Consider the following 57,671-nt stretch of genomic DNA (forward strand, 5'->3'; position numbering starts at 1 on the left):
GAAGCGCTGGCGCCCTGGCGAGATGCGCTGGCGCTGGTGTGTAGCTGGGCTGCTACATGCCGAGCAGCACTTCCGGTGCGTAGATGGCTACCGGCACATCCCCGCATTGCTGAGTGCACTGGAACGGTCCGCGTCACCGAAAGAAATTGACGCAACAGAGAGAGTTGCCTAAAGTGATGTGGGAGCCGCTAGGAATTTCAACTAACCGAGGGACATGCTCTGCAACCGTAGCACGTCCAACGCGCAACTGCGTCTTGCACCATCAGACGTAGCGATTCGCCCGAGTAGCCACGGCAGAGCTTGTCCACGTGCAGGCCGAAGTTGCGGTAGAGCACGTACTGGATGAGCGAGACGCTGCGTTCGTTGAGGATATGGCGGATCTGTTCGGCGCGGAGTTCGGCCCGTTCGATGGCTTTGCGGTGTTGATTGACGGCTTCACTTACGCGGCGGACGAGTGTGGCGTTTGACTTGCCGAAGTGAGTACATATGCTTCTGCATCATGGTTGACAATGCAATTGAGGTCCGCGACCTGACCAAGGCGTTCCGCGACGTAGTTGCGGTCGCAGGGATCAGTTTCGAGGTGAAGCGAGGCGAGGTGTTCAGCCTGCTCGGACCGAACGGCGCGGGCAAGAGCACCGCGATTTCCATCATCTCGGGGCTGCTTGCGCCCGACTCGGGCGATGCCCTGGTGATGGGTCACTCCATTCTCAAGGAGAGCATGGCCGCACGAAGAAACCTGGGCGTGGTGCCGCAGGAGATTGCCTTGTACAACGACATGTCGGCGCGAGAGAATCTCTTGTTCTGGGGGCGTATGTACGGGCTCTCCGGTAAGGACCTTGCGCGTCGGACGGACGAGATGCTGGAGGCGGTCGGGCTGGTTGAGCGGCAGAAGGGGCGCGTCGGGACGTACTCGGGAGGCATGAAGCGCCGCGTGAACATCGCGGCGGCGCTGCTGCACACGCCGCAGGTGGTGATTATGGACGAGCCCACGGTCGGCATCGACCCGCAGAGCCGTCGCCACATCCTCGACCATGTGAAGGAGCTGAACCGGCAGGGGATGAGCGTTCTCTACACCACGCACTATATGGAGGAGGCGGAGGAGCTGTCGAACCGCATCGCCATCATGGACCATGGCAAGGTCATTGCCTGCGGCACGCGTGACGAGCTGGTCCGCCGGGTCGGGGAGCAGGCGCGGATCGAACTCGCGGTGACCGGTGAACCGGGCAGCGCGGCAGAGGTGGCGCGCACGGTCGCGGGCGTCAGCAAGGCGACGGTCGAGCAGGGGCGGGTAGCCGTGCTGGCCGCGGACGCTGACGCGGTGGTGCCGCGGCTGTTCGAGCGGGCCGCGCAGGCGGGTTTCCACATCAGTTCCGTGGACATCAGGGAACCGAACCTCGAGACTGTCTTCCTGTCGCTGACCGGCCGGGCGCTGCGAGACTGAGTCCGGAGTTGAAAACCACTGATAAACACTGATGCACACGGATACGGAACAGCCGTCGGGTTCGGTTCCGGCACTCAATCTGTGTTCATCTGTGTCCATCCGTGGTTGCTCATGTGGCGGCCCTTCTTGACCCATGACTGAGATCCACATCGCCGGGAAGGACCTGCGCGGGTCGCTGCGCAGCCGGTTCTTCATCGGGGTGGCCGTGTTGGTGCCTCTGCTGGTTACATCGCTCTTCTTCTTTGCCTTCGGCGGCCGGGTGAGCGAGGTGGGGAAGGGGCCGGGCATGGCGCCGGTGCGCGTCGTGGTGGTCAACGAAGACGCCGGCGGCCTTCAGCTCGGCCGATTGGTCGTGAGCGCTCTTTCTAGCCCGCAACTGCGGGAGATCCTGAGTTGTGCCGAACTCAGCGATACGGCAATGGCGCGGCATGCGCTCTCGCGGAGGCAGGCAGACCTGGCGGTCATCATTCCGGCCGGGTTCAGTTCAGCCGTGACCGACAGCGCGGGCCGGGCCGAGGTGCTGCTGCTCTGCGACCCGGTGAGGACTGTGGGCCCGTCGATAGTGCAGGGCGTGCTGCAGCGGGTGCTCGACGGTATGTCTGGAACCAGGATTCTCCTCAACACCTACAGGATTGCGGTGAAGGAGGCGGGCGTGACGCCGGACAGCCGCGTGGTCGCCGGGTTGGTACAGCAGTACCGGGCGGCGGCTGAGGTCGGGGCAGCGGCGCTATCGGTGCGCGCGCCCGGAGCGGGAGAGGACATCTCGGCAATGTTCCGGCGGATGATGGCGGGCATCTTCGCGGGACTGATGGTCTTCTTCGCTTTCTATACCGGCGCATACACGGCGCTGTCGCTGGTGCGCGAGCACGAAGAGGGCACATTGGCGCGGTTGTTCACAACTCCGGCCGGACGGGCCCGGATACTGGGCGGCAAGATGCTTTCAGTGGTGGCAACGGTTGGAGTACAGGCGACTCTACTCATCCTGGCCTCGACCTTTCTCTTCGGCCTGCGCTGGGGACAGCCTGGCAGTTCCGCGCTTGCGCTCGTGGGCACGGTGGCAGCGACGTCGGGGTTCGGCGTGATGCTGGCGTCGTTCATCAAGACGACGCGCCAGGGCGGACCGGTGCTCGGCGGCGGCCTCTCCGTTGCCGGGATGCTCGGCGGCCTTTTCACCCAGGCAGTGCCCAGCATGCCGGCCGCGTTCAACAAGGTCGCCCTGGCCCTGCCCCAGGGCTGGGTGATTCGCGGCTGGAACCTGGCAATCGCGGGGCGTCCGCCCGCAGACCTGCTGGTGCCGTTCGGAGTGATGCTCGCCTGGGGCGCGGTCTGCTTTGCAGTCGGCGCGCTGGTCTTCCGGCGCAGGTTTGCCTGAGCGATGAGACCGACGCTGGCGATTGCGGCCAAGGACCTGAAGCAGATTCTGCTCGACCGGCGCTCGGCCATCTTCCTGGTGTTGATGCCGGTAGTATTCACCGCCTTCCTCGGCATCGCCTTCCGCTGGCCCGGTCACGAAGACCCGCGACCCGAAGTCGGCGTCTGCGACCTCGATTCGACCGAACTGAGCGGGCTGGTGACCAGCCAGCTTGAGTCGGGTGGCCTGGTCCAGGTTGAGGAGCTCGGCCGCGCTGCCGCGAGCAAGGTTGACGACCTGATTCGACGCGGCCGCTACGACCTGGTGCTCGTGGTGCGCGCCGGGTACGCGGAGAGCGCGGCCGCAGGCCCGGCGCTGGAAGCCGTGTGCGACCGGAGCGAACCGAAGGCGCAGGCGGCTTTGCAGGCGGTCGAGGCGGTCGCCGCCCGGCTGGCCGTCTCTGCGCGCGTCGGGAAACTGGTGGCGGGTCAGGTCGGCGCGGGCGCGAGCGCAGAAGAGATGGCGGTGCGGGCAAGTGCCGGCTGGCAGGAGCCGGCGTTCGCGATTCGGCGCGAGGCCTTCGGGCCGGCCCCGGCAAAGCGGCGAGCGGTGCCCAGGGGGTTTGCCCAGTCGTCGCCCGGCACCCTGGTCCAGTTCGCCATCTTCGGGATGATGACTGCCTCCCTGCTGCTGGTGCTGGAGCGGCGCAGCCGGACCCTGGGCCGGATGCTCTCGGCACCGGTTTCGCGTTTCCAGGTGATAGCCGGGCACGTGCTGGCGATGTTCACGGTGACGTTCCTGCAAGGGATCCTGCTCATCGGGCTGGGGCAGTTCGCGTTCAAGGTTGACTACCTGAGCGCGCCGGCCGGGGTGCTGGTGGTGCTGGCGGCGCTCTCGCTCTGGGTGGCGAGCCTGGGGCTCTGCATCGGCGTGATTGCCAGGACCCAGGAGCAGGTGAGCATGTTTTCGATGCTGGCGATGTTCCTGTTCGCGGCCGGCGGCGGGGCGTGGTTTCCGCTGGAGATTACCGGGCGCGTCTTCTCGTTCGTCGGCCATCTGCTGCCGAGCGCCTGGGCGATGGATGGGTTCCAGAACGTCGTGCTGCGGGGGCAGGGATTCGGCTCGGCCCTGGTCCCGGCCCTGGTCATCACCGGATACGCCGCGCTCTTCTTTACGGTCGCGGTCTGGCGCTTCCGGGCAGAGTAAGAGACTTAACACCAAGACACCAAGGCACCAAGGTCCGGACTCGGGAAGGCTGCCAGGTAGGTCAGAGTAGCCCGAGCGCAAGCGCACGCTCAAGCACCTGCCAGCCACAAGCCACAAGCCACAAGCCTCAAGCCGAAAGAGAGAGCGGGAGCTTTCGCTCCCGCAATCCAAAGGCCGCGTCCCGAGATCAGCCGCTGGCGCGGACGTGGAAGATGTCGCCGTCGTTCACGATCTCATCTTTGCCGGCGAGCCGGACAAGGTTCTGGGCGTTCGCCCGCTTCATGCAGCCGACGGCCATGAACGTCTTGTGCGGTATCACTTCGGCACGGACGAAAGTCTCGGCCAGGCGGGTGTGAATGGCTCCGGCCGCATCGCGGGCGCAGGTGTTGCGCCGGATGGTCCATGCCTTCACTTCGTCTTCTCCGACGGTCAGGAATGATATCAGGCCGACGTGCTCGTAGACTACCCGTGACAGGCGTTGGATGCCGCTTTCGGTGAAGCCGTATTCGCGCAGGAAGAGTTCGCGGTCAGTCTCGTCGAACTGGCTGATGTCCGACTCGATCTTGCCCGACAGCTCGATGTAGGCGAATCCGTTTGCCGAGCACTGCTCTTTGACGCAGGCCTGGTCAGGATAGGACTTGGCGCTGAGCTGGTGTTCGTCGGTATTGACCGCGACGATGATTGGCTTGGCGGTGAACAGGCAGTAGGTGCCGAGGGTCTTGGACTCGGCCGGAGTCAACTCCTGGCGGCTGACTGGTTGCTCGTCCTCCAACTGCTCGCGGACTGCGGTCAGGAGCTTGCGTTCCTTCTGCTCCTCGTCGCTGAGCTTGTGGCGTTTCCGCTCCGTTTCGGCGATCCGCTCGAGCCGATTTTCGACTACCGCGAGGTCGCGCAGCAGCAGTTCGGTGCGGATGGTGTCGAGCTGGGCAGCCGGCGTGTCGCATTTGGCCGGCCAGGCGACCGCGGGATTGACAAAGGCGCGGACCACGCAGAGCAGGGCGTCCGAGTTCTGGATGAACTGCATCACCCGGCTCTTCTCGCCGCGGGTCGCTTCCAGGTCGAAGCCGGGCATGTCGGTGAACGTGAGGCTGGCCTGGGTGACCTTCTTCGGGTTGAAGATGGACGCAAGCTCGTCCACGCGCGGGTCGTGGACCAGCGCTGTGCCGGTCACGCCGTCCTTACGCCGCGTCGCCGGATCGAGTTGCATGCCGGTGAGGAGTGAGAAGAGAGTCGTCTTCCCGCTCGCCGACAAGCCGAATACGCCAATCACCATCTGGAGGGTCTCGCTTTCCTGGGTACGGTTTTGCCTTTGCAGACTACTGCCCGCCGGGTCCGGTTCCAGTCACGGGCGCAGGCAGAGCGCGGGAAGTATAGCAGAAAGTAGGAAGTGGTCAAGAGGTCGAGAGGTCGAGGGATAGAGGGAGAGAGGGATAGAGGGATAGAGGGATAGAGGGATAGAGTGTTCGGACCCTTGGTTCTCTTCGTGATTTCGTGCTTTCGTGGCAGACTGGTCTGGGTTCTCCCGGTGCCTTGGTGTCTTGGTGGTTGAGTCGGCATGAGGGATCAAGGGATAGAGGGATCGAGGGAGAGAGGGACAAAGGGATAGAGGGACAAAGGGATGGAGGGATAGAGGGATCGCTGGGAAGGGTTCCAGGGTTCGAGGGGTCCAGTGGCCGACCCAGCCGGAGGTCGTGGACCGGACATGCAGCCGGGTAACGATCCGTCGTTCATCGTTCTTGACCCCAGCGGTCCCTGTCGGACAGTGCGTTCATCGTCACTTCTGACTTCTGCATTCTGGTCTCTGACTTCTGACTTCGTCCCTTCCTGGGAGCGTGTCTTTGTGGTTACTCCTCTTCCGGTTCTTGGTCCCGGACGATTTCTTGACCGGTGAGCAAACGCGGCTAGACTGGCGCCATGCAGCGTACCTTAGCGGCAGACATCGCCAAGCACATCGGTGAAGAAGTCAAGCTCGTCGGCTGGCTGTTTCAGGTCCGCGAGCTGGGCTCCATCTCTTTCGTCGTGGTTCGAGACCGTACCGGCACCGCGCAGGCGGTGATTCTCGAACCCGCCAAGCACGACCTTTCGCAACTGAAGCGCGAGAGCCTGGTCGAGGTGTACGGCACGGTGAAGGCCGAGCCGCAGGCGAAGCGCGGGGCCGAACTCCTGTTCAAGGAAGTCAGAGTGCTGGCCGAGCCGGTGGCAGAGCTGCCGTTCGAGGTGAACCGCTCCAAGAAGAAGCTGAACCTGAAGATCGACTCGGTGCTCGACCACCGGGCGTTCAGCCTGCGCAACCCGGAGATAGCGGCGCCGTTCAGGGTGCAGGGAGAGATCGTCCGGACCTTTTCCGACTACTTACGCGGTCTGGGGTTCACCGAGGTGCACACGTCCAAGATCGTGTCGGCCGGGACCGAAGGCGGGACCGCGCTCTTTCCCATCAAGTACTTCGAGCAGACGGCCTTCCTGGCCCAGAGCCCGCAGTTCTACAAGCAGATGCTGGTGGGCGCCGGGTTCGAGCGGGTGTTCGAAGTCGGCTTCGTCTACCGGGCTGAGGACCACGCGACCTCGCGCCACATCAATGAGTACCTGTCGCTCGACTTCGAGATGGGATTCATCGATTCGTACACCGACGTGATTGACGTGGAACGCGGCTTCCTGAGGAAGATGGTCGAGAACATCGGCATGGCCTGCGCGGACGAGATGGCCTTGCTCAAGGCCGAGTTGCCGAAGACAGGCGACATTCCCGAGATTCGACTCAAGGACGCGCTCGCGATCCTGGCGAAGGACTACAAGCGGGACACCAAGGACATGGTCGACCTCGACCCGGAGGGCGAGCGGCAGATATGCGATTACGCCCTGAAGACGCATGGCAGCGAGTTCGTCTTCATCAGCCGCTACCCGCGCAAGGCGCGGCCGTTCTACACCATGCCCGACCCGGATGACGAGGAATCCACGCTCGGCTTCGACTGCCTGTTCCGGGGCCTTGAGGTGACGACCGGGAGCCAGCGCATCCACGACTACAACATGTTGGTGGAGAGTATCAAGCGTATCGGCGGAAACCCGGACAGCTTCAACTTCTACCTGGAGATATTCAGGTACGCGATGCCGCCGCACGGCGGGCTGGCCATCGGCGCGGAGCGGCTGACCCAGCAGATTCTGAACCTCGGCAACGTGCGCGAGGCAAGCTTCTTCCCGCGCGACCGGTTCCGGCTCACGCCGTAGCCGCGTTTCACGCACAACGCACGATACATCACTCCGGAGCGGCTGGGTCGGATTTCGGCGTCAGGCTTCAGGCGTGAGGCTCCTGCCGCCCGCGCCTGTTTGACTCTGTTCGGAGGGCCGTCTAGAATTGTAGAGTGACAGGAGAATGCCAGTACCAGGAGAATAGTGTGATGAAGATCTCAGCAGGGCTGATGGCCCTTTTTGTCTTGGCCGTGGCGATGCCGATGCCGGATGCCGGAGCGACTCCGCCCAACGCCGTCCCGTTCGCAACCGCGCGCCAGGTCGCGCTTAACCGGGCGGCGATCGAGTACCCGGGCGCCCGGCTCGGCACCGTTGTCCCATACGTCGATGAGGACGGGAACGCTGTCGCCTGGATGTTCCACTTCCGGGTTGACGGGAAGGAGTTCCCGAGATACGAACAGGTCGCGGCCGACGTCCAGGCCGAGCGGCAGACCCTGACCGTGAACACCGATCTGTCACGCTGGCGATCGCAGTACAGCCACATTCTCGTGTCGGCGCGCCGCGACCGGGCACCGGTAATCCGCTTCGGCTACGGCACTTCCGAGTACTACGCGCTGGCATCCAGGGCGCAGTCGCGGGCAAGGCAGATGCTCGGACCTGATGCCGGATTGACGCGCATCTACTATGTCAGTCCCACCACCTATCTCGAGTTCACCAACCGGGCGGGCAAGACGGCCGTGTTTAGCCAGCACTTCGAGCGGACTTGGGATTCGCGTGAGGAGTTCGCCGGTTACGTGACGGAGGCGCGGGCGCAGCTCCGGCAGCAATACCCGGGCGAGGATGCCGCGGCCGCCAAGCACCATAGCGCACTCTGGGACCGGGCGCTCGACGGCAAACTGGGCAGGTTCAGCGAGGTATTCGTGCCGAACATCGGGCTCGCCCCTTTCTATGACTGGAGCTACGGGTGCACGCCGACCTCGGGCGCGATGGTCTGCGGCTACGTGGACCGGGTTCAGAAGTCGGGCCGGCTGGTAGATTGGTACGTCCAACGCTACGACGGGGTCGAGGGAGAGAGCGACTGGCAAATCCCCAACGTGCAGCGGGAATGCGCCATCGAGATGAACACCGACACGACGTTCGGCGGTACAAGTATCCTCTTCATTGCCAACGGTCTTCTCCAGGTCGGGTACAACAACGACTACAACGGCTGGGCAGTGACGAACGTCACGGGCCGGACCAGCAACGACTGGGCCTGGTCTACTATCACCTCGCAGATCAACGCCGGCCACGCGATGATCTGGTCACCCCTGTGGGAGGCACATTCGCTGGCCTGCTTCGGGTACCGCACCGAGGACAAGTACGTGTACGTCCACAATACCTGGTGGATGCCGGCTGAGTGGTGGGCGCATTCGGGCAGCGACGTATCTCATGTTGCTGCCGTCACCCCCGACGCCGGAGATGCACGCAACATCCGGCTGACCTATCCGCTGGGTGATACGTTCTACAATTCGACCGGCCGCGGCGAGGTGCTATACGTCGGCGATACCGTACGCATCACCTGGGAGAGCGGCACGCCGGGCACGAGCGTCGATATCGATGTCTCGACCGATGGCGGGGCGACCTGGCAGGTCGCGGCCGCCGATGTGGCCGACAGCGGCGCATATCACTGGTACATACCGCCCTCCATTCCCACCTGCGATTCGGTCCGGCTGCGGGTAGGTCAGTACAGTGGGTCGACTCTGACCTCGGCCGACGGCACGTTCGGTTGTTTCCACGTGCTGAAGGAGCCGGTGCCGCCGCCGCAGATTGCCCCGCCCAACGGGTTGCCGATACCCTCGGACAACCTCCCGGTTGTACTTGAGGTCGACTCGGTCCGGGCGGCCTGTGACAGCATTCACTTCAAGCTGGTGCAGGGACTCGACACCCTGCTGGAGCAGAACGGCACCACGGCTCATTTCCTATTGCCCGATTCCATCCTCAAGTTGAACAAGATCTACAAGTGGATAGTGCGGGGGCGGAACCAGTGGGGATGGGGCAAGTGGGGCACGCCGTGGTCGTTCCGCGTTGTGGCAGCCGGCGCTCAGGAAGAGAAGCCGTCCGCCGTTCTGCCTGTGTTCTTGGTGCCGGCAGTGAGTCGGTTGGGCGCCGGCAGCGTCCAGTTCGACGTGCGCATGGCAGCGCCGGGCAGCAAGTTGATTGTGTATGACGCATTCGGTAGCCTCATCCGCGAACTCGTGGTGGCGCAACCGAGTCGGCTGGCCTGGGACATGACCGATGCGAGCGGCCGGAAGCTGGCGGCCGGGCTCTACTTCGCCCGCCTTGCCGGTGGCGCGAACCAGCCGAGCGCGAAGCTGGTCCTCCTCGACTGAGATAGTCCGACGCTAAGAAACTAAGGGTCCGGATTCCGGACCCTCTTGCTTGTGGCCTTTTGCCTCCGTGGCCAGCCCCTTCTGGTTCCGGCGCGCGGGTGGGCTCGGCCAGGAGAGGAGTTAGTCGACGGGTTCTGGAGCTGGGACTATCGTCGGTCTCGGGTGACGGAAGGCCGGCAGGGCAATCAGGGCGCCCACGAGCACGATACCCGCGCCGAAGAAGAACGGCAGGTTGATGTGCAGACCGTATAGCCAGCCGGCCAGCACCGGGCCGACTATCCTGCCGAGCGAGTCGAAGGAACTGACCACGCCCATCGTCGCGCCCTGCCCGGCATCGGTCTGCTTCGACACGGCAGAACTGAGCCCGGGTCGGACCAACGAACCACCGGCCATGTTGAGGGCCACGAACACCGTTAGCGAAACCAGGTTCCATGACTGCGTCAGGAGTATGAAGCCGATGGCGGTGCCGACAAGTCCCGCGAGGATGAGACGGTTCTCACCGTAGCGGTTGATCGCCGGGCCGACAAGCAATCCCTGCATCAGCACCGACACGACGCCGATGACGGTGAAGACCAGCCCCATTTCACGCGGTCCGAACCCGAACCTGTCGAGGGAGAAGTAGGCGAAGATGCCCTCGAGGTTGGCCGCCGCGAAGCTGGTCAGGAAGGCGATGACGAAGTAGATCGCGAGCTCGCTCCTGAGCGCGTTGGCCAGCTCCCGCAGGCGGTGCGGCTTCTTCTCCCGAGTGCCGGTGACACGTCGCTCGCGGGGAAGACTCTCAGGCAGGTATGCCCAGGCCAGGGGAATCAGAAGGGCCACCAGTCCGGCCGCCACGAAGAACGGCGCCTGGAAGCTGTTCGTGAAGTGCGAGACAGACCCGCCGATGGCCGGGCCGAAGATGACGCCCGCACCCATTGCGGCGCCGAATATCCCCATCCCTGCTCCCCGCTCGTGCTCACCGGTTACGTCCGAGATGAACGCCATCGCCGTGGGCAGAACCGCAGACGAAAGGATGCCGCCCAGGACCCGGGAGACAAAGAGCATTGCCACGCTGCTAGCGAAGCCGTTGACGAGGTGCGACAGCATGTAGCCGACGAGGCCGATCATGAGTACCGGTTTGCGGCCGATGCGGTCCGAGACCGTGCCCCAGATCGGGGCGAATATGAATTGGAAGAATGAGAACGTAGCCATAATCATGCCGAGGTGAAGCGACGTCGCTCCCAGGGACTTCGCATACATGGGTAGTACGGGTATGATGATGCCGAACCCCATCATCGCCACGAAGAGGCCGAAGAAGAGTATGGCTACGCTGCGGTTTTTCAATAACATGCGCAAGACGATTAGACGCGCGACACCAGCAGGCCGGTTCGCCAAAGCGTCAGCGCGGTCCGCGGCGATCGACCCGCGGGCCGGAAGTGGTGAGGCGTTTGGATGCGGGGGCCGCCGTTGTCTCTGAGCATGCCCCTCCCCGAAGTCGTGGAGGAGGATAAACGAGAAACCGGGGCAGCAGGGCCGCCCCGGTATGCAGCCTAGGTCTGTGGTCTATTGCTGCGGAGGGACAGGCGGGGGCGCGGGCTGGTAGGCGTCGGTCCGGTCGGCCGGCTCGTTCTTGCGCGCTACCCGGATGATGGCAAAACAGGCAAGCATGGCCAGGCCGATGAATCCGAAGATGAATCCGCCGGTGTAGTCATTGCCCTGTCTGGCCATCTCGCCCGCGAACAGGGCCAGCCCGAAGGCAAAGAGTATAGCTCCGGTGATTAGCAGGCCGTAGTAGTTGCCCTTCTGTTTGCGGGGCGGAGGCGGCATCATTCCCTGTTCTATCATCTTCATCCGTTCTTTGTGCCGCCGGTTCACAACCGCCAGGACAATGGCCAGCAGGGCGATAATCGCCAGTATTGCTGGCGCGAATACCAGCGTGACGACCACAATCCCGGTCGCCGAATCAAGGAAGGCAGATGGGGTCATATCAGGCTCCTCTCACTTACTGATTTCCGTGAGCCGCGCCACCGCACCCACGCTCAATGGACGCGAAGCGCGTACGACGATTTCACTCACGACGTTGAAGGAGCGGTCGGCCGTGCACACTATCTCCGGCATCAGACCGACCGCGCGACGGGCGGTGCTCTTCAGGGCAAAGCCAAGGGCTATCCCGAGCACCAGCACCAGGGCTGGCAGCGCTACCAGCAGGGCTGTCTTGTGGCTGTTTCTGACTTGTGCCATTTCGCCCGTAGGACGTCCGGGCTTGCCAGTTTGTTGCGCCGGGTGTAACATCCGAGGCAGAACGGCGTCTTATGTCGAGACAGATGGAGATCGCATCCGAAGACGTCCTGGTGAGCCGCTCCGCACGGGGCGACGAACAGGCGTTTGGGGTGCTGGTTGAACGCTACAAAGGAATGCTGTACTCAATGTCACGTCGGTTGATGAAGGACCCGGGCAGGGCCGAGGATGCGGCCCAGGAGTCCTTCATCAAGGCGTGGGCCGCCCTGCCCGGTTTCAAGGGTGAATCGAAGTTCTCGTCGTGGCTCTACCGTATATGCTACAACACGTGCATCAGCGAGTTGCGCAAACGCAAGCCCGAGGTCGAACTCGACGAGGCGACGGGCGTGCCGGTTGAGGGGCCGGCGCAGGACTTCCTGAACCGCAACATCCAGGCCACGATCCAGGAAGAGGTTAGCAGGCTGCCGGACGACTATCGTGCCGCCGTGACCCTGTACCATTTCAGCGGCCTTTCCTACGAGGAGATTGCGAAGCTGACCCACAAGCCGATGGGCACGGTAAAAGCCCATATCCACCGGGCCCGGGCGGTGCTCAGGACGCGGCTGGTGGAGCGAATCGGCTGGGACAATTTGAAAGAGGTGATGTGGCAATGAACTGCGTTGAAGTCAGACAGGCGGTCCAGGACTACGTGACCCGCGAACTCAGCATCGAGAACCGGCGGCTGTTCGACGCCCATCTGGTCGAGTGCGGGGAGTGCCAGCGCGAACTGGCGTTGATGACGGCGCTCGTATCCACGCTTGACCATCAGCCGGTGCTCGAGCCACGACCGGGGTTTGGCGAGAAGGTGCTTTCATCGCTGCCGCGGCAGCGGAGTCTCGTTTTGAACCCGTGGTGGTCACTGGCGCTCGCGCCGGTACTGGGCGGCCTGGCGTGGTTGTTTCGGGTTCGGCTTGAGAGGGTGATCCTCGGCCTGGCCGGACAGCTCGGCATCCGGAGCATCAGCCTGCCCGCGCTCACCATGCAGAATGCCGGAATAGTCGCCGCAGCGGTGGTCGGGGTTGGCCTGCTTGTCACTGCTGGTGGTGCCTGGTTCTGCTGGCGCGTCTATCTCCAGGAATAGTCCTTCATCCTCTGAAGAGCGAGCGGGGCGCAGACGCGCCCCGCTTCCTCAAGGACCTTTTCTACTACCTAATCAGGCCAAGCCAATCGCCGAGCAGGAATTGGAGTCGGCCGATGAAGAGCGAGATACGGGCCATCACCGTGTAGCCGAACGATGCGCCGAACCCAACCATGACGAAAATGATGCCGACATAGCTGATCGGCTTGAGCACGCCTTTCCGCTCGGCCGAGAAGAAGAAGTAGGTGATCGTGCAGACGACACCGACGAGGATGATTAGCGCCCAGAGACCTGCCTGCCAGTTGGCGAACGTGGCGCGGGTCACGATTGTCGCCTTGACCTGAGCGATGATGCCGGCCTCAACTGACCGCAGCAGCGACATGCCGGATCCGTAGCCCAGGAAGATGGCAATTGGGATCCGGACCAGCCACGAGATCTTCGGAATGAACCGCGTGAAGTAGAGCGCGCCGACTATGGCGGCCAGTATCAGCCAGAGCTTCTGGCCGTGCCCGACCGGGTCGATCAGGCTGGGCACGAGCACCCGGTGCCAGGTGAAGGTGATGAAGTAGCCGTTGGAGACGCCAACGAAGAGGTGCTCGGCGGCGCGATAGAATGGGTTCTCCTTGTACAGGAAGGAGAAGACGGCCAGGGTCATTATGGCCGCTACCCAGACCCAGGGATCGGTGGCGAGGTTCATGACTTCCTCCTGCGGGTGGCGAAGTACCCGATGTTACCGACGACAATGAAGAGGATGATGGCGATGTGGGCCGCGGTCTGGGAGGACATCGCTTCGGTACCGCGGTTGCGGACGCGCCAGGTCATGCCCAGCCGGTCCATCTTCTCGCGCGTGAGCTGTTCGTACTCGGCCGCGCCGCGCATGCCGGCCAGCATGCCGGTGAACTGGCCGGAGTTGAGGTAGGTGTAGTAGTCGGCTGCCGACACCGCGGTGGTGCCGCAACCGATGCGGAGGCCGAACTGGGTCTGGGCATAGGCGACCCAGGAGATCGGCATCGATGAGCCAGCAACCGAGACGAGGATGCCGACATCGTTGTAGTTCTTGACGTGTCGCGTCATCGGCAGCGATTCGGTTCGCGCACCGTAGTAGTCGACCGGGAAGACGTTGGTTATCCTCTCGCCCATGCCGAGCATCATTGTCAGGAGCGGCGTGGTCCAGCCCCAGAAGATGAAGTCCTCGCCGCTGATCACCGAATCCTCGTGCCTGGTAGCGACCGAGTCGAACTCGCGCTTTACTTCGCGCAGGGCGTCCTCGCCGAGGCCAAGCCCGTAGACCGTGGTCGCCACCAGGCCGACGCGGCGATCGGTGGCGAAGGCGTGGCGCAGGAGCGCCAGGGTCATCGGGTGCAGCTCGGCCTGGGTGTCGGGTGAATAGTCGACCGAGATAATGAGCGCCTTGTCCTCGGGCATCGAGTCGATGTAGCTGAACATCTGCTGCACCGGCGGTGAGGCAACCGGCTTGATCGGGAAGGGCTTGATCAGCGGCACCATCACGACCAGCCAGATGACGAGGTAAATCCACCGCCGGTCGATGCGCTGCAGCCTCTCCCAGAAGCCCTTTCGCCCGGCACTGCCTGACGCCGCCATCACTCACCTCCCCCGAGCCAGCCGCGCTCAATGCCGAGGATGATCTTCAGCGACGTGGCGAGGATGCCCAGGCTGATACCGAAGCCGATGCCGCGCTTGGCCGCAGTGTTCGGCACCGCCAGAATCCACTCGGCGAACGAGGGCAGTTCTCTGACTATCATGCGGGTAAGTGGCACCGCGCCCAGCATCAAGATGAAGGCGGAGACGAGCAGGAGCGTTGCCTCGAGGTTGCGGGCGCGGAAGGCACGATAGGCGGCCGAGGCCATGAAGAAGGCGAGCAAGGCGAACATCGTCGAACCGAGCGGGACGATCAGGCCGGTGAAGAGCGACTGGATGTGGAAGGAGAAGCCGCCGACCTGGGTCGGCAGGAGGCCGGGCCGGGTCGGGTCGATCCCGCCGAACAGGCCGATGATGGCGCTGACGAAGAGGGCGACGACTGTGATCCAGCTGTAGCCCCAGTGTTCAGCCTTGCGCTTGATCTTGATGAAGTGGTGGCGCAGGATCGAGCCGATGCCGAGGACGATGCTGAACGCGCCGATGACGCGGAGGATGTCGTTGCGGAAAACGGCGTCGGTGTCCTGGATTATCGGGTGCGGAATGATGTAGGTGAGTACACCGAATATGCCGGTTACCAGCACGATGATCAGGGGGAGTTTTCGTTTCATCGTTTGCCTCTAGAGGATGTCGGTGATGCGGATGTCTACCGCCAGGGCGAGCAGGGTGCCGCCGAGTATCAGCGCGAGGATGATGAGTTTGTTGTAGTCCTGGCCCTTGATTGCCCCGAGCCGGAGCGGCTCGCGCGAGATGTAGGCCGATGCGGCGTAGAGTTCCTCGCCGATGAGGGTGTAGTCGCAGGCGGTGATGAAGAACGGCAGCTGGCTGACCGCGTCGGTGCCGGCAATCTGCACCGCGCCCGAGATGGCGCCGGTCTCGGCCAGGATCAGGGACTCGGCCCAGAACATGCCGATGAGGAAGTTGGTGGCCGGTTTCTCCCGGAGCATGATACCGTCGACCGCGGCAGCGTAGGCGAACTGCTGGTCGGTGAGGAAGAAGACCGAGTCGGGGTTGAAGGCGTCAGGTCGGCCGACCGAGGCGTAGGACTCTTTGACTACCTCGCGCGCCACCGTGTAGACGATCGGGTCACGATTGGGAACAATGAGCGGTGTTCCGAACTTGGCGGTCTTCTTGGCGACCTCGCCGAGGATATTGAGTGAGGCGATGGTTGCGACATCGTCAATCGTCGACAAACCGGGGACGTAGAGCGTCGGCCGGCCCATTTCGGTGGCGCGGCCGAGCGCTTCCTCGACCGCGTCCAGCCCGGCGATCCGACGGATGAACATCTTGGCCCCACGCCTTGCCTGTTGGAATGTGTAGAGGAAGATCACGAGGATGAGGGCCGTGCCTATGATAGACGGGATTCGGCCGGTGTTGAACCACTGCGGCGCTGCCTTCGCGTAGCCAGATGGTTCGGACTCGCCTTGCAGGGTGTCGGCCTCGGCCAGGACCTTGTAGCGGTACGGCGTGCCGTTCCCGGCCCCCTCGTCGAAGTAGCGCGAGGCGAGCCGGCCAGCCATGCCGATCGTGTCCCATTCGGTAGCGCCTTCGGCCTGGCGGAGCACGCGGTAGTTGATGACGCTGCCATCCGGCGAGCGCGTCCATGTCACGGCGATCTTGCCGCCCGCGTCATTCGGTACGTCACGCGCCGCGACACCGCCGGGCGGGGGGAGCGTGCATAAGAGCAGCGCGACAATGCAGGATAGCGCCAACTTGCCTCCTAGTTGCTGCCGACAGGCGGCAGCGTAAGCGGGCGGTCTGGTTTCATCAGGTCAACGGAGTTGTCTAGCCGACTTCTCAGTCTATGAAAACCGGGGTGTGGGTCAACAGCCGCAGGCTGGCTGCACGCCGGCAGAGCGGTGCCTATTCGGTCCAGCGCCGGCGTTCGCGCTCCATCTGCGCGAGGTAGCGTCGGGTTACGCCGGTTGGGTACTTGCCATTGAAGCAGGCGGTACAGAAACTCGGCACCGCCGAGTTTCCGCGAACGGCGGAGACCAGGCCCTCGTAGGTCTGGTAGACCAGAGCGTCCGCGCCCACGACCTTGCGGATTTGCTCGACGGTCCGGTTCTTGGCTACGAACTCACCGCGAGTCATCATGTCGATTCCATAGACACACGGGCAACGGAGCGGCGGTGCGGTGATTGCCAGGAAGACCTTGCGGGCGCCGGCGTCGCGCACCATCTGCACGATCTCGCGCGAGGTCGTGCCGCGGACGATTGAGTCGTCGACCAGCAAGACATCCTTGCCCTCGACCTGGGACCGGACCGGGTTGAGCTTCTGGCGAACGGACAGTGCACGACGGTCCTGGCCGTGCATGATGAAAGTGCGGGCGATGTAGCGGTTCTTGATCAGGCCCTCGCGCAGGCTGATGCCGAGGACAGAGGCGAGCGAGCTGGCCGCGGCGCGGGCAGTGTCCGGTACCGGGACGATGACGTCGGGCTTGAGCCCCTGGCGTGCGACTTCGAACGCGAGACGCTCGCCGAGCCGCAGCCGGGCCTGGTAGACTTCGATGCCGTCGATGACCGAATCGGGCCGCGCGAAGTACACGAATTCGAAGATGCAGGGCCGCGGCGTTCCGGGCCGCACCTGGTTGCGGTGCACCTTGCCCTTGAAATCCACGAAAATGGCCTCGCCGGGCTTCACGTCGGTGAACCCGTGGAACCCGAGACGGTCGAAGGCGACGCTCTCGGAAGCGAAGGCGAACTCGCCGTCCTGCTGCGAGAAGACCAGCGGCTTGATGCCGAACGGGTCACGGAAGGCGAGCAGTCCGCGCCGGTGGATCAATGCGACGACCGAGAACGCGCCGTGGACCCGATCGAACACGCCGCGCACCGCTTTGAAGACAGCGGTCGGGGTGAAGCGCTTGAGATTCGACTGCTCCAGGCCTTCGGCAAACACGTTCAACAGCGGTTCAACGTCCGAGCAGCTGGTAAGCTGGCGGAAGTCGTCGAACATCAATTCGCGGCGCAGGTCGGAGTAGTTGGTGACGTTGCCGTTGTGGACCATCGCGATGCCAAACGGGTGGTTGACGTAGAAGGGTTGGGCGTCTTCGGCTGAGCCGGGTCCGATGGTAGGATAGCGGGTGTGGCCTATCCCGGCACTGCCGGACAGGCGCGACAGATTCTTGACGTTGAAGACATTCGCTACCGTGCCGTTTCCCTTTTTGAGGTGAAACGTGCCGTCGGAGGTCAGGACGCCGGCCGAGTCCTGGCCCCGGTGCTGAAGCGCCAGCAGACCTTCAACGAGGTCAGCGCCGACTTCGCGCCGGGTCAGAAGACCGAGTACGCCGCACATCAGTATCCATCTTACCCGCTGAAGCGGGCAGAGTCAAAGCGACGCGCGTCTACGTTCCGCGGCCGTCGAAGTCCGGAGTGTAGTCGCGGGAGGCAGAGGAATGGTCCTGCGCAAAGCCCTCTTCGAAGCCGAGATCGTCAAACCGGTGCCGAACGTCGTCGTACTCCTCCTGCGAAATACGGCGGCCCATGCCGGGTAGTTCACCTGCCCGGTGGACCGGGTAGTACTGCGACATCAGGCTGACGCTGGTGCGGGGTCCGAGGTCATCGTGAATCCACTCAAGCAGCAACTTGCTGTCCTCGGCATGGCCGGGGAGCACGAGGTGCCGGATGATTAGTCCTTTCTCGACTATCCCGTGTCCATCGTACCTGTTGCGGCCCACCTGCCGTTTCATCTCCGCGATGGCGGAGGAGGCAAACCGGAAGTAGTCCGGTGCCGACGAGCACATTCGTCCGAGGGCGTCCGAGTAATACTTCAGGTCGGGAAGGTAGACCTGCACTAGTCCCTCCAGGCGGGCAAGGGTTTCGACCTTCTCGTAGCCGTTCGAATTCCAGACGACGGGAACCTTCAGCCTGGCTCGCGCCAGTTCGAGGATCGGAAGCAGCTGGTCGGAGTAGTGCGTGGGGGAGACGAGGTTGACGTTGTGCGCGCCCTGCTGTTCGAGTTCCTGCATGATTGCCAGGAGCCGGGCCGGAGTCACTTCTCGGCCTTGGCCCTGCTGGGAGATGTCGTAGTTCTGGCAGAATCGACAGCGGAGGTTGCAGTGGCTGAAGAAGATGGTGCCTGAACCGCGCGTGCCGGAAATGGGCGGCTCCTCCCAGTGGTGGAGCTGGGCAAGCGCGATCTCGAACCGGTCAGTCGCCCGGCAGACGCCTAGCTCAGTCGACCGGTCGATTCCGCATTCGAAAGGACACGCGCGACATTCCACGTGGAATTATACGCGCAGGCGCGGCCGAGGGAACTGCGGCGAGCCGACTTGACACGTGCCGTATATGTGGTAAGCTAGACCTAGGTGAAGCCCGAACGACTTCAGAAGTACCTTGCATCGGCCGGCGTCGGCTCGCGCCGTCACTGCGAGGAGTTGATCGAGGCCGGGCGCGTCCGGGTCAACGGAGCGATGGCGAAGCTCGGGCAGTCGGTGACGCCCGGCAAGGACCGGGTTGAATACCGGGGGAGAGAGGTGAAGCCGGAAGCCGAGAAGGTCGTCGTGGCGGTGAACAAGCCGGCCGGCTACCTGAGCGCGTGTTTCCGGGGTCATGAAGAAGGCTGGCTGGTGACGGAACTGGTTGACCTGCCGTTTCGGCTCTACCCGGTGGGCAGACTCGATCGGGATTCCGAGGGTTTGCTGTTGCTGACGAATGACGGGGACATCGCTCTGGAACTCACCCATCCTCGTTACGGCAAGGAGAAGGAGTACGAAGTCGAACTCGACCGGCCGGCCGGTCCGGAGTTGTGCGACCGGCTGCAGAAGAACGTGCAGTTGGCCGACGGTCCGGCACGGGCGGTTCGCGCCAGTCTGGTCGGGCCGGGCCGGCTCAGCGTTGTGCTTGCGGAAGGGCGCAAGCGGCAGCTGCGCAGGATGCTCGAGGCACTGGGGTGCAGGGTCGTGCGCCTGCGGCGGGTGCGGATTGCCGGTCTGCGTCTCGGCGAGCTGCCACTGGGCAAGTGGCGGAGACTGAGCGCTCGGGAGGTGACGGAGAAGCTGGGGCGAGGTTCGGAAGAACGCAGAAGTCAAAAGGCAGAAGTCAGAACGCAGAACCCGGAAGCGAAGAAGCCGTGAGGGGAAGGCGGTTGGCGGGACTGGTCTGCCTGCTCGCGCTCGGGCTCTGTGCCTGGGCTCAGCAGCCGGTGCGCGAGCCGGTTGTTGTCGAGCCACCGGTGCGGATTGGCCTCGCGCTTTCCGGCGGCGCGGCACTGGGGTTTGCCCACATAGGCGTGCTCAAAGTGCTGGAGCGCGAGAGTATCCCGGTTGTCGCGATTGCCGGTAACAGCATGGGTTCGATGGTCGGCGGCGTCTACGCCGCCGGGTACAGCGCGGCACAGATAGAGAGCCTGGCGCTCAACGCGGACTGGAATCTGCTCTTCAGTTCCAGCGTCCCCTTCGGCGCTCAGTATCTTCCCGAACGCCAGCAGGCGCAGCGGTACGTCGTCCAACTCCGACATCGGAACCTGGTTCCGTCGCTGCCCGGCGGCCTGGTGCCGCTTCAGAACGTGGAATTCCTGCTCATGCGCCTGCTGTCCAATATCGAGTACCACACCGGCTTTGACTTTGACAGCCTGCCGATTCCGTACCGCGCCGTGGCCGTTGACCTGGTATCGGGTGAGAAGAAGGTACTGGGACACGGCCGGCTGGAGCAGGCAATCCGTGCGAGCAGCGCGATTCCCGGTGTGTTCGCTCCGGAAAGAATCGCTGGCATGGAGCTGGTCGACGGCGGCGTACAGCAGTACCTGCCGGTCGACCCGCTGGATAGTATCGACGCGAACCTCGACCTGAAGATAGCCGTGTTGACGATGAAACACAACGCGGAGACTGGTGTGTCGCTGATCGACATCGCCTCGCGCAGCATAGATCTGGTGAGCCCTGACGACCTGAAGAGGCAGAAGGAACTTGCCGATGTTCTGATTGAGCCCAACGTGGATCCGTTCACTCACTCGGACTTCGCCAGGGCAGCAGGCCTGATCGCGGCGGGCGAGTCGGCGGCCGAGGCCGCTTTGCCGCGCATCCGGGAGCTCATCGGTGCACGCACGCCGGTGCGCTACCGGCGTCCGATTGCCACCCGGCCATTACCGGTCGTCCGTTCAGTCCAATTCACGGGCCTGCGCGTCACGCGTGAAGGGACGGTACGGAAAGAGGTCCAGACCACACCGGGGCAGTACCTTCGGTTCGGTCGTCTCATAGACGACCTGACGCGTTTGTTCCACACGGGCTTGTTCGAAGAGGTGAACTACGGGCTGGAACCGGTCCCGGGCGATTCGGTTGACGTGGTCATCGAGGTGGATGAGCGTGCCTACGGCTTCTACTCACTTGGTGTTAGCTACGACAACACTGATGAAGTGGCGCTCGGATTCGAGGTCGGCCAAGGCAACCTCGTCGGCTCCGGCGCCGGCGTCCGTGCGGCACTCGATGTCGGCAATCCGGATGAAGCCAGGTTCGGAATCACCGGCACGCGTCTGTTCCGGCTGCCGTTCGGCTATCGGCTGGACGGGTTTCTGGGTTCGGTGGATCGAGCCTACTACGACAGCAGCCGTTGGCAGGGTGACTATACTGTCAGCTATCGTGGCGCTGTAGCCGAGGCGGGTTACATCCTTGGTCGGGATGCCTTCTTCGACTTCGGATTGAGAGCCTATCGGGCCGGATACCTTGTGCCCCCCAGGCTGATGCAGGACTCACTGCATCCCGAGTGGATCGTCGGCCCGAGTTTCAGGCTCGAGGCCAGCACATTCCGGGACGCCGACTTCCCGACCGCGGGTGCGGCGTCGCGGCTGGAAGTGCTTTCTTCTGCCACACTGCTGAGTGGGACTCACCAGTTTCTGAGGATCGGCTACTCGGCCCAGAGGGCCCTCCCGGTATGGTCCAGGCTGCTCCTGAGACCGGCTCTGGATGTCGGCATATCTCTGGGTGAGCTGGCGTGGGCCGAGCAGTTCCGCACCGGGGGTGCCGGATTCGTGGGGTTCGAGCCCGACGAGTTCACTTCAGCGCAGCGTTTGGTCGCGAAGTTCGGATTGGACTTCCGGCTGTTCCGGCTGTTCGGGCAGGAGAACTACCCCGTCTACCTGCAGGTGATGGGCAACGTCGGGACCTTCGAGCCGTGGGACAAGCTGCTTGCATTGTCAGACCTACCTTCGATGCTCCACTGGGGCGCAGGCGCAGGAGCGCGCGTCAACACGCCGATTGGGCCGGTTCATCTGGTTGTCGCCGCGGGAGACTTCGCCAAGCTGACCGAGCGTAGCAGGCCGCTGGCATTCTTCTTCTCGGTGGGGCGCGAGTTCCGCTACACGAGATAGAACGCTATACGCCTCACCTACGGCGCTCAACGCCAGATATCGGCTTCCGGCGTCGAACATCAAGCGTCATGCGTCACGCGTCCCGCCGCAGGCCCGGACACACAGCCCGCAGATGTACTGGCTGACGTAGCGTTTGCTCTGGAACTCCTTGAGCATTGCGAAGCAGTCCAGATGCTTGAACTCGGTCTGAGTCTCACCGATGGCCTTGGCAGGGCAGGCCGTGATACAGGCACGGCACGAGCCACAACCGTTCTCAAGCGGGTGGTCGGGTTCGAGATCGAGGTCAGTCAGGATCGTTACCAGTCTGACTTGCGAGCCGAACCGCGGGGTGACAAGCAGGTTGTTGCGGCCGAGCCAGCCTAGCCCGGCTCCGACAGCGACACGCTTGTGCGACAGATGGCCCCGTTGGTTCTGCCAGTCAACGAGCTGAGATGCGGCGACGGGCAGCGCCAATGCTCCCAGGCTTTCAATCAGCGCGGCGAGGTCCAGCCCGAGCCGGTCCAGCGCGAAGTTGACCTGTCGGTAGTGGTGCTCGTATAGCTGGTTTGGATGGTCTTCGAGCGTTCCGAGAACTGCCGGGGACAAGTGTAGCGCGATGCTGATGGCATTCGGCAGGTCCCGAGTCGTCTTCTCCGGCAGGAGGAAGTCGTCGGTCTTGATGTCATTGAGCCGGCAGACGCCGAAGCCAACCGCTCCCCGACTCTTGCACAGCTCCGCGAGTCCCTCTTTGGTCTCTTGTGGTATCACTTGGGTCCCTTCAGGTAGGCGAGGAGCGCGAACACGGCTGCCGGCGTGATGCCCGTCATGCGCTGCGCCATACCAACTGAGGCGGGCCGATTGCGGGCCAGTCTCTCTCGGACTTCGTTTGAAAGTCCGGGTACGCGACCGAAGTCGAGTCTCTCGGGGATCGCGATGGACTCCAGTTCTGCAAACTGACCGAGCTGGCGCTTCATCCGTTCGATGTAGCCCTCGTATTTCACCTCAAGCTCCACCAGTTCGACAACCTGGTTGCCGAACTGACCGCCATTCGCCATTTGGGCCAGGTCAGTCCATGTCACTTCGGGTCTGCGCAGGAGCTCAATGGCTGGGACCGATTCGGCAATCGGCGTTGTGCCGAGCGCCTTGAGTTTCCTGTTGGCTCTGGGCGTGGCCCTGATACGGGCCGAGGTGAGCCACTTCGTCGCCTCGTCACACTGGTGCTGTTTCTCCTGAATGCGGCTGTACTGCTTCCCCGTGAGCAGGCCGAGTTCGTATGCGCGCGGACCGAGGCGCAGGTCGGCGTTGTCTTCACGCAGGAGCAGGCGATACTCGACTCGGGCAGTGAACATCCGGTACGGCTCGTCCGTGCCCTTGGTGACGAGGTCGTCAATCATCACCCCGATGTACGAGTCGGCGCGGGTCAGAACGAGTGGCGGTTTCTCCAGCACGCGCAGCGCGGCATTGGCGCCCGCGACAAGCCCCTGGGCCGCGGCTTCCTCGTACCCGGTGGTGCCGTTTATCTGTCCGGCAAAGTAGAGATTGCGGATGGGGCGGGTTTCGAGTGTAGGGTAGAGCTGGGTCGGGTCAGAATAGTCGTGCTCGATGGCGTAACCCGGCCTGAGCATCCGGCAATCCTCAAGCCCTTTGATAGAATGGAGCATCCGAAGCTGCAGGTGGACCGGTAGGCTCGTCGAGATGCCGTTCGGGTAGCATTCGACCGTGTCCGTGCCTTCGGGTTCGATGAAGATGTGATGACGGTCGCGGTCAGAGAACTTCACGACCTTGTCCTCAATGGATGGGCAGTACCTGACGCCTTGCCCCTTGATGACGCCCGAGTAGAGCGGAGACTGCTTCAGGCCCGCACGGACGATGCGGTGCGTAGTCGGGTTCGTATAGGTGACGTAGCAGCTTGTCTGGTTCTGCGGTGGAGCGTCGGTCCAGTCCGAGAACGGAACCGGCGGCTCATCACCATCCTGCCGGATCATAGCCTTCAGGTCCAGCGACCGCATGTCCAGCCGCGCCGGTGTACCGGTCTTGAACCGACCGATACTGAATCCCAGTTCGCGCAGGTTCGCGCCCAGCCTCTGTGCCGGCGCCTCGCCCAGGCGGCCGGCCGGAAAGCTGGTGAGCCCGATATGGACGAGACCGTTCAGGAACGTGCCCGGCGCGAGCACGACTGTCTTCGCCCGCAACTGCTCTCCCAGCTCCGTCTCGACCCCCACGCACGTCCTGCCCTTCACCAATACTCTCGCCACCGTGCCTTGGTGCAAAAGAGGTCTGCCCGCCCCTTTGGTTCGGTTCGTCCTTCTGTGTGTCTCCGGCGCTCTGGATTCTGGACTCTCGTCTCTGAATTCTGGACTATCCTCTCCCGATGTCCCTTCCAGCAGTTGCTTGACCAACCTGCGATACAGCTGTCTATCCACCTGCGCCCGCGACGACCGCACCGCCCGTCCCTTGCTCGTGTTCAGTTGGCGGAAGTGGATGCCGGCTCTGTCAGTCAGTTGCCCCATCGCACCGCCCATGGCGTCCAGTTCGCGCACCAGTTGTCCCTTGCCGATGCCGCCGACCGCGGGGTTGCATGACATCAGGCCGATGGTGTCGAGGTTCTGGGTTACGAGCAGAGTCGAGCAGCCCATCCGGGCCGCGGCCAGCGTCGCCTCGACGCCGGCATGCCCGGCCCCGACTACTACCACGTCATACGTTTCCTGGTGCTTCAAGGTCGAGGTGATTCTAAGTGCTTGGGTGTCTGAGTCAACGCAGCCGCACGATATTGACTTTCTCTACCAGCAAGTTACAGTGACTGCGAGATGACGTCCAAAGTCGGACAGGTGCTTGCCGAACTCCGCGCTAGACTGCGAGAGCTGTACGGCGAACGGCTGGTGAGGCTTGTGCTGTTCGGCTCGCAGGCACGCGGCGACGCCCGGCCGGATTCAGACATAGACGTAGTGGTCGTGCTTCGAGGAGACGTCGATGTCGAGGTGGAGCGGCGGCGTGTGCTGCCGATCACGGCTGAGTTGTCGCTGGAGCACAATGTCGTAATCCTTTGCGTGTACCTGTCGGAGCGTCGCTTCGGTCAGGAACAGAGTCTGCTGCTCCGTAACGTTCGAACGGAAGGCATCGCGGTGTGAACGAACAGCAGAGAGCGCTGCTGGCGAAGGCGCGTGAGAGCCTGGACGTTGCCCGCGAGATTGACGCTCGCGGGAGCCATGGATTTGCCGCGTCGCGTGCCTACTACGCCATGTTCTACGTGGTCGAAGCGCTGCTGCTCGACGACGGGCTTGAGTATGGCAGTCACTCGGCGCTCATCGCTGCCTTCGGCGAGAGATTCCAGAAACCAGGTCGTGTCCCCGCGGGTTTCCATCGGATGTTGCTGGACGCGGCGGAATGTCGGCAACTCGGTGACTACGAGGTCAACGTTGAGGTCAGCGCAGGCATGGCGGGCGAGCAGATAGCGAACGCTCAGCGGTTCGTCGACCTCGCGCAGGGAATGCTCGGCTCGTCAACCGAGAACGCGCGCTAGAACGGGCCAGCGCCGCCTCGACGCCGGCATGCCCGGCCCCGACCACGATCACGTCATATGCCTGCTGCATCGTCCCGCTGATTCTAGATGTTCAGACATGCGAGTCAAACCGGCGACGGCGGAGACGCCCAAGGCCCCAAGTGTCTCCGGCGGCCTTCGCTTTGACTTGACTCCATGACGCAGTATGATGTCCGCAGCGAATCATGATAGCCAAGAAGGACCGAGACACGATTGCCGAGGTCGCACGCGAGTACGGCGCGGCCAAGGTCGTGCTGTTCGGCTCGGCAACCTCCGAAGACCGCGAACCAAACGACATCGACTTGGGCGTCAAGGGGATCGAGTCGAGGCTCTTCTTCCGGTTCTATGGCGAGTTGATGATGCGCCTATCCAAGCCCGTAGACGTCATTGATCTTTCGGTCCGTTCCCGATTCGTGGAGCTGGTCGAGCGCGACGGCGTTGTGCTATATGCCTCAACTTCGTGAGCGTCTACTGGCCGAAAAGGAGAACGTCGAGCTTGCGCTGACCAATCTCAGTTGTGCGATGGCGCGCACGGACCGGACAGTCGTGGAGTTGACGGCTGCGGCGAGCTTCATCAGCAGCGTCTACAACGGAATAGAGAACATGCTGAAGCAGATACTCGCAGACCGCTCAATTGACATACCAAAGTCCGGCATGTGGCATCAGGAGTTGCTCAAACGCTCCGTCGCTGCTGAGGTCGTTTCGCCCGAGCTGGCGCAGGAGCTCAAGGAGTACCTGGGCTTCCGTCACTTCTTTGTCCATGGCTACGGTTTCATGGTGACCGAGTCGCCTCTTCAGGACTTGGCTTCGCGGCTGCCCGACGTCTGGGCGCGGTTCATGTCCGAGATCGGCCACGCCCTGGGCGACTAGCCAGCGCCGCCTCGACGCCGGCATGTCCGGCCCCGACCACAATCACATCACACGTCTGCTCGCGCTTCATTGTCCCGCTGATTCTAGGTATTCACAGGCCTGAGTCAAACCGCCGCTCAGCTTGACTTTGGTGGGAGTCGGATGCACAATGCCACGTGGAGACACGTGAAGCCGCTACCGACCTCTGGAGGGAGAACGACTACACGATGGCCGCCGTTGCCTACTTTGACATGTTCGGCTTCTCTGTCTACCTGCGGAGGAGCGACACGAAGATCCGCGACGTGCTGACTTGGCTTGATGAGCTGGACCGAGAGACGGACGAGGGGCTCAAACGACGCCACTGCGCATCACAACTCAAGTCGGCTGTCTTCTCAGACTGCATGGTACGTGCTCTTCCGGTAGGTATCAGCGCGGCAACTTCTGTAGAAACGCTCCTGCTGGATGCTATCCGTGTTCAGAGGCGGTTGACTGCCACCGTGTGGACACGAAAGGACCAGGAGTTTCATCGGCCTGAGCTTCCGGTGCGAGGCGGCATCAATGTCGGGCAGCTCTACTGGGGCGGACGGCACGTCTTTGGAGAAGCGCTCGTGGAGGCCGTTGACCTTGAGAAGAAGATGGCGGTCTGGCCGCGCGTGGTCGTGGACCTCGACGTTGAGCTGGACCAGGTTGATGAGTGGAGGTACCCGCCGGGTTTCACCGACTTCTTCGCTTGTGGAATTGACGGGTTTCCGCTGCTTCTAGAAGACAACGGGGTCAGATATCTGAACTACCTCGCGCCTATACAGACGGAGTTTGGCGAGTGGAGTGACATGCAGTTCTACAACAAGTACCTGCGCGACCACAAGTCACTGATCCTCAAGTTCCGTGAATCCGTCCAGAGGTCCAGCCAGATGATGTGCATCGAGGGCTGGGCGGAGTATCACAACTCTGTCGTGCGACACCTCAAAGAAGACAGACATGCGTCGAGCTACTTGAGCAAGAAGGAGCTACTCGTCGATCTGTGAAAGAGGAAGGGAGCAAGCATATGAGGACTGCGTATCTGGCTGTGATAGCCGTGACAGCGCTGCTGGCGCTGCTTTCCTGCGACCAACAAGCCGAGCACGCCGGCCTATTCCCGGTGAGGGTCAGTGGGAAGTGGGGCTACATCGACAAGAGCGGCGCGATGGTCATCGACACCCTGTTTGATGAAGCGAGGGACTTCTCCGATGGCCTGGCGTTGGTACGCAAGGGCGGCAAGTATGACTACATAGACGTTACTGGCAAGCTGGTAACCGATCTGCAGTTCGAGAACTGCTACTACTCGGACTTTACTGACGGGCTAGCGGCCGTCATTGTGTCCGTCTCGGACAGCCTCCATCAGTCGCAAACATGTGGCTACATTGACAAGACGGGCAGCCTTGCCATCGACACTGTGTTCTTGTACGGCCACCCTTTCACTGAGGGTTATGCAGCGGTGCTTGTCGACCAGTCCCTGTGGAGGTGGGGGTACATAGACAAGACCGGCAGGTTCGTCATAGCCGCGCAGTTCAGTGGCGCGGAGTCCTTCTCCGAGGGGCTGGCTGCCGTACTCGTCGGCGGGTGGAGCGACGGCAGGTATGGCTTCATCGACAAGACAGGCAGGCTCGTCATCAACCCTCAGTTCAGCCAAGTTGGCGATTTCTCCGAGGGCTTCGCGCCGGTTTGCGTCGCCGTTGGCGACTCCTTCAAGTGGGGCTTTGTCGGCAAGACCGGAAAGCTAGTCATCGATCCGCAGTTCGGGTACGCGTTTCCTTTCTCTGAGGGCTTGGCCGCGGTGATTGTCGGCGACTACAATACGGGGAAGGGCGGTTTCATCGACAAGACGGGCAAGCTCGTCGTCAGCCCGCAGTTTGACTTCTATGGGAATGTCCCCGGTCCATACTCTGAGGGTCTCGCGGCAGTGATGGTCGGCGGACTATGGGGCTACATTGACCAAGCTGGAAGGTACGTGGTGAACCCTCAGTTCCTCGAAGCCCAGCCTTTTTCCGGTGGACTGGCGCGGGTCTGTACGGACTGGAGCGGGCCTACGCTCGGCTACATAGACAAGACGGGGAAGTACGTGTGGACGCCGACGAAGTAGGGCAAGATGGCTCCCAGCGCTAGTGCAGGCGGCGTCACTGGCTGAGATGGGCGGCCCAATGCATCCATGGTGCTCGCACCTGAGCGGAGTCTTCAACCGGTCGGTTATGGCTGAGGACCGTAGGCAGAAGCGCTGGACGTGAGTCTGTCGCTCCGAGACTTGAATGCCCTCGACGGACGCCAAGCATGAGCAAGGTGTTTGCGGAGACATCAACTCCGCCGGTTGCTGGTAAAGCCGTGTGCTGTGTCATTGGTCCAGTGGGCGACCCTGGCACGCCCGTCCGCCTGCGTGCCGACTTGGTCTTCGAGCGAATCTTCTCGCCTGCTGCGGATCATTGCGGGTTCTCCGCGTGGCGCGCGGACCGCAGCGTTCTCCCCGGTCGCATACCTGACGAAGTGCTCCACCACCTGTATGACGACCCCGTCGTGATAGCAGACCTGACGGGGAACAACGGCAGTGTGGCCTACGAACTTGCAGTCCGCGACTTCTACGGCAAGCCGACCGTTGCTGTCATCGACGAGGGACAGCGCATTCCGTTCTACCAGTCTCAAGTCCGCGTGATCAGGATCAGTCATCTGACTGAAGAGGCGATCGAGCGTAGCGTTGCCTCCGTCTCAGCATCGATTGGTGACGCAGTGCGTGCCGCTGTCGTGGCAGACAGCCCGTTCGCAGAGGCGGTCAGGCTGCGCGACACCCGGCTGAGCGGAGCCGAGGCCAAAGGCGTGTACCTCTATTGCGTAGACCTCGACCTTCATCGCCAGATTCGGGATTTTCTTGCAGGCCACGGGGTGGCGATTGTCGCGAGGGATGAGCGGCAGGGTCGATTGGGGGGCACTCCAGCGCTGATGCGTGAGATTTGCTGCCAGGCGGCCGCGGCCGTTGTCGTAATGCGCCGCGACGCGAGAGGTCAGCCGCTGTCTGACACTGACTACGTGCTGGGGGCGGCACAGGCAGCATTCGGCATGGACCGCGTGATCGCCATGCTGGAGGTGGGCGCAGGATGGCAGGGCCACCTCGCTGGGTACTGGCATGGCTTCCGCAGAGACCCGCTCGACCTCAGCAGCCTCAGGCTTCGCCTGCTGGAGATGGGACTGGTGAAGTGAGGCGGGCCATCCGGTCGCCCGCCGCTATCGTTCGTTCGTTAGCGACTCACCGCGCCGCTTCGACGCCGGCATGCCCGGCCCCGACGACAATCACATCATACGTCTGCTTGCGCTTCATGGACTCGCTGATTCTAGGAGTTCGCAGGCCTGATTCAGACCGCCGCGCGGCTTGACTTCTCGGAGAATCTGATTCACAATGCCGAGTGGCAAGATGCTACGCTTCTTCCGGCTGCTGGTCTGTGCCAGAGTCGGAAATGTGCGAATGGCGGGCATCCCACACTGCCGCAACCGTGGGAGGCGCCAGACGATGAGACGCGTATACAGATTGAACGGTGCACAGGTGGGAGTCCTCTGCGGAATCACGGCAGTAGTGTCATTCCTGATAATCTGGGGTGGTACCGGGTCTACGCAGTTCTACAAGTATCAGACTGAGGACGACGTGTGGACAGCAACCGTTCTCGCCAGCTCCGTCGGTGGCTTCAAGGGGTTGTGGGACTCGGGGACCCGCAACTACTGCACGTATCTCGACTGTAGCGACGGACAGACACGCAAGTTCTACCTCACGCGCTCCATCAACCATTACTTTCTGGATTCCGAGAAGCACCCTCTTGAACGAATCGCGCTTGTGGTCGTGCTGGTTGGAGTCATGCTCATCTACACGCTGGGATGGGCAGTCCAACGCAGACTGCGGGATGACTCAGTTGTTGCTAGGTGAAGCGTGTTATCAAGGAGGCAGTTCCTATGAAGTCACGTCACAGCGGCCCGGCTATTCTGGTGCTGGTTCTTGTATCGCTGGCGGGAGGGCAGAGCCTAACGGAGGTACTGACCGTGGAGGTCGAAGGACAGACCTATGGCGCGGCGTGGCTCGGTCCGGGTGCTTTTGGCGGCGTGACGGGCCTCGTCTCGACTGGGCAGACCAAGATATGGAAGGGATTTCGGGGCGGCCTGCCTGTATCCGAGGCCGAGTTCTACCGCACGGCTGGCTACAACGACATCGCGGAGAAGGCCGAGTCGAGAAAGGGCACAAGCGACTGCCTGACGTGGGGCGGACTCGGCACATGCATTGCAGGACTCGCATTGCTGGTCGTAGCCGCCGTCAAGGTGGGTGAATCGGGTGAGGGTCAGCCGGGCCTAGCTATCGCCGGAGTGGGCGGCGCTCTCGGAGGACTGACCGTGGAGTTGATAGGTGTCTCGATGCGGGGTCATCTGACGCCAGCCAGCTTCGCGGTCCGCGTCGCCGAGGAATACAACGATCGCCTCAGGCGGTAGGTAGGCTGGACTGGCAATGACCTCAGACACCGGGTACTGGCTCTGCAGTGCCGTCGCGCAGTCCTTTGCTGCCCTAACCGCGCTGACCGGCCTCTTCGCAGTGTACAAGCTGCAGACGCTTCGAGGGAACAAAGAGGGTATCCTCTATCGGTTCTTGATCGAACTCGAGAAGACCCGTGCAGAGCTCAACAGACTCGCGCAGGGTGTTGCGCGTCAGTGGATCGACTCGGTCCCCGATGCCGTTGTTCCCATCACGGGTGAGCACGGATGGAAACAAGTCGTGAAGTCCTACCGGGACGAGTATGAGGTCCGCCTCGGCGAGGTGGCTAGGGGATGCGGGCCGTCTAATGAGGAGCAGTGGGTCAGCAACAGGCGGGAGTTCTTCAGCGAGTTGATCCGGCAGCATGACAACACAACCAACCAGCAGAACGGCTGCAGCAAATGGGCGAAGGCAATGACGCTGGCTGACGGAATTATCACCTTGTTCTCGCTTGTCCTGATCCTGGGAGTGCCCTATCTTGGGTCTACGCTGCCCGTCAGCTTGGTCGTGCTGCTTGTTCTTGCGGGCTTCGCTCTCGGACTGACTCTCTTCGCGTGTGTGAAGATACTTGCCATCGGAGAGTTGACGGACTCGTGACCAGGTAGCCACCAGTTCCGCTGCTGCCCGACTTCACACGCTGCACGCAGCTCAGTTGCCAGTGGTCCGATTGCGCCCCGGATCTCTGGTGACACCCGGGCGGGCACCGCGCTTGGGGATGTTGTTCTCGGAGAGCGATGACCAATTCTGCGAGCCGGTGGAGGAGAGCCTGGTCGATGTGCGGTTGCTGGTGACCGTTCAGGTTTTCCGCCCAAGCGCAAGCTCAAGCACAAGCCGGGCAAGAGCCGCAAGCCTCAAGCCACAAGCTTCAAGCTATCCGGAAGGTCGTTCTCGTCGAGTGACGTCGGGCTCTGGAAAGCATCGAGCAAGCGACTCTCCCGACAGCTCTCCGAGTAGTCCTCCCAACTCCCCTCCGAATTGCCCGGCGGGCTGCTTTCCGGATTATCTGCTGAGCTACTCTCCGGACAAACTGCGGAGCAGTCCGCGGAACTGCCTTCCCCGCAGTTCGCCGAGGAGCTCGCCGAGTTCCTCTCCGGATAGCTCTCCGAGTAGCTGACCGAATAGCTGTCCGGGCAGTTCTCCAGATTTCCTTCCGGATAGCCTGCGGAGCAACCTGCCGGACTGCTTTCCGGGCAGCTTGCCGAACTGCCTCCCGAACAACCTGGGGGGCGGGGTAGGGGAGGAGAGTGAATGCCCAATAACCAATTACTAATGAAGAAGTTAGAACAACTCGGGACTTGCCTCCAGGAGGACATATAGGAAACTGGACGCGTGCGACCGGCCTCAAGTGAGGGGCCGGTTTCGATGCACGGACCAGGCTGTCAGGTCCGAGCGTCAGGACGCCGGCGAGGCGCGGTGCTTGCCAGCGGGGGAGAGGTGACTAGAATGAGCACTGGTACAAAGCCTCCTAAGGAGTCGTAACCATGCCTCTTCTTGATCTCCGGCCGCAAGCAGTGCGCAGGACGCCCGCACAAATGGTCGAACACCTGAAGTCATTCAACCTCGACCTGAAGTTCTCTGCCGGGATCTGGTTCTTCTCGCCGTCGGAAAGCCGGTTCCATAAGAAGCATGGGCCTGACCTCTCGATCGAGCAGCGGCTGGAGATTGCGCGGGGACTGAAGGAGTACGGTCTCGCCGGGCTGGAGGCGCACTACCCGAACGAGATCAACGAGGAGAATGAGAAGCTGTGGCGCGACTTCTGTGCCGACTCCGGCATGCGGCTGGTGACGGTTGTGCCGCTCCTATTCCGCAGTCCCAAGTTCGAGTTCGGTTCGCTCTCCAGCCCGTTGCCCGAAGCGCGCAAGGCAGCGATTGAAGTCACGCGGCGCGCGTTTGAGATGAACTGCCGGATGGATACCGATTTCTGCGTTGTCTGGCCCGGGATTGATGGGTATGAGAATCCGTTTGGCATGGACTTCGCCGCGATGCGCGACCGGTTCGCGGACGGCCTGGCCGAAGCTATGGACTGCGTGCCCGGGGTGCGGGTCGCGTTCGAGCCCAAGCCGTACGAGCCGCGCGGCCGAATCATCTTCGGTACGACGCCGGAGGGGCTGCTGCTCTGCCACATGGTAGAGGAGAGGCTGCAGAACCCGGAGAACCGGCGGCTCTTGGTCGAAGGCCATGCGCTCGTCGGGATGAATCCCGAGGTGGGGCATGCGCTGATGGCGTATGAAGACCTGCCGTACGCGTATAGCTGGCCACTATCCGAAGGCAGGCTCTGTCACATGCACCTGAACAGCCAACCGCTCGGCAACTTCGACCAGGACCTGAACGTGGGGACTGTGGCGCCGGAACAGATTGAAGCGCTGCTCTATGTGCTGAAGATGCACGGCTATCAAGGCTGGTTCGGCATCGACATCAATCCCGAGCGCATGCCGGTGGACATGGGCCTGCGCATCTCGATGGACGCGCTGCGCGCCGCCAATGACAGGATCACTGATCTTGACCACGAGTCAGTGGTCTTCGCAGTCAACCACCCGGACAAGGCGAGAGGGTGGCTTGAGGGATACCTCGTGCGCGCAAGGGCTCCACATCCGGAACGCCTGGCGCAGCTTCTACCCGTCGGGCCACAAGCCTCAAGCCACAAGCCGCAAGCTTCGGACCGGACGGGAGGATCGGAATGAGGAAGGTGGACGACTACGAAGTATTCAAGCGTGCACATCAACTGACTCTCGACATCTATCGGCTGACGAAGCGCTTTCCCAAGGACGAGCTGTACTGCCTCACCTCGCAGATGAGGCGCGCTGCATACTCGATACCCACCAACTTGAAGGAAGGCAGCACTGGGACCGAAACGGAGTTCTTTAGATACGTCCGAATCAGCCTGGGCAGCAAGGAGGAGCTTGCCTATCAGGTTCGGCTCGCCCGCGACCTGGGATACACCTCTGAGATAGACGCTAGGAAGCTGTCGTCAGAGATCAGCGAGATCGGCGGCATGCTGTTCGGTCTGCTCCGCAAGCGGGGGACCGGAGCTTGAAGCTTGAGGCTTGGGGCTTGAGGCCTCCGTTGCTTGCGCCATGAGCCTGCTACTGGGCATCGACATCGGCACTTCGGGATGCAAAGCCGTTCTGATTGCTGGGGACGGGAGTGTTCGCGCGGAGGCTACCACCGAGTATCCGATGGCGGTTCCGCGTCCCGGCTGGGCCGAGCAGAATCCTGAAGATTGGTGGCAAGCCACGATTGCCAGCATCAACCAGGTTCTGGCAAGCGCGAGAGGGGAGAGGGTTGTCGGAATCGGTCTCACCGGGCAGATGCACGGGCTTGTGCTCTTGGACGACGCCGGCAAGGTGCTGCGGCCATGCATCATGTGGAACGACCAGCGGACTGCTGCTCAATGCGCGGAGATTGAAGAGAAGGTCGGGCGGGCGAAGCTGATTGAGCTGGCTGGCAAGCCGGCCCTGACCGGGTTCACTGCGGGGAAGATACTCTGGGTACGCGAGTACGAGCCGGACATCTTCCGCCGCGCACGGCACGTTCTGTTGCCCAAGGACTATGTACGCTATCGACTCACCGGTGCACTTGCGATGGACGTTGCCGAGGGCTCGGGCACGCTACTCATGGATGTGCGTAGGCGGGCGTGGTCAGATGAACTCCTGATGTCACTCGACATTCCGCGCGAGTGGCTGCCTTCACTACACGAGTCTCACGAGGTCGTTGCCGCGGTCAGCGCCGCGGCCGCATCGGCCACCGGACTGCGAGCGGGAACGCCGGTCGTTGCCGGCGCGGGCGATCAAGCAGCACAGTCAATAGGTACCGGAATCGCGCGCGAGGGCGTCGTCTCCGTGACGATTGGGACTTCCGGAGTCGTGTTCGCGGCAACGAACCAGTACCGGTTCGACCCGACCGGAGAACTTCACGCCTATTGCCATGCGGTTCCTGATACGTGGCACCTGATGGGCGTTACGCTTTCTGCAGGCGGGAGCTTGCGCTGGTTCCGTGACACGCTCTGCGAGAGTGAGAGGGCTGAAGCGCAACGCACCGGCCGCGACGCATACGACATCATCACTGAGCTGGCTGGAACGGCGCAGGCCGGTTCGGATGGACTGCTTTTCCTGCCGTACCTGACGGGCGAAAGGACACCTCATGCTGACCCGAATGCACGCGGTGTGTTCTTCGGTCTGTCACTTCGGCATACCAGGGCGCATATGGCGCGGGCGGTGCTGGAGGGAGTGACGTTCTCGCTGCGCGAGTGCCTGGACCTGCTGTGCAACCTGGGGCAGAGTTGCCTGCGCGTGCGCGTGTCGGGCGGTGGCTCGCGTTCGGCGTTCTGGCGGCAGATGATGGCCGACGTGTTCGGTACTGAGATCGTACAAGTTAACGTGCCGCAGGGCGCCGCCTATGGCGCGGCCTTGCTGGCCGGCGTCGGAACAGGCGTCTATTCTAGTGAAGAGCAAGCCTGCGAGCGGACCGTGCATGAAACCGAGAGCACCAGGCCGGGGTCGAGCGCCGGCGCCTACACTGAAGCCTACGAGCGCTATCGCGCTCTCTATCCTGCGCTGGCTCCCGAATTCAAGCGTGCCGGGCGAGCCGAGGCCTGAACGATGATACGACCGCAACGGTTCCTCGCTTTCGACCTCGGGGCTGAGTCGGGACGGTCTATGATGGGAGAGCTGGATGACGGCAGGCTGGGTCTTCGCGATGTGAGCCGTTTCCCGAACCGTATGCTGGAGCTCAATGGACACTTGTTCTGGGATGTCTGGCATCTGCTGAGCGAGGTGAAGAGCGCGATGAAGGCCTGCGCCGAAGAGCAGCCCATCAGCATCGGCGTAGATACGTGGGGAGTTGACTTCGGTCTGCTCGCGCCCGATGGAACGCTTCTGGGCCTTCCCTACTCATACCGTGACAACAGGACTGCAGGTGCCATGTCGCTATTCCACAGACTTGTACCTAGGCAGCGAACGTTCGAGCTTACCGGGATCCAGTTCCTACCTATCAACACGCTGTACCAGCTGTACTCGATGAAGCGTGACAAGTCACCGCTACTCGACGTCGCTTTCAACTTGCTCTTCATGCCCGATCTGCTGGTCTACTTGCTCACAGGCCGCAAGGCTACCGAGTTCACAATCGCCACCACCTCGCAGCTATACAATCCCACAAAGCAGGCGTGGTCGGCCGAGTTGCTGAGGGCACTTGGACTGCCCAGGCCTTTCATGCAGGACATTGTACAGCCCGGGACCGAGATGGGACCGCTTGTGCCTTCAGTCGCATCCGAGGTCGGGCTCAAGACAACGCGCGTGGTAGCCACTGCGAGTCACGACACGGCCGCAGCAGTTGCGGCCGTTCCCGCTGAAGGCACCGGGTGGATGTTCATAAGCGCCGGGACTTGGTCGCTCGTAGGTGTCGAAACCGAAACACCAATTGCGACAAGCGCGGCTCTGCGCCACAACTTCACCAACGAGGGCGGCGTTGGCGGTCGCTTCCGATTCCTGAAGAATGTGACCGGGTTCTGGCTGCTGCAGCAACTTGTTAGGTCGTGGCGCGAGCCAGCCGAATACGGCGCGCTCGTTAAGGAGGCGGCAGAGGCGCAGCCGCTCGGTGTGGTGCTCGACCCCGATGCAGCCTGCTTGCGTGCTCCCGGGGATATGGGCACGGCCCTGGTCGAGTTCTGCCGTGGCACCGGGCAGCGGGCCCCTCGCACCCGGGCGGGCCAGGTGCGGGCGATTCTCGAAGGGCTGGCTCTGAAGTACCGGCGGGTCAGGGATGAACTGGAGCAGGTCACCGGGCGGAGATTGGACCGTGTTCACGTTGTCGGCGGCGGAGCCCGCAACTGGCTTCTATGCCAGATGACGGCCGACGCACTCGGGTTGCCCGTGTTTGCCGGTCCGGCTGAGGCCACGTCCGTCGGTAACATCATGGTTCAGGCAATGGCCGCCGGCCTTGTCTCATCGTTGGAGGAGATTCGTGCGGTCGTGCGTGAATCGTCTGCGGTCAGGCGGTTTCGGCCGAGGCCGTCGAAGGAATGGGATGCTGCGTACAAGCGGTTCAGCGGTATTGTGAGGTAGACGCCATGAAGGACAGCAGATTGGAGCAGGCTTTCGACCGGGCGAAGGAGCAGTACCAGGGCATCGGCATCGACGTCGAAACAGCGACGGAGATCCTGGGCCGCGTGCCGCTGTCGCTGCACTGCTGGCAGGGCGACGACGTGACCGGGTTCGAACACGAACGGGCTACGCTGGCCGGATCCGGCCTCGCCGTGACCGGTTCGTACCTGGGGCGGGCGCGCAACCCGACCGAGCTGCGGAAGGACATGGAGATAGCGTTCTCCCTGATTCCGGGCCGGCATCGCGTGAACCTGCACGCGATGTATGGTGAGTTCCCCGCCGGCATCGAACGGGACGCAATCGCCCCGGAGCACTACCTCGGCTGGCTCGCATGGGCGCGGGAGCGCGGGCTCGGGCTGGACTTCAACGCCACCCTCTTCGCGCACGCCAAGGCCGCATCCGGGTTCACTCTGAGCAGCACTGACGAGAGTGTGCGTCGGTTCTGGATAGAGCATGTCCGGCGCAGTCGCGAAGTCGGCGCGTTCCTCGGCCGCGAGCTGGGAAGTCCCTGCATCCACAACCTGTGGATTCCCGACGGCGCCAAGGACGCGGTCATCGACCGCTGGGAGCGCAGGAGCGCGCTTCGCAAGGCACTCGATGACGCGTTCGCGAAGTCTTACCCTCCGACCGAGCTGAAGGACTCGGTCGAGAGCAAGCTCTGGGGAGTCGGCAGTGAGACTTTCGTCGTCGGGTCGCACGAGTTCTACCTTGGCTACGCCTTGAGTCGCGGGCTCCTGCTCTGCCTGGACATGGGACACTTCCATCCCACCGAGTCGGTAGCGGACAAAGTGTCGGCCATCCTCCAGTTCTCCGGCGAGCTGCTGATTCACGTGAGCCGCGGCGTACGCTGGGATTCGGACCATGTCGTCGTGCTTGATGGCGGGTTGCAGGACGTCATGTCCGAGGTCGTGCGCACGGGAGCACTCGGCCGAGTTCACTTCGCCCTCGACTACTTCGATGCCGGGATGAACCGGGTCGCGGCCTGGGTCATCGGCGCGCGGGCCGCACTGAAGGCGCTGCTGGCGGCGCTGCTCGAACCTGTGGCACAACTGCGCGAACTGGACCAGACTGGAAGGCTGGCTTTGCTCGAACAGGCGAGGATGATGCCGCTCGGGGCAGTCTGGGACTACTGCTGCCTGCGAGCAGGCGTTCCTTTGGAACAGGATTGGATGGTTGACGTCAGGCGGTATGAGTCCGAGGTGCTGAGTGGCCGGCAGTGACAGGGCTCAGGCTAAAGCCCAAGCCCGCGCAGAGAAGGTTTCAAGCCGCAAGCCTCAAGCTTCAGGCTCAGGCACTGGACCACAAGACCACTTGGCCACTGGACCACTTCCCTCTCTTCTCTACCCCGATTCCCGGCCGTGGACGCGGTGGTGGTGGTTCAATGTCGAACTCCGCGAGGAGGATATCAGGGCACAACTCGAATGGGTGAAAGGGAACGGGTTCGGAGGAGTTGAGCTGGCGTTCATCTATCCTCTGCCCGGGCAGAAGCGCGGGCCGGACTTCCTGAGTCCGGAATGGTCGCGGAAGGTCGCGCACGCCAAGCGTTGCTGCGAGTCATTGGGTCTGGGTTGCGACTTCACGTTCGGTACCCTGTGGCCGTTCGGGGGAACCTTCGTATCTGAGGCCGACGCATCTCAGAGATACGACGGGCCGTCACCCCAGGAACTTGGGCGTTCCTGGGAGTTGCCCGAGGAAGGTAGAATACTCAATCACCTTGACCGACAGGCATTCGGCCGGTACGCAGAGCGGATGGGCGGCGCGCTCCGCGACGCACTCGACGGCACGAAGTCGGCGCTGTTCTGCGACTCATTTGAGGTGGAGACGGAAGGGCTATGGACACCCGGTTTCGACGATCGGTTCCGGGAGCTGTTCGGGTACGACGTACTGCCGTTCATGCAGAAGATCGACGAGCATCCCGACGTGCGCTACGACTATCGCAAGCTCATCGCCGACTACATTCTGCGTGAGTTCTACGAACCGTTCACTGAATGCAGCCACAGGCATTATTCATTCACCCGTGTGCAGTGTCATGGTGCGCCATGCGACCTGCTGGCCGCGTACGCGGCGTCGGACGTGCCCGAGTCGGAAGCTATCCTCTTTGATCCCGAGTTCAGCCGGATTCCGGCCTCTTCGGCCGCGCTGTCAGGCAGGCCGATCGTATCAGCCGAAGCGTTCACTTGCCTCTACGGTTGGGTTCCGTATCCCGGACCGGGGCAGCAACAGGGCGAGGAGCAGGTTGCCGACTTGAAACTGCTGGCGGACGCGCTGTTTGCCAACGGCGTGAACCACGTCTTCTGGCATGGGATGCCTTATCAGCAGCAAGCCCCAAGCCACAAGCCGCAAGCAGGAGCCAGGAAGGCGCAAGCCCAAGCTCAAGCGCAAGCAGTGCAGCGGAACTGGTTCTATGCGAGCGTGCATGTGGGGCCGGATAGCTCCTTTGCGGATGGGTTACTCGATTTCAATGCCTACATGGAGAGAGCCTGTGGAGCGATGAGGCTGGGACGACCCTATTCCGACGTGGCCGTGTATCTGCCGCTCGAAGACCAATGGATGAAGGGCGAGGTGCCAAAGGAACAGCAGAAGCCAAGCGCCAGGTATCATTGGGAGATGCACTGCCTGCGTCCGCCGGCGGAGTTGGCAGGACGGCAGCCGCTCTGGGTGTCGGCGTCATTCCTGGAGCGGGCATGGGTCGAGGATGGGGTGCTCCGGGTTGGAGACGCACGCTTCAGTCTTCTCTATGTTGACTGTGAGTGGGTTGACGGTGACGGCCTCCGCCAGGTGGCGCGTCTGGCAAAGGCCGGTTTGCCGGTGTGTCTCAAGCGGCTGCCCAAGAGGCCCGGCAGGGCTGTGGACAAGCGGGCGGGGAAGGAGTATCAGTCAACCCTGGAGGCGCTGACCAGAACCGACAACGTGAGCAGCGACCTGGGGAGTCTGACGCAGGAGCCACCGCTGTTGTCCGGCCGCGATGCACCCGACTTCTGGTGCAGGGCAGTTGACGACGAGTTGCTGTTCTTCTTCGGGCATCCGGCCTCGCGTGGTCTGACCTACCCGATGAAGCACGGACAGGCAGCTCAGGCGGGGCAGACCGGCAGAGACCTGAAGTTCAACCTCGGCGACAGCAGCCCGGCATTCGAACTATCTGTCGAGTTCGGGCAGTTTGAGTCCGTGCTGCTTCGCGCATCCCGAACGGGTCGAGTCGAACGCCTCGATCTCAACTACACGCCGTCCTTCCCGTTCACGGGCTGACCGAACCGGCATGCATCCGGACCCGGGCCCGGCCAGGATTCCGACACCTGCCCGTCATCGAACAAGGCCTCTTGACTCCCGGGAGGATGTTGCTACAATTATGTGTTGGTTGCCAAGGGGACCGGCAACCAACAAAGAGTAACCAGGTCCCAAGGTTGCTTGTGTAACGTCAGGTGTCTATGAGTCCAAGTCTGTGCTTAGTCCAGACCCGCCCGTAGCTCCCTTCAACGATTCTCAAGCGCAAACATACGGAGGTCCGTTATAATGGGTACGCGCATATTCGTAGGGAATCTTCCCTTCAGCGCAACCGAGACGCAGCTCAACGAGCTGTTCAGTCAGCATGGCGAAGTGACTTCGGTCAGCATCGTGAAGGACAAGTTCACGGACAGGTCACGGGGATTTGCGTTCGTCGAGATGACCGCTGCCGATGCAGCGACCGCGGCGATTGCAGCCCTCAACTCGTACCAGATGGAAGGCCGGCCGCTTACCGTCAACGTGGCGCGCGAGCGCACCGAAGGTTCGCGTCCGCCCCGCGGCAACGATCGTCGTTCGCCGCGTAGCGGCGGCTTCTCCGGCAACCGCTGGTAGAAGACAAGCGTAAGCTTGAGGGGCGGGCGCAAGCCCGCCCTTTGCTTTGCGGCCCGTTGACTTGCCGGGGCGCGTCTATATCATCACTGCCTATGAGTGAGCGATTCCCCCAGCTTGCCGGACTGAGTCGTGAAGATCTGGTCGGACTGATTGAGGATGCAGCGAGGAACTGGCTGGCGCACGACGGACTCTGGTTCCAGGCGGTCGAGCACGCCCACGGAATGGATGCCGCCATCAAGGCCGACACCGAGGCCTGGCGCGGCTTCACGGTCATTGAGGCGAAGCGTATCATGGAGCGGCACGGAATCGCTCCCGGCGGTGGCATTCCGGCGTTGGTCAAAGCACTGTCGTTGCGTCTCTATGCCTTCCTCAACAAGCAGGATGTGGTCGAGCAGAGCGAGAAACGGGTTGTGTTCCGGATGCTGGATTGCCGGGTTCAGTCGGCGCGCAAGAGGAAAGGCCTCGCCGATTTTCCCTGCAAGCCGGTCGGGCTGGTGGAGTACGAATGGTTCGCGAAGACGATTGACCCGAGGATCGAGACGCGCTGCATTTGCTGCCCGCCGGACGGGCACCCGGATGACGTTTGGTGTGCCTGGGAGTTCAGGCTCAAGGCGGAATGACGAAGGACGAAGTCCGAATGACGAATGACCGAAAGCAGACGATGCGCGACACGCCGGTGCACGAGCGGCCGAGGGAGAGGCTCGTGAAGGTCGGAGCTGCGAACCTCTCCGAGGTAGAACTGCTTTCCATCATCATCAGCCGCGGCACCAGGGGAATGCCTGTCCGGGACATCGCCCAACAGCTCGTGAACCAGTTCCACTCCGTGGCCGACGTCGGACGAGCGAGTGTTGAGGAACTAGTCCGGGTTCCGGGCATCGGCAAGGCCAAGGCGTGCCAGATAGTCGCCGCATTCGAACTGGCCCGACGCAGTGACGATACTCCCTGCGTCAAGGAACGGGCCGACCTGTCCGACCCGAAGGACGTAGCGAGGCGGGCGCGATTGAGCATCAGGGAATGGCGGAAAGAGTGTTTCCTGACTTTCTATGTCGACTCGCGGAACCGGCACATAGGTGATGCCGAGGTCTCGGTCGGCAGTCTCGATACTACGCTTGCCCATCCTCGTGAGGTCTTCGAACGGGCGATCCGGGCCGGGGCAGCGGGAGTCATCGTTGTCCATAACCATCCGTCCGGCGATCCGACGCCCTCCGACGACGATATCCGGCTCACTCGCCGTCTAACTGAGGCGGGGAAGATACTGGGCATCCGGTTGCTCGATCACGTGGTGCTCTCCCGGGACAGCCACTACAGTTTCCGCAGCCACGCGCTGGTGTGAGGATTGGGCAGGGGGGCTAGGGACTCGCGACCAGGGATGGACGATATCCGACGACAGCCGTCCGCTTGCAGCACGGCGATCGACAAGGTAGGGGTCAAGAACCTCAGCTACCCGATTGTGCTGCTGGACAAGGCGCACCGCAAGCAACATACGGTTGCCCGCATCAGCATGTACGTCGATCTGCCGCGAGAGCACCGCGGTACTTACATGGGGCGCTTCGTCGAAGTACTCAGTCGGTACCATCGAGAGATTGACCTCCATCGGGTGGGCGCGATCCTGCGCGACATGCGTAAGGAACTCGAGGCCGACTCGGCGCACCTGGAGATGGAGTTCCCCTACTTCGTCGAGAAGGCGGCGCCCGTCTCAAAGGCGCGCGGGTTGATGGACTACCGGTGCTGGGTCGTGGCCGAGCTGCGGGACCGGTTTCGCCTGCGGCTCGGGGTAGCGGTCCCGGTCGCGACGCTCTGTCCCTGTTCCAAGGAGATGGTAGAGACGGGTGCGCACAATCAGCGGGCGGAAATCCGCGTCGCGGTAGAGTTCCGGGAGTTCCTCTGGCTCGAGGACCTGATCGATCTGGTCGAGGACTGTGGTTCGAGCGAAGTCTACTCGCGGCTCGAGCGGGAAGACGAGAAACACCTGACGGCCCGGGCGCTTGAGAACCCGGCTTTCGTCGAGGACGTCGTCCGGAAGGTGGCGAAGCGGCTGGACGAGCATCCGCTCGTGACCGGCTACGAGGTCGCGGTAGAGAGCTTCGAATCCATCCATCATCACGATGCATATGCGTACATCTGCCGGCTCCCGGATGCAGTAGAAGGGGGCAGGACTGGAGGTGGACAATGAGAACACTGGTTGTGAACTGCTATCGCGACAAGGCTGAGGAGAAGATCAAGGGCTACGTCGCCCAGGCGGAACGCTTCTCCGAAGCTTTCGAGGTGCCGTGGGGAGTGCTGGAACCGGCGTACGACCTGGATATCTACTCGGCGGTGATCTTCTCCGGTTCCCAGTGGCTGCTCTCGGTCGAAGCCCCGCCGGCGCCGCTGGTCGAGTTCGTTCGTGACCTGAACGTACCCGCCCTCGGGATCTGCTTCGGTCACCAACTGTTCGCCCGAGCTTTCGGTACGCCGGTCTTGCCGGGCGACCTGATAGAGAGAAACGAGACCATCATCATCACCGAGCCGGGCCCGCTGTTTCACCATATGGGACCGGAGATGGAGTTCCTGGAGAGTCATCGCGAGTATGTCGTGCCTGAGCCGATTGAGCGGGCAGGTTGGCATGTCACGGCCCGGTCAGCATCGTGCCCGGTCGAGGCGATGCATCATCCGACCCGGCCGCTGTACGGTGTGCAGTTCCACCCGGAGCGTTCCGGGGTCAATGGCGAGCAGTTGTTCGACAACTTCTACAACCAGATTGTCATCCCGTTCGTCAAGGGGAAGTACCAGCATCCGCACGGCCGAACCTAGCGCCGGCGTTCGCCGGTTCGATTCAGGCTACAGCCGGTAGAACTCGAAGCTCGGACCGCGGTCGCGTGAGTACCTGAAACGCAGTGCCCCGGTTCCTTTGCCGTCGAGGTCAGTGAGGATGCCGCCACTCGGGCTGTACCAGTTGTGGTCGCTGTCCGACCAGAGCACGCGATGCTCGTACGCGGAGTCCCGCGAGAAGATGAAGTACTCCCCCTGCCACACGTAGTCCTGCTGGACCATGCCGCCCAGGACGGCAGTCACCCCGCTGACCCTAGCGAAGTCGCAGCCAACCGCTGAGTGCATGGGGTTGCTGTCTCTGACTTTCCGCTGAATCCTGCCGTCACGGACCACGAACTTCCCAATCTCGCGCAGGCCGCTGGGAGTCCAGTACATCTCATTGTAGGTACAGGCCCTGACATCGGACCTGCCTTCTTCCACCAGCAACACTGAATGCCCTGAATTCGATGGGTCGAGCACGCCCACCATCTTGTCAATTGGCGTCGCCCACGAAGGGCCTCCCAGCCCGAGCGCTCCATGGTCATTCCAGATCTGAGCGAGGTCCTTGCCAATCCAGCGGCAGACAGACAGCGTGACGGGATGATCGACCCCGTCGGGTTCGAACGCAGGAAGGCTCCGTACTCCAGCGAGCAGAACTTCGTTGATGGCATCGCGGTCCACATCACCGATGGAGACGTCAAAGCACCACCCGGGACGGCGACCCGAATCAGGCCTCAATGTCGCTTCAGCGGTCAGGGCGAACGTGCCTCTGACTAGTTCGTACTTCCGCAACGATCGGCTGCCGGCAACCACGATTTCGTCCAGCCCGTCGCTATCCACGTCTCCGGCAGTGACTATGCTGCCCGTGCTCAGCGGTGAACCGCCGTCCGGGGCTGCGATCGGCGCGGGCAGCGGTAGGCTGCATTGAGGCACAAAGCCTCCGTGCTGGAACGCGAAGGCCACGAGCATCCCGCCGCGCGAGGCCAGCAGGTGTTGACCGCCGGCAGAATCCAGCCGCGCGGCGAATCCAGTCTCGACCCCGGCGGGCAGCCTACCCGCGAAGGTCGGTGCGGGAAGTGACGCTTCAGTCGCGAACCCGAGCAGAACAAAGGCGAAGACCAGCAGAATCATCACGATCCAGTGTGCATCAGTACAGCCCGTTTGTCAAGTGTCCACGGTCGCGCACACGTCCGCGCCCCGAGCCCCGTGCGGGCAGCTGGCTACCTAGTCTAGCAGGGAATTAGAACGTGCGTCCGACCTGGAAGTGCGGCTCCCAGCCCGGGTTCTCTTTGTCGAATCCGTAGCCGAAGTCGAATCCGATAAGCCCGAGCATGGGGATTTCCAGTCTGACTCCGACTCCGGCGCCGCGCTTGAGATCAGAGAGGCTGAACTGGTCGATCGAGTTCCAGGCGTTGCCGGCATCGGCGAACGCGAGGAAGGAGAGCTGCCGAGACACCCGGAGTTTGTACTCGAGCGAGAAGATGGCTTCGGCCCGGCCGCCGATGGCGTAGCCTGACGACTTCGGGCCAATCGATTTCTCGCCGTAGCCGCGGACGCCGTCCACGCCGGTGCCCCCGGGCGTGAAGCGCTCGTAGATCGGGATTCTGTCCGCGGCTGTGAAACCGGTGATGTAACCGAGCCGGGTCCGACCCATCAGGCCGAACTTCCAGAACAGAGGGAAGTACTGGCTCATGTCGAAGACATGGCGGTGGAAGCTGATGTCGCCAACCGAAAAGTCGAACTGGTAGGTGGTGGACGAGCCGGTCAGTGCGTTGTAGATGTAGTCGCGCGAGTCCCGCGTGAAGGTCAGGCTCGGCCTGAATGCCGTCTTGTGCGTTGTGTCTCCGTAGATGCTGAACAGCGTGTCGGTCGGGTTGTACCCCGACTTGATTGACGTGGGCGGGACGTAGGCATCGATGACGCGCAGAGCAAGGTAGGCTCGCGTGTAGTCAAGCGGGAGCGGCCGCGAGAAGGAGAGACCGCCTCCGAGTTGCTGCTTGTCGTAGTAGTCATAGGTGTAGGTGTAGTACGAGATGTCGGCACCGGCCGACATCGGCCGGTCGAACAGCCAGGGCTCAGTGAAACCCAGCTGGACGTTGGTCTTCTTGCTGCCTCTCTCGAGCTTGACGTTTGCGTTCTGGCCCCGACCGAAGAGGTTGGGTTGCTGGAGCTCAACGTAGCCGGTGACACCATCGGTTGCCGAGTACGTGATACCGGCGCCGACGGTGCCAAAGAATGATTTCTCTTTCACCTTGTACACGAGGTCGATTGTGCCGGCCGTGTCGGCGCGGCGGTAGTCGATGGTGACGTCATCGAAGAACCCGAGATTGAAGATGTCGCGCTGCGAGCGCATCACCTCGGAGCGGCGGAAGGTGTAGCCGGGCAAAGAGCTGACTTCGCGGCGGATGACATTGTCGTGGGTCTGCTCGTTGCCCTCGATGCTGACCAGGCGGATGGTCGCCGGCGCGCCTTCGCTGATCTGGTAGGTGATGTCGACGGTGTCGGAGCGCACGTTCTCCACCGGCGAGACCTGCGTGTAGATGTAGCCTTCCTCGGAGTAGGCTCCGAACAGGTCCTGCAGAGTTGATTGGGCAAGCTTGGTGTTGTAGGGCTCGCCGGAACGGTAGCGGACGAGCTTGCGCAGGTCCGCTTCTTTCATCACGGAGTCGCCTTCGATGGCCACGTTGCCGAAGTAGTAGCGTGTGCCTTCGGAGACGCTGATCGTGATGCTGGCCCATCCCTGATCGAATTTCATGTCGTAGTCAAGGACCTTGGCGTCGATGAATCCGCGCTGCTTGTAGAAATCGACGATGCGGTCAAGGTCTTTGACGAACTCGTCTTCCTTCAGGTTCGCCTTGCGGTACCAGCGCTTCTGACGGTTGGTGAGCTTGATCTCCAACTGTTCATCCGTGAAGTAGTCGTTGCCCTCGATCTCGATGTTGCGGATTCGGACCGGGTCGCCCTCATCGATCTTGTAGGTCAGCGTCACCTGGTTGAGGGCATCGGGTTGGGCAGTTTCGTTTGCCACCCTGACGAGCAGGAAGCCCTTCTCTTTGTACAGCTTCAGGATTTCCTGCTCCCAATCGAACACCTTCTTGTCGGTGAGGATCTCTCCTTCCTTGGCCTTGACCTTGGCGTCGAGGTCCTTTCTGCGGACGCGGCGGAATCCTTCGTAGTCGACCGACTTTAGTTTCGGGAATTCGGTGGCGACAAAGGTGACGCGGACGCCGTCCGCGACCCTCGAAGTCTCGGCTTCGACCTGGGAGAAAAGCCCGAGGCCGTAGACCCTGCGGATCGCGTCCTCGAGGTTGGTTCGCAGGGCGTTCGCGGTCAGGGCCTGGCCGCGGCTGAGACCCGCCGTACGGACGATGAGCAGGGTGTCAGCGGTGGCGGCCCGCGCGGAAACGCCAATCAGGATAACCTTGCTGGTGTCAGGCTGCCCCGGCTGGGCCAGCAACAGGGCGGCGAGCAGCGCTATCACTGCTGCAGTGTCACCGACGGCTCGGCCATCTTCTCGGCGAAGACCAGTCGGTCGCCGTCACGGTCAACCAGGACGACGGAGCTCTCCTTGAAGCGACCGCGGAGCAACTCCTCAGCCAGCGGGTCCTCGAGCAGACGGCGCAGCGCCCGCTTGATCGGCCGGGCTCCGAACTGAGGGTCGAATCCTTCCTGGACCAGAAGCTCCTTGGCGGTAGTCGTCAGCTCAACGGCGAGCTTCTGTTCCTTGAGACGCGTGGAGAGGTCGCGAAGCTGGATTTCGACGATTTCCTCCATCTGTTTCCGGTCGAGCGGCCTGAAGACCAGCACTTCGTCGACGCGGTTCAGGAACTCGGGGCGGAAGAAACGTTTCACTTCGGTCATCACCTTGTCGCGGATGGACTCGTAGTTCGCGTCCCCGGTGGTCGCGCCGAAACCAAAGCCGCTCATGCCGCGGATTTCGGTCGAGGCGATGTTCGAGGTCATGATCACGACCGTGTTCTTGAAGCTCACCTTGCGGCCCAGCGAGTCGGTTATCTGGCCGTCGTCGAGCAATTGCAGCAGGATGTTGAACACGTCGGGGTGGGCTTTCTCGATCTCGTCGAAGAGTACGACCGCATACTGCTTGCGGCGCACCTTTTCGGTGAGCTGGCCGCCCTCCTCATAGCCGACGTAGCCCGGCGGCGCGCCGACCAGCCTCGAGACGTTGAATTTCTCCATGTACTCGGACATGTCGAAGCGGATGAGCGCGTCTTCGTCCCCAAACATGAAGCGGGCGAGCACGCGGGCCAATTCGGTCTTGCCGACTCCGGTGGGGCCGAGGAAGATGAACGAACCGATGGGCCGGCGCGGGTCCTTGACGCCGGCGCGCGAACGACGGATTGCCTTGGCGATCATCGTGATCGCCTTGTCCTGGCCGATGATGCGCTGGCGGATTTCCTCTTCCATGCGGAGCAGCCGGGCCGATTCCCGTTCCTCGAGTTTGGCCAGCGGAACGCCGGTCCAATTCGAAACCACGTAGGCGACATCCTCCTCGGTGACGACGGGGAACGAGCCGGCCTTCTCCCATTCCTTGCGTTTCCGCTTCAGGTATTCGGTCAGCTGCTTCTGCTCGTCGCGGATTTCGGCAGCTTTCTCGAACTCCTGTTTGCGGACCGCTTCTTCCTTGGCCCGGGCCGCTTTCTCGATCTTCTTCTCCAGTTCGTCCAGCTCGGGATTGATGACCGGTCGCATCAGCTTCACTCGTGAACCGGCCTCGTCGATTACGTCAATCGCCTTGTCGGGCAGGAACCGGTCGGAGATGTAGCGGTCGGCCAGGTAGGCCGCAGTCTCCAGTGCCTTCTCGTCGTAGGAGACGTTGTGGTGGAGTTCGTACTTCTCCTTCAAACCCTTGAGGATGCTGACCGTCTCCTGCGCGCCCGGCGCTTCGACCAGTATCTTCTGGAACCGGCGCTCCAGCGCCGAGTGCTTCTCGATGTGCTTCCGGTATTCCTCGAGCGTGGTCGCCCCGATAGCCTGCAGTTCGCCGCGGGCAAGCGCCGGCTTGAGGATGCTCGAAGCGTCAATCGCGCCTTCGGCCGCCCCGGCGCCGACTATCGTATGCAACTCGTCGATGAAAATGATGACGTCGCCCTGGTGCTGAATCTCGTTCATCACCGACTTGAGTCGCTCTTCGAACTGCCCCCGGTATTTGGTGCCGGCGACGATGGCGGCGAGGTCGAGAGCAAGGACGCGCTTGCTCTTGAGCAGGTTCGGTACCTTGCCGGCGACAATGCGCTGGGCCAGGCCTTCGACGATCGCCGTCTTGCCGACGCCGGCCTCGCCGATCAGTACCGGGTTGTTCTTCTTGCGGCGGGCGAGGATCTGGATGATGCGTTCGATTTCGCTTTCCCGGCCGATGATCGGATCGAGCTTGTCCTCACGCGCGAGTTGAGTCAGGTCGCGGGAGAAGTAGTCGAGCGAAGGCGTCTTGGTGCGCGACTTCTGCTGAGCAGAGCCCTTTTCCCCGCCCAGCAAGCGGGTGGTCTCGTTTCGCACCAGCTCGATGTCCATGCCCAGCGACTGGAGAATCTGGCACGCGACCCCCCGCTCCTCACGCAGCAGTCCGAGGAGCAGGTGCTCGGTGCCGATGTAGGTGTGGTTCATCTTGCGGGCCTCGTCGAGGGCGTAGTTCAGGCAAGAGCGTGCTTCCTGGTTCAGCGGCACCTCGCCGAGCACGAGGGTCTCGGAACCGGCGTCAACCGCATTCTCCACTGCGCGGCGCAGGTCGTCGGTGTTGACCCCGAGGTTGGTGAGGACGACGGCGGCCACTCCCTCACCCTCCTTGACTAGTCCGAGCAGCAGGTGTTCGGTGCCGATGTAGTCGTGGTGAAGTCGGACTGCTTCCTGGCGGGCAAGCGAGATTACTTTCCTAACTCTCTCAGTAAAACGTTCTTGCATGTTCCTTCAGAGTGTAGCTATTCCCCTCCGGAAGTCAACGCGACCGAGAGCTTCCGGCTATTCGCACCCGAGCAGTCGGGCGAGATCGGCGCCGGTGTGAACTGGCGCAAAGCAGGTCTGGTTGCGGCAGACGAATGCGGTCGGCTTGTTGTCAGTGGCGGCACGGCCATGGGTCAAAGGAATCAGACGTCCGGTAAGAACATCTGGTTGCCTGGCCTTGATGACCACGGCGGTGCGATAGTCGTCCGGGGTCGAAGCGAGGAGCGCGGCCATCGCGTCCGCGTCGGACGAGGATTCTGGCAGAAAGAGTACGACTTCGGTCCCGGGATGGAGGAGCAGGTCTAGCCCGGCGAGCATCAGGCTGAACGCGGGCGGGTAGGTGACCATCGTCCTGTAGAACCGGCGGAGAGTGGCCGCGGCCGCGCGCTCGTAGTCGTTCCGGCCGCAGAGACGTGCCAGCCGGAGCAGGTTCATCACTGCGACCGAGTTTCCAGACGGCGTCGCCCCGTCGTAGCCGTTCTTGATTCGGCTCAGAAGGCCGGCATCGGCGCGGGTGGTGAAGAACCCGCCTTGCTGGTCGAAGAAAAGCTCGAGCATACGGTCGCTCAGACCGAGCGCCGCCTCGACGTAGCGCGCGTCATAGCAGGCGTCGTAGATGTCGAGCAGTCCCTGGACCACGAACGCGAAGTCAGGGAGTTGGCCCGGCACACTCGTTGCCCCGGTCTTCAGGAGATGTGCCACTTCGTTCCCGCTGACCATCCTGTTCAGGATGAAATCGGCCAGGGCGCGAGCCAGGTCGAGGTAGCGGCTGTTCGCGAAGGCGTTTGAGCAACGGGCAAGAGCGGAGAGGGTCAGGCCGTTCCAGTCAGCAAGCACCTTGTCGTCGCGGCGCAGCGCCGGGCGCCGACCCCGCGCCGCGAGCAGTCGGGCGCGGATCTCCCCGAGTTTCGGCCAGAGCTCATCGAGGGCAACGTGGTGGACGTTGACGACCTGCTCGATGGGAACAGCGGTATGCAGCACGTTGGTGCCGTCGAAGTTGCCCGGCGCGGACACGCCGTAGAAATCACAGGCGAGCTTCGTCAGGTCCGGACCGACCGCCTGCGCGACCTGCGCCTCAGTCCATGTGTAGTACGCGCCCTCCCGACCGCCGGTGTCGGCATCCAGCGAAGCAGCAAAGCCGCCTTCAGGCAGGAGCATCTCTCGTTCCATCCACCCCAGCGTTTCAACGGCGATCGAGCGGTACGATTCCTCGCCCGTGGCCTGGAAGGCGCGCGCGTAGGTTTGGGCGAGCAAGGCGTTATCGTAGAGCATCTTCTCGAAGTGGGGCACCAGCCAGATGGTATCGGTCGAGTAGCGATGAAACCCGCCGCCGAGCTGGTCGTATATTCCGCCCTCGGCCATCTTGTGCAGCGTGAGTTCCACCATGGCGCGGGCCTGTTCGAACTCCGGCCGGCCCCCCGAATCCCGGAGTTGAGAGCCACGAAAGCCCGAATCCGGATGAAACGAAGCCGATTTCTGCGAATCCGCTTCGTTTCGCGTGCTTCGTGTCTTCGTGGCGTGCATCTCGGCTCCCGGTTTGCCCGACAAGCGCAGCAGGAGTGCGAGGTCGGTGGGGTTCGGGAACTTGGGTGCGACTCCGAATCCGCCATGCTCAGAATCGAATACCTCCAGCCGCTGCTTGTAGAACCCGCGCAGCGGCGTCTCGTCCATTTCGCCTTCGTGATCAGGCAGAGATGAGAGCCGGTTCAGCTCCACGGCGATACGGTTGGCGGCCTCGTCAATCTCGTGGCGCTGCGTGCGGAAGAAATGCAGCGCCGAAAGCAGCACGCGGTTGAATGCTGCCATGCCCGGACGAGGTCCCGGCGGGAAGTAGGTACCGCCATAGAACGGCTTCAGTTCGGGCGTCAGGAAGACCGAGAGCGGCCAGCCGGCAGAACCGGTCAGGATGCGCACCGCCTCGATATACACCTCGTCGATGTCGGGCCGCTCTTCCCGGTCCACCTTGATGCTGACGTAGTTGGCGTTCAGGATCTCGGCGATCTTCGGGTCGGAGAACGATTCGCGGGCCATCACGTGGCACCAGTGACAGGCCGAATAGCCGATGGAGAGGAAAATCGGTTTGTTCTCTGCCTTGGCCTTACCTAGTGCCTCCTCGCCCCACGGATACCAGTCGACCGGGTTCTCCGCGTGGTCGCGCAAGTACGGGCTGGCTTCGTTCGCGAGGCGGTTGGACATCGAGGAAAGAGACTATTGCGGGCAGAGCCGGAAGTCAACCGGTAGGGTCACGCCTCGTCAACTCGGGTTGCCACCAGGCGCCGATTCGGATGCCGGGGACTACATGGAGGTTGCTCGATTGGTCAAGGCTGGGTTTGACAGGGATGGGCGTGGGCGTATCATTGCTGTATGAACAGACTGGTGGCTGTTCTGCTGGGCGCGGCCGTTGCGACTGCGGCATTCGGCCGTGAGCCGAGGTTAGAGGAGCATCTCGCGGTGCGGGAGAGTCTGTCGCGGGTGCATCCGAGGATGAGGGCGAGGTGGCTCAAGGAGCGCGGGGTTGAAGACCCGTACTACACGAGCGTCAGGATGCCGGCGACTGAGAGTTCGGGACTCGAGCTAATCGGACGTTGGTCATACGGGCCGTCGTATGACGTTGACGGCAGGACCACTCCGAGCGAGACGCTCGTTGCGCTGGCGCGCGGCTCGGGCGTGAGCCTGCTCAGGTTCTCAAGGCGGGATTCCCTTTCAATCGAGCTTCTCTCGGACATCAATGCCGAGGGGCTGATGTGCCGCGTGAAGGTCGCGGGCACGCTTCTCTACGTCGGCTCGCGGAAGGGGCTTGAAATCTACAACATCGCCGACGAGCAGAATCCGATGAGGCTCTCGTGGACGCCACTGCCGCTCAACGACTTTGCCCTTCAGGATTCGCTCGTTTACACCATCAGCGGCTACTATTCCGACGGTGGCGATGACGACTCGTTTCGTATCTACAACGTCTCGAATCCAGCCAATCCGGTCTTCCGCGGAGCCTGCCGCGACTCAGGCTACCTGGTCTCGGTGGCAGGCAACACGGCGTTCATTGGCGACCGTTGGGGTCTCTACGTCATCGACGTCACCAATCCCGCGAGTCCGCACCGAATCGGCTCCTGGGGTAGCGCAATCGAGCAGGTGGAGGTCAGAGGGCATCTCTGCTACGTCACGACTTTCAACCCGAACGTGCCGGGCGACATCACGTTCCACGTCCTTGACGTTGCCGTTCCGTCGCTGCCATACCAGATTGGCTCGCTGGACTCTGCCGGCGGCAACGATGTCTTCCTCGTCGATACGCTGGCGTTTGGAGCAGGCGAGAGCGACTTCAACAGGATGACTATCGTGTCGATAGCAGATTCGACCAGACCCCGCCTGCTAGGCTCTGCCGGAAGGCCCGGCTGGGGCTATGGCGTCTGGACCAACGGGCTAGCCCAGACTGCCTTCGTTGGTTCCCACTGGACGGGCTTGCAGATATATGACATCGGGAACACGTCGCTGCCGGTTCGCGACACCTTCCTGCTGGATGCCGACCAAGCCTTGGACGTCTACATCGACAACGACAGGGCCTACGTGGCGAACCAGATGTCCGGACTGAAGATACTCGACGTCACCGACCCGGCGAGGCCCACCACTGCTGGTTCCTATGACACGGCCGGGCAGAGGCCGTTCATGAGCTCGGTAGTCGCGCGCGACTCTCTCGCGTTCGTGGATTGGTACGCGGTGCCCGTCTTCAGGGTGATGGAGGTAAGCGATCCATCGCGCCCTTTGATGCTCGGTGGGGTCGACGTGTTCAATCCGCCCGAGGACATGGTCCTGCGTGACAGCTTCGTTTACTGCGCCGAAATGAACCGCTTCCAGATTGTCAACGTCGCCCGGCCAAGAGAGCCGGTGCTGGTGGGGAGCTGCAACACGCAGGAGCAAGCGTATGGTCTGTGCGTCGCAGATTCGCTGGCATACGTGGCTAACTACCCGTTTGCCATCATCAACGTGAAGCAACCATCGAATCCAAGTGTCGTCGGCACGATTTCCCGCGGTGCGTGGAATGGGACGGTTCGCGACACGTTTCTGTTCCTGTCATCGGGGAGCATTCTTGTCTACAGCGTCGCCGACCCAAGCCAACCTCGGCTGCTGGACTCGCTCAGCGTCGGGGCAATCACGTTTTGGGTCGAGGCGGTCGGCTCGCTGCTGTACACCAACAACACCGATGGCGTAAGAGTGGTAGACGCAAGCGACGTTCACAACATGCGGGTCCGTGGCTATGCGACTCTTCCATACTCAGTAGGAAGGTTGAGCTACGCGTCGCCGCACCTTTATGTCGCGTGCGGGGAGGCCGGTGTTTGCATCTTCGAGTCAACACAGGTTGCCGTCAGCGAAGAACGACACGCCGTTCCGAGAGGTGGAGGGCTGTTCGTCAAGCCCAATCCGGCTAGGGGCGTAGCCTTGCTCCTGGGAGCGCAGGGTCTCTCGTATCCCGTTGTCGTCCGAGATGTTGCCGGGAGGGTCGTGCCCCGCGCAGTCGCAAGCCACGAGACCAACGGCGGTTTGACGCTCGACCTGACGGGCGTCCCACCCGGAGTGTACTTTGTCGAGGTTAAGACAAGAGAAGAGGCAGCAAGAGTCAAGTTCGTAAGACAATAGGAAGAAGTGATGAAGGGAAGCACGTCGAAACTAGTCGTCGTGCTGCTGGTTGCGTTCGGCTCCACGATGGCGCTCGTCCGCGCCTTCCACACCGAACCAGTGAGCGTGGCGCTGTCGGGCTGGACTGGCACGATGCCGCCGAACAACTACGTGAGTCAAGTACTAACGATCAACTTCGATGAGCTGGATAGCACGGCGGGTGCTTACTGTGAACTGTTTGCGGGCACGCAGTCCGGAGGCGGGCCATACCACGTCTCGGTCAAAACGTATCCGGGCAGCGCTGAGGTCGCAAGTGCCAGCCAAGACGGGCACGTGGACCACAAGTGGGTCCGGTTCAATCTCAATGTGCTGCATCCCGAATCAATCGTGAAGGGCAAGAAACTGGAGTTCCGGTTCACCCGAGGCGTTATGGTCCCCGGGGAGAGCTTTCAGTTCTATTATGACAGCGTGTGCGGATACAACTACGGCTTCATGATAGCGCCGACTCTGCAATCCGTGCCGGTGACGGCCGGACTGGCGATGAGGGTGTATGGACGGATGAAGCCGGTCAGCGACGTCTGGCGAGCCTGCCATGACCACGGAGATGACCCACCCTTTGGCAGCGATAGCGCTCTGTCGGCCCTGGTGAAGGCCAAGTCCATGGGCGTGAAGTGGCTCAGAGATGACTTCCTGTGTTGGGGCTCGTGGGATAGCCCGGAAAGCCTCAGAGGCAAGATCAAGTCGATCTACAATCGTTACGACAGCATGGGGTTCAACATGGTCGGCATTCTTTGCTACGGAAGTGACGACTCGACGAAGAGCAGCGGCCCGCCGGGCTCCGCCGGTTCTTGGGGCAAGTACCCGCCGCGCAACCTGTTCGCCGATGTGCACAGTGACACCAACTGGTGGGCAGGATACTGCCGGAGCATCATGGAGAACCTTCCCTTGGTGAAATACTGGGAGGTCTTCCCTGAGGCAAATGCGGAGTGGTACTGGAAGGACCCGGACATCGCCTACTACCAGGGCCGCAGCGGCCTGTGTTGGGACACGATCGATACGCCCATTGAGCGATGCAGCCTCTATGTGCGGATGTGCGTCATTGCCGAGAGCGTTGCTCACGAGTCGGGAGGCGGACGGAAGATTATCGGAGGAGCGCCTTGGCGGCTGCGGGATCCCTGGTGGGTAGACGGAGACACCACGTGCTGCCCGGGCGTGATCTGGCTTGAACACGTGTTTGAGTTGGCCGAGCGCGCCTACGGGGGCATGCAGAACTGCTTAGACATCGTGTCAGTCCATCCATACATGTGGACGGATTCGGTGGGTTGTCCGAACCGCTTTTCGGAAGACGAATTCACTATTTGCCTCGACACGGCGCGCCGGGCCATGCGCGAGGCCGGGCATCCGGACATGGAACTGTGGGCAACCGAGTACGGCTGGCCCCGGTGGAGGCAGCTCATGCCGGACAGCCTCCTGACGGATACACTCGTTCAGGCCGACAACATCTGCAAGTTCTACACCTCAGCGATAGCGCGGCAGGCCGACCCGCGGGGAGGCTATGATAGAGCGACCCACTATGAGCTGACCAGCCTACACCATCCCGATGCTGATAACCAAGGTTTCGGTCTTCTTGATAGAGAACCAAGTCAGCATCTCATGCCGCACGGTTGGGCATTCACGCAGGAGTCCTTTCTCACCGGCAAGCGGCTCAACGGGCGGGTCATAACCGGTGACACGGCGGTTGACGACCACACTCGGGTGTATGAGTTCGAAGACACGACGGCGTTGAAGAAACGGACGTGGGTATGCTGGCAGGACGAGGCCGTAGCGGCCTACACGCCGGTACCGGTGCGGAACGACACGGTCGATACGGTGGCGCTCGCCTACAACGGGTCGCCGCCGGCCGACGAGAAGGATGCTGAGCAGTCCGGCTGGCTGCACATTGCCCTGGATCCGCGGCCGGCATTCGTGATGGAGAAAACCGTCGCCAGTCGCCCGGACCTGGTTGTGGACAGCGTACGGTACTTCCAGCCACCGGACACGATTGCCGTGCGGGCCTGGGTCACTAACAGCGGCAATCGCTCAACGCCTCTTCAGCAACCGGGGGAACAGCCGTTCCCGACTTGGGCGGTGTTGTATGCGAACGGTGACTCCATAGCCCAGGTGGTCTACACGGGTTCTATCGCGGTAAGTGAGCAAGTCTTGTTCGAGTTCGGGCGCGGCGCTGTCCAGATGCCACAGACGGCCCTTCTCGCGGTCAGGGTCAACCCGGGCCAGAGCTACGTCGAGCTCGGGACCGGTGACAACAGGGGATACCGACTGAAGCCCCAGCCGTAGGCGCAGCGCGCGTGGCTTGCGCTTGAACTTGGGCTTGCGCTAGACGAACCGGAAACGGCTGATGAAGTGGCGCATCGGCCGGTCCTGGCCGTAGACGACTTCCACGCCCGGAATCTCGTCGCGGCGACGGTAGAGGATGCCGACCGCCTCGGCTGCGGACAGCAGGTCGGTGTCTTCATAACAGAGCCTCGGCACGGCGGCGCGGACGTTGTTCACCCTCGGGTCCGATGGAGCTTCCTTGCCGTCCACCATCTTGCCGAACGCGTAGACGCCAAGCTCGCACATCCGGTGCCCGGCGATCAAGAGCAACGCAGTGAGACTGATGCCCGGGAACTGGTCGTCGCGCAGCTTGGTACGGGCGAAGAACTTGTCGAGGTCGAGGTAGATGGCGTGGCCGCCGACCGGCTTGACCACCACGCTCGCGTCGCACTGCTCGTCAATCGCTGCCCCGAACTTCCGTACCTGGTTGATGCGGTGCGTGAGGTACTCCCCATACACGATTGTCTTCAGCCCCTCGACTACGCCCTTGAGGTCGCGGCCGGCAAGACCTCCATAGGTCGGGTGCCCTTCGACCAGAATCTGGTGTCCGACGAGCATCACCCGCAGTTCAGGGTAGCGCTTGGCCAGCAGACCCTGCTCGTTCACGACCAGACAGCCTCCTATGTTCACGAGTCCGTCTTTCTTCAGGCTGATGTGGAACCCGTCAACGTGCTCGAACATCAGCCGAACGACCTCCGCCACGCTCTTGCCCTTGCAGAGCGGCTCATTCTGCTGGTTGAACCATGCGTTCTCGGCGAACCGGCAGGCGTCGAACAGGAATGGGACTTCGTAGCCGCGGCAGAGCTTGGCCGTGGCACGGATGTTCGCGAGCGACACCGGCTGGCCGCCGCCGGTGTTGTTGGTGATAGTCATGTAGACGACGGGAATGCGTTCCCTCGTCATTGGGTCGGCGAGCAGTGCCTCAAGCTGGGCCAGGTCCATGTTGCCCTTGAAGAGCGAGGTCTCGTCCTTGGCTCTCAGGTCGGGGGAGAAGAGGTTGCGCGCCTCGAAGCAGTTCGCCTCGATGTTCGCCTGCGTGGTGTCGAAATGGCCGTTCGACGGGATGATGTAGAACGGCTCGTTGCCAACGCGCTTCCCCGGAGCGCCGAGGATTGCAGCCATGCAGGTGAAGAGTCCGTGCTCGGCCGCGCGTCCCTGGTGGAATATGAAGACGTTCTCCTGGTCGCGGTCGCGGTTCTCCCACTGCGGGCCGAAAGTCTCGACGATCTGGTTCTTGAATTCGAAGTAGCCCTCGTTCGACCCGTAGGACTCATCGCCGAGCA

The 57,671-nt window shown here is 62.4% G+C and carries 51 protein-coding genes (1 of these 51 running past the window's edge); 32 read left to right on the top strand and 19 right to left on the bottom strand.

The genetic code is table 11. The features are described 5' to 3' along the window. Positions 1–499: 499 nt before the first annotated feature. From FJY68_00955 to FJY68_00965, 3 genes are all read left to right on the top strand, one after another. Entirely contained in the window at positions 500–1,441 is a 942-nt protein-coding gene (locus FJY68_00955; protein MBM3330400.1) for an ABC transporter ATP-binding protein, read from the top strand. Between the two features lie 133 nt (positions 1,442–1,574). Then, positions 1,575–2,813, top strand: coding sequence for an ABC transporter permease (locus tag FJY68_00960; GenBank protein MBM3330401.1), 1,239 nt, complete (start codon positions 1,575–1,577; stop codon positions 2,811–2,813). Positions 2,814–2,816: 3 nt separating this feature from the next. Beyond that, positions 2,817–3,998 (top strand): ABC transporter permease, encoded by a 1,182-nt coding sequence (locus FJY68_00965; GenBank protein ID MBM3330402.1) that lies wholly within the window; start codon positions 2,817–2,819, stop codon positions 3,996–3,998. A 187-nt stretch (positions 3,999–4,185) separates the two neighbouring features. Here the strand turns inward: FJY68_00965 and ychF are convergent, their stop codons facing one another. Then, a complete protein-coding gene (gene ychF, locus FJY68_00970; GenBank protein ID MBM3330403.1) occupies positions 4,186–5,271 on the bottom strand; it encodes a redox-regulated ATPase YchF in 1,086 nt (361 codons plus the stop codon). A gap of 641 nt (positions 5,272–5,912) precedes the next feature. Between ychF and aspS the strand changes: the two genes are divergently transcribed. Together aspS and FJY68_00980 are read left to right on the top strand one after the other, a co-directional pair. Continuing rightward, the gene (aspS, locus tag FJY68_00975) at positions 5,913–7,217 is read left to right on the top strand and encodes an aspartate--tRNA(Asn) ligase (GenBank protein ID MBM3330404.1); all 1,305 of its coding nucleotides are present in this window, start codon (positions 5,913–5,915) and stop codon (positions 7,215–7,217) included. A gap of 167 nt (positions 7,218–7,384) precedes the next feature. Further along, positions 7,385–9,547, top strand: a complete 2,163-nt coding sequence (locus FJY68_00980; protein ID MBM3330405.1) for a hypothetical protein — start codon at positions 7,385–7,387, stop codon at positions 9,545–9,547. A gap of 120 nt (positions 9,548–9,667) precedes the next feature. Here the strand turns inward: FJY68_00980 and FJY68_00985 are convergent, their stop codons facing one another. The 3 genes from FJY68_00985 to FJY68_00995 form a co-directional block, all read right to left on the bottom strand. Beyond that, positions 9,668–10,876, bottom strand: a complete 1,209-nt coding sequence (locus FJY68_00985) for an MFS transporter (protein ID MBM3330406.1) — start codon at positions 10,874–10,876, stop codon at positions 9,668–9,670. Positions 10,877–11,089: 213 nt separating this feature from the next. Continuing rightward, a complete protein-coding gene (locus tag FJY68_00990; protein ID MBM3330407.1) occupies positions 11,090–11,512 on the bottom strand; it encodes a hypothetical protein in 423 nt (140 codons plus the stop codon). 12 nt (positions 11,513–11,524) lie between these two features. Continuing rightward, a complete protein-coding gene (locus tag FJY68_00995; protein ID MBM3330408.1) occupies positions 11,525–11,767 on the bottom strand; it encodes a hypothetical protein in 243 nt (80 codons plus the stop codon). A gap of 71 nt (positions 11,768–11,838) precedes the next feature. Between FJY68_00995 and FJY68_01000 the strand changes: the two genes are divergently transcribed. Then, positions 11,839–12,417, top strand: coding sequence for a sigma-70 family RNA polymerase sigma factor (locus FJY68_01000; protein ID MBM3330409.1), 579 nt, complete (start codon positions 11,839–11,841; stop codon positions 12,415–12,417). Next, on the top strand, positions 12,414–12,884 hold the full coding sequence (locus FJY68_01005) for a zf-HC2 domain-containing protein (GenBank protein MBM3330410.1): 471 nt from the start codon (positions 12,414–12,416) through the stop codon (positions 12,882–12,884). The genes FJY68_01000 and FJY68_01005 overlap by 4 nt, the downstream gene beginning before the upstream one ends. Positions 12,885–12,948: 64 nt before the next feature. Here FJY68_01005 and FJY68_01010 read toward each other — a convergent pair whose 3' ends face one another. The 6 genes from FJY68_01010 to FJY68_01035 form a co-directional block, all read right to left on the bottom strand. Then, positions 12,949–13,578 carry a hypothetical protein gene (locus FJY68_01010; GenBank protein MBM3330411.1) on the bottom strand — a complete coding sequence of 210 codons (630 nt, stop codon included), beginning with the start codon at positions 13,576–13,578 and terminating at the stop codon, positions 12,949–12,951. Then, a complete protein-coding gene (locus FJY68_01015; protein MBM3330412.1) occupies positions 13,575–14,483 on the bottom strand; it encodes a hypothetical protein in 909 nt (302 codons plus the stop codon). The genes FJY68_01010 and FJY68_01015 overlap by 4 nt, the downstream gene beginning before the upstream one ends. Further along, positions 14,483–15,148, bottom strand: coding sequence for a hypothetical protein (locus tag FJY68_01020; protein MBM3330413.1), 666 nt, complete (start codon positions 15,146–15,148; stop codon positions 14,483–14,485). The genes FJY68_01015 and FJY68_01020 overlap by 1 nt, the downstream gene beginning before the upstream one ends. Before the next feature lie 9 nt (positions 15,149–15,157). After that, the gene (locus tag FJY68_01025) at positions 15,158–16,249 is read right to left on the bottom strand and encodes a fibronectin type III domain-containing protein (protein ID MBM3330414.1); all 1,092 of its coding nucleotides are present in this window, start codon (positions 16,247–16,249) and stop codon (positions 15,158–15,160) included. A 151-nt stretch (positions 16,250–16,400) separates the two neighbouring features. Further along, positions 16,401–17,831, bottom strand: coding sequence for an amidophosphoribosyltransferase (gene purF, locus FJY68_01030; GenBank protein MBM3330415.1), 1,431 nt, complete (start codon positions 17,829–17,831; stop codon positions 16,401–16,403). Positions 17,832–17,880: 49 nt separating this feature from the next. After that, positions 17,881–18,759 carry a radical SAM protein gene (locus FJY68_01035; GenBank protein MBM3330416.1) on the bottom strand — a complete coding sequence of 293 codons (879 nt, stop codon included), beginning with the start codon at positions 18,757–18,759 and terminating at the stop codon, positions 17,881–17,883. Between the two features lie 84 nt (positions 18,760–18,843). Between FJY68_01035 and FJY68_01040 the strand changes: the two genes are divergently transcribed. Together FJY68_01040 and FJY68_01045 are read left to right on the top strand one after the other, a co-directional pair. Next, a complete protein-coding gene (locus tag FJY68_01040; GenBank protein ID MBM3330417.1) occupies positions 18,844–19,611 on the top strand; it encodes an rRNA pseudouridine synthase in 768 nt (255 codons plus the stop codon). Continuing rightward, positions 19,497–21,836 carry a hypothetical protein gene (locus FJY68_01045; GenBank protein ID MBM3330418.1) on the top strand — a complete coding sequence of 780 codons (2,340 nt, stop codon included), beginning with the start codon at positions 19,497–19,499 and terminating at the stop codon, positions 21,834–21,836. The genes FJY68_01040 and FJY68_01045 overlap by 115 nt, the downstream gene beginning before the upstream one ends. Before the next feature lie 66 nt (positions 21,837–21,902). Here FJY68_01045 and FJY68_01050 read toward each other — a convergent pair whose 3' ends face one another. Both FJY68_01050 and mnmG read right to left on the bottom strand, forming a co-directional pair. After that, positions 21,903–22,583 carry an epoxyqueuosine reductase gene (locus tag FJY68_01050; GenBank protein ID MBM3330419.1) on the bottom strand — a complete coding sequence of 227 codons (681 nt, stop codon included), beginning with the start codon at positions 22,581–22,583 and terminating at the stop codon, positions 21,903–21,905. After that, positions 22,580–24,532, bottom strand: a complete 1,953-nt coding sequence (mnmG, locus tag FJY68_01055) for a tRNA uridine-5-carboxymethylaminomethyl(34) synthesis enzyme MnmG (GenBank protein MBM3330420.1) — start codon at positions 24,530–24,532, stop codon at positions 22,580–22,582. The genes FJY68_01050 and mnmG overlap by 4 nt, the downstream gene beginning before the upstream one ends. A 90-nt stretch (positions 24,533–24,622) precedes the next feature. On the opposite strand from mnmG, the gene FJY68_01060 reads away from it, so the two are divergent. Together FJY68_01060 and FJY68_01065 are read left to right on the top strand one after the other, a co-directional pair. Continuing rightward, positions 24,623–24,943, top strand: coding sequence for a nucleotidyltransferase domain-containing protein (locus FJY68_01060; protein MBM3330421.1), 321 nt, complete (start codon positions 24,623–24,625; stop codon positions 24,941–24,943). Beyond that, complete coding sequence (locus FJY68_01065; protein ID MBM3330422.1) at positions 24,940–25,335, top strand: HEPN domain-containing protein; 396 nt, start codon at positions 24,940–24,942, stop codon at positions 25,333–25,335. The genes FJY68_01060 and FJY68_01065 overlap by 4 nt, the downstream gene beginning before the upstream one ends. Here FJY68_01065 and FJY68_01070 read toward each other — a convergent pair. Then, a complete protein-coding gene (locus FJY68_01070) occupies positions 25,238–25,405 on the bottom strand; it encodes a hypothetical protein (GenBank protein MBM3330423.1) in 168 nt (55 codons plus the stop codon). The genes FJY68_01065 and FJY68_01070 overlap by 98 nt on opposite strands. 133 nt (positions 25,406–25,538) lie before the next feature. On the opposite strand from FJY68_01070, the gene FJY68_01075 reads away from it, so the two are divergent. Together FJY68_01075 and FJY68_01080 are read left to right on the top strand one after the other, a co-directional pair. Then, positions 25,539–25,817: a nucleotidyltransferase domain-containing protein gene (locus FJY68_01075; protein ID MBM3330424.1), complete on the top strand. Its 279-nt coding sequence runs from the start codon at positions 25,539–25,541 to the stop codon at positions 25,815–25,817. After that, on the top strand, positions 25,801–26,223 hold the full coding sequence (locus FJY68_01080; GenBank protein ID MBM3330425.1) for a hypothetical protein: 423 nt from the start codon (positions 25,801–25,803) through the stop codon (positions 26,221–26,223). The genes FJY68_01075 and FJY68_01080 overlap by 17 nt, the downstream gene beginning before the upstream one ends. Here FJY68_01080 and FJY68_01085 read toward each other — a convergent pair. Beyond that, on the bottom strand, positions 26,189–26,293 hold the full coding sequence (locus tag FJY68_01085; protein ID MBM3330426.1) for a hypothetical protein: 105 nt from the start codon (positions 26,291–26,293) through the stop codon (positions 26,189–26,191). The two genes, FJY68_01080 and FJY68_01085, sit on opposite strands and share 35 nt — an antisense overlap. 85 nt (positions 26,294–26,378) lie before the next feature. Here FJY68_01085 and FJY68_01090 point away from each other — a divergent pair, with 85 nt between their 5' ends. The 17 genes from FJY68_01090 (at position 26,379) to FJY68_01170 (ending at position 43,458) form a co-directional block, all read left to right on the top strand. Continuing rightward, positions 26,379–27,227, top strand: a complete 849-nt coding sequence (locus FJY68_01090; protein ID MBM3330427.1) for a hypothetical protein — start codon at positions 26,379–26,381, stop codon at positions 27,225–27,227. Positions 27,228–27,247: 20 nt separating this feature from the next. Next, entirely contained in the window at positions 27,248–28,321 is a 1,074-nt protein-coding gene (locus FJY68_01095) for a WG repeat-containing protein (protein ID MBM3330428.1), read from the top strand. A 185-nt stretch (positions 28,322–28,506) separates the two neighbouring features. Beyond that, positions 28,507–29,424: a hypothetical protein gene (locus FJY68_01100; GenBank protein MBM3330429.1), complete on the top strand. Its 918-nt coding sequence runs from the start codon at positions 28,507–28,509 to the stop codon at positions 29,422–29,424. A gap of 307 nt (positions 29,425–29,731) precedes the next feature. Further along, positions 29,732–30,139 (top strand): hypothetical protein, encoded by a 408-nt coding sequence (locus FJY68_01105; protein MBM3330430.1) that lies wholly within the window; start codon positions 29,732–29,734, stop codon positions 30,137–30,139. 26 nt (positions 30,140–30,165) lie between these two features. Continuing rightward, positions 30,166–30,693 (top strand): hypothetical protein, encoded by a 528-nt coding sequence (locus FJY68_01110; protein ID MBM3330431.1) that lies wholly within the window; start codon positions 30,166–30,168, stop codon positions 30,691–30,693. A 16-nt stretch (positions 30,694–30,709) separates the two neighbouring features. Further along, positions 30,710–31,330, top strand: coding sequence for a hypothetical protein (locus FJY68_01115; protein MBM3330432.1), 621 nt, complete (start codon positions 30,710–30,712; stop codon positions 31,328–31,330). 884 nt (positions 31,331–32,214) lie between these two features. After that, the gene (locus FJY68_01120) at positions 32,215–33,414 is read left to right on the top strand and encodes a TIM barrel protein (GenBank protein ID MBM3330433.1); all 1,200 of its coding nucleotides are present in this window, start codon (positions 32,215–32,217) and stop codon (positions 33,412–33,414) included. Continuing rightward, a complete protein-coding gene (locus FJY68_01125) occupies positions 33,411–33,767 on the top strand; it encodes a four helix bundle protein (protein MBM3330434.1) in 357 nt (118 codons plus the stop codon). Before FJY68_01120 ends, FJY68_01125 begins: the two co-directional genes overlap by 4 nt. Before the next feature lie 40 nt (positions 33,768–33,807). Further along, on the top strand, positions 33,808–35,328 hold the full coding sequence (xylB, locus tag FJY68_01130; protein ID MBM3330435.1) for a xylulokinase: 1,521 nt from the start codon (positions 33,808–33,810) through the stop codon (positions 35,326–35,328). A gap of 3 nt (positions 35,329–35,331) precedes the next feature. Beyond that, positions 35,332–36,792, top strand: coding sequence for a rhamnulokinase (locus tag FJY68_01135; GenBank protein ID MBM3330436.1), 1,461 nt, complete (start codon positions 35,332–35,334; stop codon positions 36,790–36,792). A gap of 5 nt (positions 36,793–36,797) precedes the next feature. Continuing rightward, a complete protein-coding gene (locus FJY68_01140; protein ID MBM3330437.1) occupies positions 36,798–38,051 on the top strand; it encodes an L-rhamnose isomerase in 1,254 nt (417 codons plus the stop codon). A 91-nt stretch (positions 38,052–38,142) separates the two neighbouring features. Beyond that, on the top strand, positions 38,143–40,077 hold the full coding sequence (locus tag FJY68_01145; GenBank protein MBM3330438.1) for a hypothetical protein: 1,935 nt from the start codon (positions 38,143–38,145) through the stop codon (positions 40,075–40,077). Positions 40,078–40,341: 264 nt separating this feature from the next. Next, on the top strand, positions 40,342–40,665 hold the full coding sequence (locus tag FJY68_01150; protein MBM3330439.1) for an RNA-binding protein: 324 nt from the start codon (positions 40,342–40,344) through the stop codon (positions 40,663–40,665). A gap of 92 nt (positions 40,666–40,757) precedes the next feature. After that, complete coding sequence (locus FJY68_01155; protein MBM3330440.1) at positions 40,758–41,285, top strand: hypothetical protein; 528 nt, start codon at positions 40,758–40,760, stop codon at positions 41,283–41,285. Further along, a complete protein-coding gene (locus FJY68_01160) occupies positions 41,282–41,998 on the top strand; it encodes a JAB domain-containing protein (protein MBM3330441.1) in 717 nt (238 codons plus the stop codon). Before FJY68_01155 ends, FJY68_01160 begins: the two co-directional genes overlap by 4 nt. A gap of 36 nt (positions 41,999–42,034) precedes the next feature. Beyond that, positions 42,035–42,838, top strand: a complete 804-nt coding sequence (locus tag FJY68_01165; protein ID MBM3330442.1) for a GTP cyclohydrolase I FolE2 — start codon at positions 42,035–42,037, stop codon at positions 42,836–42,838. Continuing rightward, positions 42,835–43,458 (top strand): hypothetical protein, encoded by a 624-nt coding sequence (locus tag FJY68_01170; GenBank protein ID MBM3330443.1) that lies wholly within the window; start codon positions 42,835–42,837, stop codon positions 43,456–43,458. The genes FJY68_01165 and FJY68_01170 overlap by 4 nt, the downstream gene beginning before the upstream one ends. Before the next feature lie 27 nt (positions 43,459–43,485). Here the strand turns inward: FJY68_01170 and FJY68_01175 are convergent, their stop codons facing one another. From FJY68_01175 to FJY68_01190, 4 genes are all read right to left on the bottom strand, one after another. Further along, the gene (locus FJY68_01175) at positions 43,486–44,589 is read right to left on the bottom strand and encodes a VCBS repeat-containing protein (GenBank protein MBM3330444.1); all 1,104 of its coding nucleotides are present in this window, start codon (positions 44,587–44,589) and stop codon (positions 43,486–43,488) included. Between the two features lie 106 nt (positions 44,590–44,695). Continuing rightward, complete coding sequence (bamA, locus tag FJY68_01180) at positions 44,696–46,936, bottom strand: outer membrane protein assembly factor BamA (protein ID MBM3330445.1); 2,241 nt, start codon at positions 46,934–46,936, stop codon at positions 44,696–44,698. Continuing rightward, positions 46,933–49,371 carry an ATP-dependent Clp protease ATP-binding subunit gene (locus FJY68_01185; protein MBM3330446.1) on the bottom strand — a complete coding sequence of 813 codons (2,439 nt, stop codon included), beginning with the start codon at positions 49,369–49,371 and terminating at the stop codon, positions 46,933–46,935. Before FJY68_01185 ends, bamA begins: the two co-directional genes overlap by 4 nt. A 57-nt stretch (positions 49,372–49,428) precedes the next feature. Then, on the bottom strand, positions 49,429–51,606 hold the full coding sequence (locus FJY68_01190; GenBank protein MBM3330447.1) for a thioredoxin domain-containing protein: 2,178 nt from the start codon (positions 51,604–51,606) through the stop codon (positions 49,429–49,431). Positions 51,607–51,774: 168 nt separating this feature from the next. On the opposite strand from FJY68_01190, the gene FJY68_01195 reads away from it, so the two are divergent. Next, on the top strand, positions 51,775–54,036 hold the full coding sequence (locus FJY68_01195) for a T9SS type A sorting domain-containing protein (protein MBM3330448.1): 2,262 nt from the start codon (positions 51,775–51,777) through the stop codon (positions 54,034–54,036). A gap of 9 nt (positions 54,037–54,045) precedes the next feature. Continuing rightward, on the top strand, positions 54,046–56,349 hold the full coding sequence (locus FJY68_01200) for a hypothetical protein (protein MBM3330449.1): 2,304 nt from the start codon (positions 54,046–54,048) through the stop codon (positions 56,347–56,349). Between the two features lie 39 nt (positions 56,350–56,388). Here FJY68_01200 and FJY68_01205 read toward each other — a convergent pair whose 3' ends face one another. Next, positions 56,389–57,671: the 3' portion of a tryptophanase gene (locus FJY68_01205; protein MBM3330450.1), read on the bottom strand. The gene runs 256 nt beyond the window's last position; the window shows 1,283 of its 1,539 coding nt (coding positions 257–1,539); the start codon falls outside the window, past its right edge — the gene reads right to left on this strand; its stop codon occupies positions 56,389–56,391.

Source organism: candidate division WOR-3 bacterium (assembly GCA_016867815.1).
Classification (GTDB): Bacteria; Hydrothermota; Tepidihabitantia; order Tepidihabitantales; family Tepidihabitantaceae; genus UBA2258.

Excerpts from the sequence above, each read along its gene's own strand:
- purF (MBM3330415.1), bottom strand. The coding sequence starts at position 17,831 with ATGTGCGGCGTACTCGGTCTTCTGACCCGGCGCGAAGTCGGCGCTGAC.
- FJY68_00995 (MBM3330408.1), bottom strand. The coding sequence starts at position 11,767 with ATGGCACAAGTCAGAAACAGCCACAAGACAGCCCTGCTGGTAGCGCTG.
- FJY68_01185 (MBM3330446.1), bottom strand. The coding sequence starts at position 49,371 with ATGCAAGAACGTTTTACTGAGAGAGTTAGGAAAGTAATCTCGCTTGCC.
- FJY68_01135 (MBM3330436.1), top strand. The coding sequence starts at position 35,332 with ATGATACGACCGCAACGGTTCCTCGCTTTCGACCTCGGGGCTGAGTCG.
- FJY68_01060 (MBM3330421.1), top strand. The coding sequence starts at position 24,623 with ATGACGTCCAAAGTCGGACAGGTGCTTGCCGAACTCCGCGCTAGACTG.
- FJY68_01155 (MBM3330440.1), top strand. The coding sequence starts at position 40,758 with ATGAGTGAGCGATTCCCCCAGCTTGCCGGACTGAGTCGTGAAGATCTG.
- FJY68_01200 (MBM3330449.1), top strand. The coding sequence starts at position 54,046 with ATGAAGGGAAGCACGTCGAAACTAGTCGTCGTGCTGCTGGTTGCGTTC.
- FJY68_00960 (MBM3330401.1), top strand. The coding sequence starts at position 1,575 with ATGACTGAGATCCACATCGCCGGGAAGGACCTGCGCGGGTCGCTGCGC.
- aspS (MBM3330404.1), top strand. The coding sequence starts at position 5,913 with ATGCAGCGTACCTTAGCGGCAGACATCGCCAAGCACATCGGTGAAGAA.
- FJY68_01105 (MBM3330430.1), top strand. The coding sequence starts at position 29,732 with ATGAGACGCGTATACAGATTGAACGGTGCACAGGTGGGAGTCCTCTGC.
- FJY68_01150 (MBM3330439.1), top strand. The coding sequence starts at position 40,342 with ATGGGTACGCGCATATTCGTAGGGAATCTTCCCTTCAGCGCAACCGAG.
- FJY68_01085 (MBM3330426.1), bottom strand. The coding sequence starts at position 26,293 with ATGAAGCGCGAGCAGACGTGTGATGTGATTGTGGTCGGGGCCGGACAT.
- FJY68_01160 (MBM3330441.1), top strand. The coding sequence starts at position 41,282 with ATGACGAAGGACGAAGTCCGAATGACGAATGACCGAAAGCAGACGATG.
- FJY68_00985 (MBM3330406.1), bottom strand. The coding sequence starts at position 10,876 with ATGTTATTGAAAAACCGCAGCGTAGCCATACTCTTCTTCGGCCTCTTC.
- FJY68_01120 (MBM3330433.1), top strand. The coding sequence starts at position 32,215 with ATGCCTCTTCTTGATCTCCGGCCGCAAGCAGTGCGCAGGACGCCCGCA.
- FJY68_01165 (MBM3330442.1), top strand. The coding sequence starts at position 42,035 with ATGGACGATATCCGACGACAGCCGTCCGCTTGCAGCACGGCGATCGAC.
- FJY68_01115 (MBM3330432.1), top strand. The coding sequence starts at position 30,710 with ATGACCTCAGACACCGGGTACTGGCTCTGCAGTGCCGTCGCGCAGTCC.
- FJY68_01110 (MBM3330431.1), top strand. The coding sequence starts at position 30,166 with ATGAAGTCACGTCACAGCGGCCCGGCTATTCTGGTGCTGGTTCTTGTA.
- FJY68_01100 (MBM3330429.1), top strand. The coding sequence starts at position 28,507 with ATGAGCAAGGTGTTTGCGGAGACATCAACTCCGCCGGTTGCTGGTAAA.
- xylB (MBM3330435.1), top strand. The coding sequence starts at position 33,808 with ATGAGCCTGCTACTGGGCATCGACATCGGCACTTCGGGATGCAAAGCC.
- FJY68_01170 (MBM3330443.1), top strand. The coding sequence starts at position 42,835 with ATGAGAACACTGGTTGTGAACTGCTATCGCGACAAGGCTGAGGAGAAG.
- FJY68_01095 (MBM3330428.1), top strand. The coding sequence starts at position 27,248 with ATGAGGACTGCGTATCTGGCTGTGATAGCCGTGACAGCGCTGCTGGCG.
- ychF (MBM3330403.1), bottom strand. The coding sequence starts at position 5,271 with ATGGTGATTGGCGTATTCGGCTTGTCGGCGAGCGGGAAGACGACTCTC.
- FJY68_00955 (MBM3330400.1), top strand. The coding sequence starts at position 500 with ATGGTTGACAATGCAATTGAGGTCCGCGACCTGACCAAGGCGTTCCGC.
- FJY68_01080 (MBM3330425.1), top strand. The coding sequence starts at position 25,801 with ATGCCTCAACTTCGTGAGCGTCTACTGGCCGAAAAGGAGAACGTCGAG.
- FJY68_01020 (MBM3330413.1), bottom strand. The coding sequence starts at position 15,148 with ATGAAACGAAAACTCCCCCTGATCATCGTGCTGGTAACCGGCATATTC.
- FJY68_01000 (MBM3330409.1), top strand. The coding sequence starts at position 11,839 with ATGTCGAGACAGATGGAGATCGCATCCGAAGACGTCCTGGTGAGCCGC.
- FJY68_01190 (MBM3330447.1), bottom strand. The coding sequence starts at position 51,606 with ATGTCCAACCGCCTCGCGAACGAAGCCAGCCCGTACTTGCGCGACCAC.
- FJY68_01010 (MBM3330411.1), bottom strand. The coding sequence starts at position 13,578 with ATGAACCTCGCCACCGATCCCTGGGTCTGGGTAGCGGCCATAATGACC.
- FJY68_01015 (MBM3330412.1), bottom strand. The coding sequence starts at position 14,483 with ATGGCGGCGTCAGGCAGTGCCGGGCGAAAGGGCTTCTGGGAGAGGCTG.
- FJY68_00965 (MBM3330402.1), top strand. The coding sequence starts at position 2,817 with ATGAGACCGACGCTGGCGATTGCGGCCAAGGACCTGAAGCAGATTCTG.
- FJY68_01075 (MBM3330424.1), top strand. The coding sequence starts at position 25,539 with ATGATAGCCAAGAAGGACCGAGACACGATTGCCGAGGTCGCACGCGAG.
- FJY68_01005 (MBM3330410.1), top strand. The coding sequence starts at position 12,414 with ATGAACTGCGTTGAAGTCAGACAGGCGGTCCAGGACTACGTGACCCGC.
- FJY68_01125 (MBM3330434.1), top strand. The coding sequence starts at position 33,411 with ATGAGGAAGGTGGACGACTACGAAGTATTCAAGCGTGCACATCAACTG.
- FJY68_01070 (MBM3330423.1), bottom strand. The coding sequence starts at position 25,405 with ATGCAGCAGGCATATGACGTGATCGTGGTCGGGGCCGGGCATGCCGGC.
- FJY68_01140 (MBM3330437.1), top strand. The coding sequence starts at position 36,798 with ATGAAGGACAGCAGATTGGAGCAGGCTTTCGACCGGGCGAAGGAGCAG.
- FJY68_00990 (MBM3330407.1), bottom strand. The coding sequence starts at position 11,512 with ATGACCCCATCTGCCTTCCTTGATTCGGCGACCGGGATTGTGGTCGTC.
- FJY68_01195 (MBM3330448.1), top strand. The coding sequence starts at position 51,775 with ATGAACAGACTGGTGGCTGTTCTGCTGGGCGCGGCCGTTGCGACTGCG.